Consider the following 55,298-nt stretch of genomic DNA (forward strand, 5'->3'; position numbering starts at 1 on the left):
GCACAGGCGCGGGCGTCAAGCCTCGCGCCCGACGCGGCGCGCTCGCAGGGCCCTGGTGTTCCAGTTGGCTCTTGCTGACCCGTTGACGAACCACCCCTGGTTGCCCGACCGGCTGTCGTGCTCACCAGAGCGACCCCGGGCAGCCGGTGGCGAGGCGGGGGGCCGGGTGTCTGGGACGCGCTGCCGGGTACTGAGCCGTTGGGGGAGTGGCGCATCGCGCACCAGAGCCGGGGGGACCCATGACAGCCACGAGCGAGAAGTCTCCGGACCTGACGAGACCCGCCTCGGAGAACTCAGGTTGGTACGTGTACGCGGTGTGCCGAGACCTCGACGCGAACGCTCTTGATGGATCCCTCGGGCTGGGTGGCATGCCCGTGGAGCTCGTGCATGACGATGAGCTCACCGCCGTGGTGAGCTCGGTTCCGCTGTTGGAGTACGGCCCGGAGGCGTTGCGGCACAACCTCGTCGACCCCGCGTGGCTGGACCGAGCGGTTCACGTCCACGACCAGGTCGTGAGCCTCGTGGCGGCCTTGGCGGCGACGGTGCCTGTACGTCTCGCGACCGTTTGCCCCGACGACGATGCCGTGCGCGCCCGACTGCGCGACTGGCGCATCCCACTGGTGTGCACGCTTGATCGGGTGGAGGGCTGCGCCGAATGGCGCGTGAAGGTCGTGTCCACGGGGAATGCTCGTGCGGACGAGACGGTGGCCAAGTCGATCCACAGCGCTCTCAGCGGCCTCGCTGTCTCCACGCGGGAGCTCGGGGTGGAAGATGCCCGGCTGAGCGGGCACTCGGGCGTGATCGAGCTCAACGCCGCCTACCTCGTGCCGTTTGACGTCGGCGAGGCGTTCGCGACGCGGATCGCTCAGCTGGCCGCGGACGGGCAGGACGTCGTCGTCGACGGTCGGGGGCCACGCCCGCCGTACGCGTTCGCAATGCTCGCGGAGCCCTGAACCGACGGGAGCGCAGACTTCGATGCGGCCCGGTCAATCACCGGAAGGCGCTGAGCCGGCCGATGATGTGCAGATGTTCGCCCGCCCCGCATGTCACGGGTGCCCCCTCATGGCGCACGGCGGCAGCGCTTGGCCCGACCGATTCCGGGCTCAGAATCCGTCCGCTGGCGGTTAGTCCGTCGGCATCCCCCGAGGTCCGGCTGGTCCCGCCACGTTTGGAGCGGGCGTGTGCTCGCAGCCGGGACGCTGCGAATCTCCCCACCCTTTCGGGTGAGGGAGCGGGGCGAAGATCTCACCCCCGCGGGCGGAATCGCCGTTCGGGAGTTTGCGACTTGCGGGGCACCGGGGACGTCTCCGGCATGACGTTAGACCGCTCGCCCGGTCGATATACAACGGAGGCGTGACATGACTGCCGGTATTCAGCATCACCCGGAGGCGGAGCCCCGACAGGCCGCGGAGCTCTCCGGGCTCATCCTTCTTCTGAGCCTGATGGCGGTGCTGACCGCTCTGGTGCTGGCATTTTCCTGACCCGTCGCGAGGAGTTCAAGGCGCGGCTGGTCGACCGAGCACGAAGCCGACCCCGGTTGTGGACGGCGATGGTGTCGCCGGCTGTGATGAAGGGCTGCTCGAAGAACTCCAGCGATTGCCAGGCCTGCTCATCGGCTGGATGAAGGTCTCGATTCCATCGTGCCCGCCGGACGCCGCCGTACGGGAGACTGTCGGTCTGATACACCGCGACGTCCGGGTCGAGACACTCGGCGAGGTCACCGAAGTCGGCCTTCCCTTCTGCTGCCGCCGCCGACGTAGCCCGTTCGGACCGATGGCCTGACGCACTCAGATCGGCAGATTGGTGCACGGCGGTTGAATGGGGACACGTCCAGCAAGGAGGCGCATGAACCTGCCCACCGATCGGCCAGTTCCGGACTTCAACGCCCTCGATGTCGAAGCCGTGCTCGCGAAGGATGATGTCCCTGGTTGTTCCGTGGCAGTCCTCGATGGTGGCGAGGTGGTGTTCGACCGCGGGTTCGGGATGAGCAGGGTCGACTCCGGTGACCCGCTCACTCCCGCGACGCGCATGCAGGCTTGTTCGATGAGCAAGCCGGTTTCGGTGCTGGCGGCCCTGCGGCTGGTCGAGCAGGGCCTGCTCGACCTGGACGCCGACGTCTCGCAGTACCTGACGCGATGGACCCTGCCCTCGAATGGCGACTGGCATCCTCGGATCACGCTCAGGCAGCTCGCCAGCCATACTGCCGGCCTGACGGTCCACGCAGGATTCCCTGGATACGTGCGGGGCGAAGTGGTGCCCACCCTGGGCGACGTGCTCTCCGGTACTCACCCCGCGAACGCACCGGGCGTCCGTGTCGACATGGTGCCGGGCGTCCAGTTCCGCTATTCAGGTGCCGGCACCACCCTCATCCAACTTCTGATGGAGGAGGTGACCGGCACGAGCCCAACTGAGCTCTTGGCACAGCTCGTCTTGGGGCCGCTCGACATGCGCGCGAGCACGTTCGTCCAGGAACTCGACGACGACGAGCGCGCTCACGGACACCTGGTCGGCGGAAGGCCGGTGCCGGGCGGCTGGCGAGTGCACCCGGAGCTTTGCGCGGCTGGCCTGTGGACGACGCCCGCCGACTATCTCCGCTTCCTGCGAGGGATCCAGCGCGCGTACGCCGGCGACCCCGATGCGCTCATCACCCAGTCGACGGCGCAGGAACTGCTCAAGCCACGCACGGCGCTGCCGTCGGGTCGCGACATGCTAGGGATGAGCCACGTCGGCCTGGGCTTCTTCGTCGCGGTCCGCGACGGCGTGCCGGCCTGGTTCGGCCACACCGGCTCCAATGTGGGCTTCGTCTGCGCCTCGATGGCAGATGTGTCGGGTGAGCGGGGAGCAGTGGTCATGCTCAACAGCGACAACGGGACACCGGCCGCGAAACTGCTGCTGCAATCCATCGCGAAGACCTACCGCTGGAGTGACGCCGACCTCGGTGTCGACGCGCCCCGCAACCGGGCGACCAGCATCGACGGCCACGCAGGCGTCTACCGCACCGACGACGGTCTCAGCCTTCATCTGGCAGAGGTCGATGGCGAGGTCGAGCTCATCATGTCCGACCAGCCCCCGATCCAGCTGCGCATCGATGACCCCACGACCTTGTCGACCGAAGCCGTCGACCTCCGGGTGCTGCTCGACGCGGACGGCTCGATCTCACTCGAGCAGGGTGGTCACCGCACCAGGATGCGACGCGCGACCTGATCGCTCGACGGTCGGCAGATCTCCTTGGGTCAGCCGACGGCGTTGGCGCGTCGGCAGCGGTGAACCGCATCGCAGCTCCTCAGAGACTTCCGGCAGGGTCGGGGTCTGGCCAGACTTCGATCCAGGTGACCGGCGGGGCGCTCTCTTCGCGGCTGCCCATGGGACAGGCTCCACCGGGGTCCGTGGCGCGGGCGATCCGCGGCCGCCGCGCAGCTTGCGGGTCAGGCGAGGCGCACAGCGCGGAGCGGCGACCGAGCGGCGATCACGGCGGAGACGACGGACACGGCGGCTATGGCGAGCAGAGCCGAGCGGTCATCCAAGGCGGTCAGCGCTATCCCGCCGAGCACGGCGCCGAGTGCGCCGGCTGAGCGGTTCACCGAGCGTCTTGTGGCGTTCGCTCGCCCGAGCAAGCTGTCGGGGGTGACCGTCTGCCAGTACCCCGTGTCGTTGGCGTTCTCGACGCCCATGGCAAGGCCCTGGAGCACCAACGCACCGCCGAGCAGCACCACCCCACCGGGAACGTCCGGCGCCACGGCGACCAGGATCCACCCGACCGGGTAGACCGACCGGGTCGCGACGATAGCGCGTCCGGTGCCGAGTCGGCGCCCGACGATCGGCGCGGTCGTCGCGCCGACGAGGCTGGCGATCCCACCTGTGGCGACCAGCAGTCCGAACACCAGCGCCGACAGGCCCATCCCGCGCAGCGCGACGACGCTCAGGGCGGTGAACCCTGCCGCATGGGCGACGAACCAGACGTGGGTCGAGACCGCCAGTGGAGCCAGCGTTGGGTGCCGGTAGGTCCACCGCACACCCTCCTGGATCTCTCGCCCCAGGTGCCGCTCGCCGGCGGCTCGGGTAGGCGAATCATCGACTCGGAGTCCAGCGTTGAGCACGGTATCCACGAGATAGCTGACCGCATCCACCGCAACCGCGACAGGCGCGCCGAGCAGTCCGACCAGCCCCCCACCGAGTGCCGGACCCAGCGTCTGCGCGGCAGCGTCGCTCTGGTCCAGCCGGGCGTTGGCCGGGACCAGCCGGTTGCGAGGCACCAAGCGCGGCAGCAGCGACTGCGTGGCGGCGAACGCGAACACCGAGCACCCGCCGAACGCCAACAGCAGTACGACCAGCGACCAGATCTCCAGCGCACCGAACGCCCACAGCACCGGCACCGCCGCCAGCGTCGCCGCTCGTCCCAAGCTGCTCCACACCAAAATGCGCCGCCGCCGCCATCGATCGGCGTAGACCCCTGCCACGAGTCCGAGCACGGCGTACGGGACGAACTGCGCAGCGTTCACGACCCCGACCGACAGTGACGATGCGTCCAGTTGCTGAATCACCAGCACGGGCATGGCCACCGTCGTCACCGCCGTGCCGAACGAGCTGATCGTCGCCGCCACCCAGTAGCGTCCGAACTGGGCGTCCACCACTACATCTCCTGACGGCGAGGATTGGCTGGCATTCCATCACAATCGGCGAAGACGGACGGGTCCTGGTTCACGGCGATTGCCCGACCATCGCCAGATGCGGGAAGTCCGTGCTGCCGCGCGCGTGGCGGTGTCTCAGCGATATCGGCGGTTCAGGACCGGCTCGACGAGGAGCACCGACGCCGCGGCCAAGATGGCGGTGATCGCTACGCCTGGCGCGGGGGTGTGCCGGACGGCGACCACGGTGGCGGCCAGGACCACGAATGGCCGCAGCAGTGTGAACGGTCCGAGGATCACCGCAGAGGCGAGGTACTTGAACTCCCACCGCAGGGCGCCGTAGACGCCCAAGCCAGCCAGGACGATGAGGGCGTAGGGCCCGACGATCGTCAAGAAGACCGCGCCAGCATCGCGGTAGGCCGTCACACGCTGTCCGCCGACGGTCAGATCGACGGCCATCGCGGTCACCGCCGGACTCGAGACGATGACGCCGAGCATGGCTCCTCGCCGCAGGCCGCGGCGGTCCTCGTGCCGGTGATCCACCAACCCGGTCCTGCCCAGGCCTGCGCGGAGGCCGCTGAAGGCAGCGTCGACGAGGCCCAACGCCACTAGGGCGACAATGACGACAACGCTCATCCCCGGACTCCCACGATCGGGCGCAGCACGTCCAGGGCCCTGGGATGCCACCGGGAGCCTTCTCTGACATCTACTACGTAACCCGGCGCACCTTGCTCGGCCGCCGCCACGAGAACGTCGGCAGAGTGTGCGCGCCTCGCGGACAGAACGCCGTCGTGGCGCGAGACCGGCTGACGCATCCGGGCCTGGTGGAAGACCCATGCTCCGAGGGTCGACCACACGCACGGCGCGATGTCCCAATGTGCGAAGGCTGCGACTCGCAGCTCTGCCTGGGCCTGGAAGAAGGCGACGAGCTGGTCTGCGGCGAGGTGGTGCAGCAGTCCGGTCGACAGCACGACCGTTCGCGGTCCGTCGCCGATCGCCAGGCCAGGTTCGAACGCGTTGCCGGTGACGAAGCGGACATCGAGATTTTCCACCCGTGCGAGCCGTGCTGCTTCGGCGCTCAGGACCGGGTTCATGTCGACACCGACGAGTTCAAGGTACGGCGGTAGCTCGCCGCTTGCGGCGATAGAACGCAGAACCTGTCCTAGTCCGCAACCGACATCGACGAGGCGGACCGGGGTGACCGTGCCGAGGCCGAGCTGCTGTAACAGGGCACCCACCATGGACGCGACCCGGCGTCCAAGCTGCAGTTCCTCGCCCAGTCGCGACAGCTCCCGATGCACCTTGAGCCCAAGCTCATCGACGGCGTCGGTCGCGAGCTCAGCGCCGGTGGTTGGCACCTGCCGGAGGATCTTTGCGGCGCGATGCTGGCCGCGCATCTCGAGGACGCTGACAGCCTCCGCCGACATCACCGGCATCCGACGTCCGCACTGATCGAAGGACCACAGCAGGTCGGTAATCTCAAGCTGGCCATCGCGCACGAGCGAAGTCAATCTCAGATGGCCGCCGGCGGCAGGAACCTCGCGCCTGGTGTCTCTGGGGTTGCTGGCGCGGTTTCGCAGATAGCAGGCGAGCGCGGTAACGGACGCCCAGCGGGATGGCACATCGAAGCGGTCAGCGGCCTTCGGTGCATACGACCTCGAAGATCACCAAGGTCGAATAATGCAATCGGACGGTCGGCGGCAGTTCGTTCAGCCGCAACTCGGCAGATCCGGGAACTGGGCACACCGAGGACGCGCCGGATCCACGGCATCGCGCGAATCGCGACACAGGTGCTGCCACGCGACCCGTGCATGCCCATCGGTGTGTCACCTGGATGCGACAGCGCGATCGGCATGCACGGTGGGCGGGTCAGCGGCCTGTGGTGAGTACGACGCGGAACCGGGCGTCGCCGGAGAGCATGCGCTGGTAGCCAGCGTTGATCTCGTCGAGCGAGTAGGTCTCGGTCATGGGACGCACGCCGGTGAGAGCCGCGAAGCGCATCGTGTCCTCCACGTCCTTGGCCGTGCCGGAGGGGTGACCGTGGAGCGTGCGGCTGGTCGGCAGGATCTGGAACGGCGTGACGGGGATCGGCTCGGGCGTCGCGCCGACGACGAGGAGCTCACCACCCGGTCGCAGGCCGTCGATGCTGGCGCCCATCGCCTCCGAGCTCATGGCGGTGGCCAGCACGACCTTCGCGCCACCCAACGACTGGAGCTGCTCGGCGACGTTCCCGGCGGTGGCGTCGATGTAGTGGTGGGCGCCGAGCTCGGTCGCGAGCGCGAGCTTGTCGGTGCCGCGGGCGATGGCGACCGTCTCGAAGCCCATCTTCGCGGCGAACTGGACCCCGAGGTGACCGAGTCCGCCGACGCCGAGGACAGCGACGAGGTCGCCGGCCCCAGCCGAGCTGCGCCGCAGGGAGTTGTAGGTCGCCACGCCGGCGCAGCCCATCGGGGCGGCATCGACGGCGCTCAGGCCGTCGGGGATCCGGGCAAGGGCGGAGGAGGGGACGATGGTGGTGTCGGCGTACCCGCCGGCGTATTGCCATCCCGGCACCTTCACCTCGGCGCAGTGGATGAAGTCGCCCTCGCGGCAGGCGTCGCATCGGCCGCAGTGGCCACCGAACCAACCCACCGCGACGCGGTCGCCCACACCCCAGCCGAGGACGTCCGGCCCCAGTGCCTCGATGTGTCCGGCGAACTCGTGCCCGAAGACGGCGGGCCACTCGACCGGGTAGCCGCCGTTGAGGAAGTAGTAGTCGGTGTGGCAGATGCTGACCGCCTCGACCGCGACTCGGACCTCGCCAGGACCGGGCTGGCGGAGGGGAGTGGTGATGACGGTGAAGTCGGCGCCGGCTTCGGCGACTCGGGCGATCCGGTTGGTTGTCATGGAAGTGGACATGTCGTCCAGCCTGGCTGTCCCGGCGCCGCGGACATGGCGCACGATCGGCCCTCTGGGTCCGGGGCATGAGCTGCCTAGGACTGGCAGACCCCGGCAGCCTGCGCCCTGGCCCGGCGCAGGCTTGGCATCATGGCTCCGTGACCCAGCGCAGTCCCCGCAACCTCGAGCTGGCCGACTTCCTGCGCCGTGCTCGCGGCAAGGTCGACGCGACCCGGACCGGCCTGCCCTACGACGGTCGGATCCGACGCGTACCGGGGCTGCGCCGCGAAGAGGTGGCGCTCCGGGCAGGGGTCTCCACCGACTACTACACGCGGCTGGAGCAGGGCCGGCGGATCACGCCTTCCGAGGGCGTGCTTGACGCTCTGGCCCGAGCGCTGGGTCTCGACCAGGCAGGGCGTGCCCACCTCCTTGATCTCGCCGGCAACGCCGCCTATGCGCCGGGGCGACGTACGCCGTCGGTGCCGCGCGTGCGGCCGGGCCTTCGCCAGCTGCTCGACAGCTTCGCGAGCAATCCGGCGTTCATCACCAACCGCCGCTCCGACATCCTGGCCAGCAACGCGTTGGCGCGGGCGCTGCTGGCGGACTTCGAGGCCATGCCTGCACGCGCGCGCAACTACACCCGGTGGATGTTCCTCGATGACGCCGCCCGGACGCTCTTCGTCGACTGGGACGAACAGGCGCGCGCAGCCGTGGAGGGCCTGCGGCTCGCCGTCGGGGCTGACCCCGGTGACCGCTCCGCACAAGAACTCGTCGCCGAGCTCTCGACTGCGAGCGAGCATTTCCGCACCTGGTGGGAAGAGCATGGGGTGTTCCTGCGGACATACGGAACCAAACGCCTTCAGCACCCCGTGGTCGGCGAGCTGGCGGTCCAGTACGAGAGCCTCACACTCCCGGGCGACAGCGACCAGATCCTCTTCGTCTACTCCACCGAACCTGCCAGCGCCTCCCGTCAAGCACTGGACCTTCTCGCCAGCTGGGCACTCACCCCCGCGTCATGACCGGGTCATGATGCTCGCGGTGGGTCCCGGCCCGCGTCTCCCGTCGCTGCCGGGACGGGGAGCCTGCATGACGTCGTGCGCGAGCAGCTACCCGACGTCGGCCCCGTTCGCGGCCTTCACCAGCAGCGCAAACAAGGTGCTGCGCTCCTGCTCGCTCAGTTGACCGATGGTCTCGGACAGGACCCCCTCGACGATGCCCGCGCCATCGGCGTAGGCCCGCTCACCGGCTGAGGTCAGCCGGTGGCGCACCCAGGCGTCGACGCGACCACGAGGTCATGCATGGACGTGACGCCCGCGAGGTCTCCCGCCTCCCGAGACGAGCACGCTCTGAACAATCGCGTCCAGATAGGCGAAGGACTCGTGGCGCTCAGCCATGCCCCCAAGGAACAAGGCGATGTCGTCCCACGACCTCACCGGGAAGACGTGGTTCCCACCCGGGTGTCCGCACAGCGCATCCTGACACCCGCTCGGCCTTCGCCCATAGCAACCGCTCCGAGGCAGATCCGGTCGCAGGAGAACGCGCGGCGAGTGAGTCTTCCGGGATGTCGTCGCTGGCGCAGATGCGGTGAGGTCGGGCCCATTGACGGTGTCTGCTTCCCGTGTGGGACGTGCCGGCGACTGTGGACCTAGCGCCGGCTCATTCCAGTGCGGCGACCTTCCGCCGCAGCACCGTCCGCTCGCGTTCGTTGGCGCACAGCCGGATCGCCAGCTCTAGCTCGGTGCGCGCCTCGTCGGCACGGCCGAGACGGCCGAGCAGCTCGCCACGGACGGTCGGCAAGAGGTGCGAGTGCGAAAGCCGCCCGGACACGACCAGGTCGTCGACGATCTGAAGAGCGGTCAGCGGACCGTGCGCCATCGCCACCGCGACCGCTCGGTTCAGTTCGACGACCGGCGAGGGAGCGATCCTGCCGACCGCCTCATAGAGCAGGACGATCCGCTCCCAATCGGTCTCGGCGACGGACGGCGCGGCGGCATGGCAGGCGGCGATCGCGGCCTGCAGCCCGTACGGGCCGAGGCCGCTACCTGCCGCGGCGGCGCGCTCCAGGGCTGCGGTGCCCCGGCCGATCGCCGACCGATCCCACAGCCGGCGGTCCTGCTCCTCCAGGAGCACCGGCTCGCCGTCTGGCCCGACGCGGGCCGGAAAGCGTGCCGACGTCAGCTCCATCAACGCCAACAACCCATGCGCCTCGGCCTCATCGGGCAACAGCCGGGCGAGCACCCGCGCAAGCCGCCGCGCCTCCTGGGCAAGGTCCGGCCGCAGAAGGTCATCGCCTCCGGTCGCCGTCGAGCCCTCGGTGAAGATGACGTACAGCACGCTCAGCACCCCGCCGAGCCGTTCACGGCGTTGCTCCGGCGGCGGAACCTCGAACGGTACGCCTGCGGCGGCGATGGTCTTCTTCGCGCGAGTGATCCGCGCTTGGATCGTCGGCACCGGTACGAGGAAGGCGCGCGCGATCTCGTCCGTGGTGAGGCCACCGACGACTCGTAGCGTCAGCCCGACGCGGGCTTCCGGCGACAGCACCGGGTGGCACGCCACGAACATCAGCGCCAGTACGTCGTCGTCGATCACATCCGGGTCGGCGAGCAGCTCCGCGCCGTCGGTTGTGTCCGCGCGGATCGCGAGGTCGGCGTATCTCTCCTCGAGTGTCGTACGCCGGCGGAAGGCGTCGATGGCCCGCCGCCGGGCCACGGTGAGCAGCCAGCCCGCCGGGTTGGCGGGCCGTCCGTCCCGTGGCCAGGCGACGAGTGCCTCGGCGAGCGCCTCCTGCGCGACGTCCTCGGCGAGCTCGAAGTCCCCGGTGTAGCGCGCCAGCGCGCCGACGATCCGTGCGGACTCGATCCGCCAGACCGCCTCGACCCAACGGTTCGCGGAGCCCTCCTCGATCAGAGCTGACCGGTCTTCTCGCGCCACTCGCGCTCCCGGCGGATCCACTCGTTGTCCTGCGGGAACTCGTCGATCGTCGACACCCGCCGGATCTCGGTCTTCATCCCCGGCATGCCGGGCAGGCGCTTGGCCCACTCGACGGCCTCCTCGACGGTCGGCACGTCGAGGATGTAGTAGCCACCGAAGAGCTCCTTGGTCTCGCCGTACGGGCCGTCGGTGACCACCGGCTGCTCGCTCGAGTAGTCCACGACCACGCTGAGCTCGGGGTCGAGGCCCTCCGCGGCCAGCAGTACGCCGGCCCGGATCAGCTCGTCGTTGATGCGGCCCATCCGCTCGAGCATCTCCTCGAACGGCACCTGCGCCATCGCCGCGTAAGCCTCGTCGGTCGCGCGCATGATCAGCATGTACTTCGCCATGGTTCATCTCCCTGTCTCGGGTCGCCTGCCGACCCTCTCATGTGAAGGTCGAACACGATGTCGTTGAATCGACACCTACCGCACGCGAGTTCAGCCGAGCAGCCAGGGTCGGGACGACGATGCCGGACGAGACGGAAGCCGCAGGCTCCGGCGTTCGATATGTGCTCCCAAACGGACTGACTTCCTTGATGCCGTCCGGCGTGTGGCCGGGCGATCTGACCGCGCACGCCCACTCCGGCCGAAGGAAGCAGGGAACCGACCCCTGGGCGAGGTCGACCACGCTCTTCTCGCTGATCCGCGAGAGCGCCTTGGAACCGGATGACTACCTCGACCGGTTCTTTGACACCGGCGGTGAGCGGGAGCAGGCCTCTGGCTGAAGGACGGTTGGACACGAAGACGATCCTGGTGTGAGCCGAAGTCCACTCGCAGCCCGCGACATGTCGGCGTTGCGCGGGGCCGGTGGTGCCCGGGGCGGTTCCGACCCACAGTCATCAGTAGTCCATCGCCATCACCTGCCGGACCTCGGTGAGTGTCTTGTCGGCCACCGCCTCTGCCTTGGCGTTGCCGGCGCGGAGGATCTGCAGCAACTGGGCGCGGTCCTGAGCGATGAGCTGACGTCGATCGCGGTGGACACGTAGGCCCTCGTTGATGGTGTCGATCACCAGGGTCTTCAGTGCACTGCCGCCTCCGTCACCCAGTTCCTCTGCGAGGCTCTCGGGGGATCGCCCGGTGAAGCCGGATGCGATGGTGAGCAGGTTCGCCACCTCGGGTCGACGCTCGGGCTCGTAGGTGATCTCGTGCTCGGAGTCCGTCCGCGCCTTTCGGACCAAGGCCGCAGTCTCGTCCTCGGTGGCGGCCAGCCGGATCACGTTGCCACGGCTCTTGGACATCTTGAGTCCGTCCACGCCGAGAATCAGTTGCTGGTCGTTGATCAGGGCCGTCGGTTCAGGAAAGACTTCCGCACCGGCTCCGTAGCGTGAGTTGAAGCGTCTGGCCACGACCCGGGTCTGTTCGACGTGGGGCAACTGATCCTTGCCGACCGGAACGATGTCGGCCTTGCAGAACAGGATGTCGGCGGCTTGGTGAACCGGGTAGGTCAACAAGAGCCCTGACAACGGTCGTCGACTGGCCGCAAGCTCGTCCTTGACGGTCGGGTTTCGCTGGAGCTCGGCCTGGGTGACCAGGCTGAGGAAGGGCAAGATCAGCTGGTTCAGCTGAGGTACTGCGGAGTGGGCGAAGACGGTGGAGCGCTCGGGGTCAATGCCTGCCGCGAGGTAGTCGGTGAGCAGCGAGAGAGTGTTGTCCTTGATCTGGCCGACCGAAGCGCGGTCCGTGATGACCTGGTAGTCGGCGATCAGGACGAACGCCTCTACGCCGCGGTCTTGCAGCGCGACGCGGCTGCGCAGACTGCTCAGATAGTGACCGATGTGAAGGTCCCCTGTCGGCCGGTCGCCGGTGAGCATCCGGTGACGGCCCGGCACTTGGGCGATGGATGCCGCCATCTCGCGGCTGCGGCCGGTCGCGGCGTCGACGGTCGTCGTCGTCATGCTTGCTCCTGGGGTTGAGCCCTCAGGCGACCACAAGGTCCGTCCGTAACGGACTCGAGCCGCCCGAAGGCGGCTCGATGGGTCGTAATGATCGGCGGCCGCCTATTCGGTCAGCCACCACCACTGCGCGTTGCGCGTCATCACGCCATGAAGTCTAGGGCACCGATGCCTGCAACGCCGTTCAATCCACTGGCCGGCACGGAACCCGCAGCGGGAGTGGGTCGCGGCAGATCCGCGCATTCTCGCCGCCACCGGGACTAGCCTCCGACCATGAACTCAGCGCGCTCGCCGCGTTACCGCTTGCTCACGGGTCCGGACGATGCGGTCTTCTGCGGACGCGTCAGCGACGCGCTCGACATGGGCTATGAGTTGCATGGAGGGCCGGCGGCGACGTTCGACGGAGCATCCGTCATCGTGGCGCAAGCGCTTGTGTGGACCCGTGACGCGCCCACACCCCTTCAAGAGCCCTGACGGATGGGGGCCGGTCCGTTCGCAAATCGAACCGGCCGGGCTGCTCCCGCGTTCGGCGGCGACCCCTGTGGTCAGGGCTGGCGGCGGCTGGCTAGGTGCCCGTGGCCGGCGGCCTTGACGACCGAGGTGATCGTCGCTCGCGTGGACGGGGTCGTTGCGGTGATCCGAGCGGCGCGTGCGTCATTCCGCGCGTCGAAAACCTTTGGTGGTAGCTCCTGTTGCGCGGCCTGACCGATTCCAGAGCACGCTCCGGCGGGCCGGAGACGTCAGGATGTCCTGCGGGAAGACCGGCCCGCTCAGATTGCCGCGCGAGTGAGCCCGAGGCGGACTGCGAAGAATGTGAGCAGACCCGCGGTGCTCCGACAAGGTCGCCGGGAATCTCGTCGAACTAGCGGGACTCATGCCCGGGGAGTGACCCCGCCCGGCGGCGAGTGGGAGAGCCGGGCGTGGTCAGGATGACGGCTGCTGGATGGCCAGGTCGAGTTGGTACTCGTGCGTGGTGCGAGTGGGCTCGTCGCCCGGCACCACGAACTCGGTGAACCCGACGATGGTCCCGCTGGAGCGCTCGATCACGGCGACGGTGTGCGGACACTCCCTCGAGCCTTGACCACCTTCGCGATCGCCCGGACCGTGTCCTCGTCCCAGGGCGCGGGTGTGCAGCAGGGTTCGCTCGTTGGCCTGTCGGCGCTCGGTGTCATACGTGTCGAGCAGGCCCTCCGGAGCGCCCCCGGCGACGGCCAAGCCCAGCTTCCACGCCAGGTTGGCGGCATCGAGCACGCCGGCGTTGATCGCGACGCCGGTGGCCGGGAACTGGTGCACCGCGTCGCCCGCCAGCAACATCCGGCCGTTGTCAGGCGATCTTCGACACGATCTCGACGAGGTTCCCATCTGGGTCACGCAACAGCGCATTCCGGTTGTTGTTGCCGCTGTCGTGGGGCGGCCGGACGGTCGGCGCACCAGCAGACGTCAAGAGCGCGAAGGCGTTGTCGACGTCGTCGGTCCAAACGACCAGCGCCATGGCAGGGCTGCCAGGGGTTGCATCGACGCCATGAGCCTTTCGAGCAGCTTCCACCGTGCCGAGCCCGAGGGAGAACCCATTCAGAGTGAGTTCGACGTGCTCTGGAGCTCCCTCCTTGGGCGTGCGAAAGGTCTCCTCGAAGCCGAGCAGGTCCCGATAGAAAACGAGTCCGGCTTCGATGTTGGCCGTGTACAGGTTGACGAATGCTGTGGCGAACATGCCCCGCAAACTAGCGTGATGCTGGCCGCATCGCCCGCCTTGTTTGACTCAGCGGGACCCGCGACCACGAGCCCTAGGATCCAGCGCCGCGGTCTCTGAATGAGATGCGGCTGCGGCAGTGGCCCGCTTTTCGCCTGACGGGACCACAGTCCTCCAAACTGCCCAGCCGGCCGCGAACGTGTCCTGCGCGCCAAGAGTCCGCGGCAGCACTGCCCGCTCAAAGGCAGTAGTCGCCTGTGTGGCGAACTGATCCGTCGCTCTCCCGGCGGCCTCTTGCCGGATGCGTGTCGACGTCGCGCAGGGACGGCCCACTGACAAGGGTCTGACCTGGTTCACATGGTTCGGCAGGGCACCGGTCTTACAGACCGGTGGTCGCGGGTTCGAGTTCCTCTGCGCCCACCGCGTTCAAGCTCAGCCCTCGCCGCCGGCGCGGAGCGCGCCGAAGAGCGAACGGATGTCGTCGGCGACGACCAGGGGCCGTTCGAGTGCCGCGAAGTGGCCGCCCCTGTCGTGCTCGCGCCATTGGACGATCCGCGGGAACCGTCGCTCGGCCCAGCGACGCGAGGTGCGGGGCACCTCGTGCGGGAAGATGGAGGCCGCGACGGGGACGTCGACGAGGTCGGGGACCTCGTCGTTGAAGATCCGGTGGATCTCCTCGAAGCTCTCCCAGTAGAGGCGCAGCGAGGACGCGCCCGTGGCGGTCATCCAGTAGATCATCAGGTCGTCGAGGATGCGGTCGCGGTCGATGACGTCGTAAAGGTCGCCGTCGTGGTCGGCCCAGGCCCAGAACTTCTCGAGGATCCACGCACACAGCGCAACGGGGGAGTCGACCAGTCCGTAACCGGCGGTCTGCGGTCGGGTGGAGTGCATCGCCGAGTACGCCGAGCCGGTGGCGTTGGCCGTGGCCAGATCGCGCAGCGCTGCCTCTTCCGCGTCGGTGAGGTCGTCGAAGGTCGCTCGGTCGGGAGCGGCGAGCGGCGGGATGAGGCACAGACCGATCAGCCGCTCCGGGAACAGCTGGCCCAGCACCGCGCTGACGCTCGTGCCCCAGTCGCTGCCCGCAGCTCCGAAGCGGGCATAGCCGTGCGCCGCCATGAGGTCCGCCCAGGCTCGGGCGATCCGCTCCACGCCCCAGCCGGGCGTGGGCGGCTGGCTGCTGAAGCCGTAGCCCGGCAACGAGGGGATGACCACGTGGAAGGCGTCCTCGGGCCGGCCGCTCGCCGGGTTGGCGAGCTCGTCGGCCACTCGCAGGTACTCGACGAAGGACCCGGGCCAGCCGTGGGTGAGGACCACGGGGGTGGCTTCTGGATGCGGTGAGCGCACGTGCACGCAGTGGATGTCCAGACCGTCGATGCGGACGAGGCAGTGCCGGTAGAAGTTCAGCAGCCTCTCGCGCTCGCGCCAGTCGTAGTCGGTGGCCCAGTAGTCGCACAGCGCTCGCGTGGTGGCCAGCGGTGTGCCCTGGCTCCCGTCGCCGACCGTCTCCGCCGTGGGCCAGCGGGCCCGCGTCAGTCGCGAGCGGAGGTCCTCGAGGACCTCGTCGTCAACGTGGATCGCGAACTCGCGGACGGTCAGGTCGGCGTCATCCCGATGGGCCACGTTGATCAGGTTGCCCGACCCTGGATCGCTGCCTCAAGGAGATAACCCCGGGTCAGATGCTGCGTGCCACGTCCCTCCTGTCGGTGCTGCTCTGCGCACTCGGACCGATGCGGACTACCAGCTCGGCGGCAACCGGAGCGTGCCGCCGTACGTCGGCATCGTGGTGCGCGACCGGCAGGCACCGCCGACCGGCGACCGTTACGACGTCTGCTACGTCAACGGGTTCCAGACACAGGCATCCGAGAAGCGGATCTGGCGGCATCACTCGCGGCTGGTGCTGAAGCGCCACGGCCGGCCCGTGGCCGACCAGACCTGGGGTGAGCTGCTGCTCGACCTCGGCACGGCTGACAAACGGCGCCGGCTCGCCAGCATCGTCGGTCGCTGGACGAGGGACTGCGCCCTTCACGGCTTCGAGGCGGTGGAGTACGACAACCTCGACACGTTCACCGGCAGCAGCGGACTCGTCAAACGGCCGATGCGATCGCCTGTGCCCGCCCGTGACGGTTGGGGGAGGAGACGGCGATCCGAGCGGCCCTCTGCGTTCGCTGAGCACGCACGAGTCGCGGCATGAGCGGTCGTTACTGCGGCGTCGCGGCGACTGCCAGACGCCGCCTCGATCACGCGTACTCGTCGGGCGTCCAGATCCTCTTGCATTCGCCGGTGCCCTGGGGTGAGGGTGGGTCTCGCCGGGTTCATGGATCCGGCGGCCATCCTGCGCTCCTCGCCCAGCCGGCTCTCGGCGCCGGGCGGCGCGGTGAAGCCGTCGGCGGGAAGGAGTCCGATGGGCGAGTTCACCGTCACACGCACTCTGTTGGCTCCCCGCGAGGCTGTCTGGGAGGTCCTCACTGAGCCGAACCACTTCGAAGGCTGGTTGCCTGCTGAGCCTGGGACGGCCGTGCTGGACGTGCGGGCCGGCGGGTCCTGGCAGGCGACCGTCCGGTCTCCCGACGGGGGACAGATCGCACTCACGGGCCGCTACGACGAGGTGTCCGCGCCGGGACGGCTGGTGATGACCGTCCCCGGCGATGTGGTCACGGCGATCACCTTGGCGGCCGCCGCCGACGACACGACGCTGATCACGTACGGCTTCGACGTCGAAGAGTCCATGCATGCCGCAGTCGAAGAGAGCGTCGATGGTGTCCTCGGCCGGATCTCAACCGTCCTGACTGGGATCGCGTAGGAGGACGAATCCTTCGTGCCTCGGAGTCCTGCTTGCTAGGTGAGGCTGCGGATGATGGCGACCAGGGCGACGGCGATCAGGACGCACGCAAGTTCGTGCAGTCCCCACCAACGCAGGACCATCGCCAGCGCCACGGCGGCGAGAAGGGCGGCGTCGACGTCCGATCCGGCGGCACCCACGAGGGCGGCTACGACGAGCGAGGCGAGCAGTCCCTGGCCCATGGCGTCGATGGTCGCGGCGGTCCGCTCGCTCATCCTCTCGGGTCCGAGGAGAAGCGGGCCGAGGGCCTTGAGCGTGAAGTTCATCAGGGCCAGCAGCGCGATACCGATCGTCAGCGGGGTCATGAGGATTTCAGGTACGTGCGTATCCCGGGCAGGCATCCGGCCAGGAGAGCGGCACCGACGGGTACCACCCACAGCAGCAACAGGGTCAGCACCCCGCTGGCCACGACGACGGTCCGGAGTTCCGGTCGTCGCCGGACAATGTCGAGGACCAGGACAGCGAAGAAGGCGGGGAACACGACGTCGAGGCCGAGGCTGCTCGAGAGTGCGGTGTCTGGTGCGGCGTACGCGCCGATGGCGGTGCCCACGATCCAGCTCGGCCACTGGACCACCGTCGCCGGGATCAGTACCGAGCGCTGCACGCGTCCCTGATCGTCCTGAGCGGCGGCCCACGAGCCGTCGACCACGAGTTGTGCTTCCAGCGCCCGGCGGACTCGACCGCCGCGCAGGGCGGGGGCGCAGGCAGTGGCCATCGGGAGGAAGCGCAGATTCATCAAGGTCGCCGTGCCGAGCCCCGCTGCGACGCCACCAGAGCCCGTCAATGCGGTGACGAAGGCGAACTGGGCCGAACCGGAGAAGGTGACGGCGGACATGATGACCGCGGCCAGTGGTGGGAGGCCGCCCGCCACGGCGAGGGCGCCGAACGTGACTGCCAGCGCGAAGGCGGCGGCGGCCAGACCAGCCCCCACTGCCAGCCCGCGGCGGGTATCCCGAGTGAGTACCATCCACATGTTCTAACACGGACTAGACCATGTGGATAGGGTGGTGGCGTGGTGGAGCAGCGATACCAATGGCAGTTCGTCGGCGGCCACCTCGTCCTGGACCTCGTGAACACGCGCTCGTGGCGCTTCGATCCTGACCGCGACGTCGAGCGTGTCCCGGACCCTGACCGACTCGACTCGTGGCGTGCTGCCGCCGCCGCGCACCACGCCGTCGACCTGCCGGGGCTGGCCTCACCCAGTGAGTACCGACAGATCCTCGACGTCCGTGACACGGTGACCCGGTGGCTCGACGCGCAGAGCAGCGGGGCAGCCGATGAGCGGGACGCCGAGAGGCTGCGGAGACTCTGGCTCGAGTCGGCGGCGCGGATGCGGTTGTCGGATCGTCTTCCCCTCTCCTGGTACGCACCAGCACCGTCAGTGACAGCGCTGGTCGACGTACTGGCGATGCAGGCCGTTGAGCTGCTCAGCACGGAATCCGACCGGATTCGACGGTGCGGGCTGGAGGAGTGTGGGTGGTACTTCCTCGACGCGACGCGCAACCACAGCCGCCGTTGGTGCACTCCTGATGAATGCGGAAACCTGCACCGGGTCCGCGCTTACGCGGCGCGCAAGCGCAGTGCCGGGCGGTCTCCCTCGACCGGGTGACCGCGACGCCATCCACGTGTCGCAAGCTGGCTCGCCGTCGAGTTCGGCGCCCCTCCTGCCCCGAGGGCGCGACGGCCGACCGGGGGTTGGCGGGACCAGTCCGCCCGACACGCGGCTGATAGACCCATCGACTCAGGTCGAGCGCGTCGCGGCAGATGAGTGCGGTCGATGGCGCCTTGTCGGTACCCAGCCGTAGGGTCCCTCACATGGCGTCCGCTGACGAGATCGCCGCCTGGGACGCGGAAGCTTCGTCCTTCGACCAGGCGGCTGACCACGGGCTCAACGACGTTGCCGTGCGTGAAGCGTGGCGTCGTCTTCTGCTGGGTGTTCTGCCGGACCCGCCAGCCCGCGTCGCCGACCTTGGTTGCGGTACCGGGACGCTCTCGGTCCTTCTCGCAGAGGCGGGCTACGTAGTCGATGGACTCGACTTCTCCCCGCGCATGATCGAACTCGCTCGTATCAAGGCAGACGGTCGAGACGCCGTGCGCTTCGTGCAGGCCGACGCCTTCGCACCGCCCCTGCCGGACGTGGCCTTCGATGTGGTCCTCTGCCGCCATGTCCTGTGGGCGATGCCCGACCCCGCTGTCGCGCTCGCGCGTTGGCTGCGCCTGCTCACCCCGACCGGACGACTCGTCTTGATCGAAGGTCGTTGGTTCAACGGCGCCGGGCTTGCCGCTGAAGAGACAGTTCGACTGGTCGAGCAGACCGGACGGCCAGCGACATTGACTCGCCTACCCGACCCGGCTTACTGGGGACGCGACATCACCGATGACCGTTACCTCGTGGTCAGTGCCTCCACCTCCTTCGATGGGCCGTGAGCCGTCCCGACCAGCGGTGGCATGGCGCGCTACCGCCTTTGCCTGCTGCCTCAGGGGCAGAACGGCGCAGTACCGCAGCTGGCGATTGGGCCGCTGCCACCGCAGTAGTCAGGCGTCGGGAAGCTGTTCGTGGACCCGTTTGTGAGCGCTCTGGTAGACGATCTGGCTGCGGAAGCTGACGACCTCCTTGCGTCGGCTGAGTCGGTCGACGAGGAAGGCGTGTAGGTGGTCCAGGTCCTGGACGGCGACGTGGACCAGGAAGTCCTCGTCACCGGCGACGACGTAGACGGCGATGACCTCGGGGAGCTTGATCAGTGCTGTCTTGAAGGAGTCGATGACGTCGCGGCTCAGCGGGCGGATCTGGGTCGAGATGAATGCCTCGGTCTCCCGGTTGAGGGCGGCCGGGTCGATCTCCGCGTGGTAGCCGCGAATGACGCCCCGGGCGCGGAGCAGACGGACTCGTTCGAGGCACGTCGAGGGCGCGATGCCGAGGTGGCGAGCCAGCTCCCGGTTGGTCTGCCGGGCATCACGCTGGAGTTCCTGCACAATCGCCGAATCAAGTTCGTCCACGACGGCCACGCTACCGCGTTCGCCGAATAGGGTTCGGAGCAACCCCGACAGCACCGTGCATGCGCCTATCGTTCTGCATAGAGAGCGAGCATATGCTCGTTCAGTAGCCCGAAAGATGGTGCATGAACAAGATCGTGGTCGTCCTGCGTGACGATCTTCCGCCCGCACACGCCGCCAACGCCGCTGTGGTCCTCGGACTGGCACTCGGTGGCCGGTTGACCGATTCGGTCGCTGCTGCCAGCCCAGACGCCTCCGGCGCCCTGCACGCGGGCCTGAACCCGATTCCGGTGCCGACCTTGGTCGCCTCCGCCGAGCAGCTCCGGGACCTCCACCACGAGGCGAGCGCCGTCGAAGACGCGGTCGTGGTCGGCTTCAACGAGGTCGCCCGGCGCTCCCGGACCTACCCGGACTACGTCGACGCGCTCGCAACCACCGAACCGGCGGACATCGACTATGTCGGCGTGATCGTGGTCGGCCCGCGCAGCACGGTCACCAAGCTGACCAAGCGCCTCGCACTTCTCTCTTGAGCAGCAGCCGCGTCAACGTCATGAGGTCGTAGCGTCCGCCGACCGCTCATCGGGGCGGTCCGAAGCGAGCTCGACCCCGGCACCAGGTACTGAGCAGTCCGAGCTCGAGGACAGCCTCAGAGCAGCGCTTACAACGCCAAGATCAGGCAGCGCCAGGACCGCCGTACGACCCGAGCAGGATGCCTCCCGCCCGGTGCCGACACTTGTTTCGGGTCGACCGGGAACGAACCTGTCACGCGGGGAGGTCACTCTCGCGGGGCCCGCGGGCTGCTCGACGCTTGGCGAGCTCCCAGGGCAGCGTGAAGACCGCTGCCCACAGTGCCATGAGGAACGACATCGCGCCGAACACGTACCAGGGCCATGGTCCGAGAAGGTCGAGCGGCGTGGCTGCGTCGGGTGTGCGCGCGAGGTACCCGTAGTTGGCGCCGGTGATGGTGTTGAAGGTCTGGGCCACGCCAGCCCACACGAGCACCGCTGCGACTGTTATCCAGTACAGCCGCCACGTCGGCCGCTTGCCCAGGCCCCAGACGAGATAGACCGCCGCCCAGACGACGAAGATGTGACGGAGCCAGAATCCCCACCATTGCGTGGTCGGGAACGGCGCGGTGAGCGCTGGGGTGATGACGGCCATCAGGGTGAGGGTGAGCCCGATGTAGTAGGTGAACGCGGACGTCCTCGATCCGCGGGTCCACAGCGCGAAGACGGCGGCGTAGTCGGCCAGGTCGGAGAGCTGCAGCGGCACGGAGTTCCGTATGGTGCGGGCTCCTGGCGTGAGCCAGTAGATCTGCATCCCCAGGATGACGACCAGGCACACCGTCGCGAACCCGCGGCGGGCCAGGAGCTCGCGTGGAGTGCCTCGGTGGCTGCGGCCCCACCAGATGAACACCACGACGCCCACGGCTGTGACCAGCATCAGCACGTAGTGCTGACCAGACCACGCGTGGAATCGGTCCTCGTCCATGAGGGGGGTCACCTGTTCAGGATGCCGCAGACGGGCCAGTACGCCTCAGTGGACGTCGTTGAGATCGTCGACGACCGCGAACAGGTCGCCGCGGTTGTACAGGTCGACGGCGACGTAGTTGGGAAGCATGTGGCGTGTCTGCCGGCATCTCGCGACACGCGTGCCGAGGACGGGGCGGGCATTGACGCGGGCAGCGTTGGTGACCTCCTTCGCCTGGTCGGTCACCCAGTGGTTGACCAGGAGAAGAGGCGCCTCGGCCGCTCCCCGGTTGCGCCCGCAGGTGTCGCTGCGCGTGATGAGTGCTGCGGGGCTCGTGAAGTAGTACGGCGTGTCCTGGACCCAGTCGAAGCCTCGGAGCAGCCACGGGTAGGTGTCTCCGCCGCCGTGGTTCTCCATCAGTACGACGAGGCGCTTGCCCGAGTCGATCATCTCGCCGAGCGTGGGCCACTTCCCTCCGGCGGTCGGTGCGTAGACGTCGGGGAGGAGGCCGGCCTGTTCGACGAGGGCTGCCGTGTCGGCTGGGCTCACTTCGTCCTGCACGAAGAGGGTGACCACTTCTCGCGGGTGAGCGACGAGCCAGGACCGGAGCGTGTCCAGGCTCTCCCGCCAGGGCGTGGAGCCGAGCTCGCACATGTCGTGGCACAGGTAGGCGGACCTCTGGCCGCGTGGCGCCAGCCCGATCGCCTTCTCCAGGCGCAGGGCGCTGTTCACTGCGGCCTCACCGAATTCGGCCGTCGCGTTGGCGATCGCGTCGCTGCGAGCCGCCCCGGCGGTGCTGATGTAGCCCGCCCGGTTCGTACGGCGCCCGTACCAGCTGTCGATGAGGAGCACCCGGATGCCTGCGTCCAGCTGGTCGAGGATGCCGTGGGGCTGCTCGGCATAGAACCAGCCAGGCTCGTCGGCGGCGGACATCGAATTGTGGGTCGCAGGGAACGCCACGTCGTTGTAGCGGCGGTCGCAGAGTTCTGGATGACCGTTGCAGCCTTCCCTTGCCGCGGCGCTACGAGCGGCGGTGAGGGTGTGATCGCCCGGCCAGGCGCCGGCGACGACGCCGATCAGGACGGTCGCCACCGCGGCAAGAACCCATCCCCGTGCCGGCGGTGTGCGCGTCAAGGTGACGACGAGAAGGACCAGGCCGGTCACGAGCAGGACCGCGCCGGCAACCCACAACAGAGCGGTGGCAACTCGCACCGGGTCGATGAGAAGGGCGAGTCCGAGCGCTGCGAGCAGGCTCGCGCCGAGCAGCGTGCGGGAACGCCGGGTCGATGCACCGGAGGTCAGTGCGATCACGGCACCTACCCCGGCGGTCCCCGCCGTCGCGATCCAGAACGGCGTCGCGAGCTCGTCCCATGCGGCCAGGCGGACTGCGCCTTCGAGCGTGTCGGGGTCGCTTCGGCGCAGTACGACCTCGGCGACGAGCAGAAGCACCGCGAGCGTGCCACCGGCGCCGAGCAACCCCTGCCCGACAGTGACTGCTGCCAGCCGCAGGCGGCGCTCACCACCGGCCAGGGCGCCTGCGGCCCCGAGGACGAGCAGGCCGGCGAGCGGCGCCAGCCAGGACAGGAGGCGAACCAGGTGGATGGGCCTCAGCAGGTCTGCGCTGTGCTCTCCCGCGCCGAGGTCGGAGAGACGGACGTCGAGGTCGGCGGGCAATGCGACGGCAAGCTGCGGCGCGAGCGCTGTCAGCGCAGCAACGAGGACGGCACCCACATCGGCCAGGTGGAGGACTGTCGGGTCGTGTTCGCCGAGCACGATGGCCTTGTACAGCGGGGCGAGGCTCCGCCGTACGAGGGGGCCCAGAGCCCGGCTCGACACCACTCCCGCCGCGGTGGTCTCGATCAGCGGGCGGTACGCACCCAGGTCCGGCTGCTCCTCGAGAAGCCGTTCGGTCAGCAGGCTCCCGAGTGCGCGCGCGACATCCGGGTCGGTCCGGACCGTGTCCGCATGAGCAGCGAAGCGGTCGGCGTCCAGCACCTCATGGTTCACCACGCCAGCCACCGCCCCAACGAGCAGCAGCACGGTCCCTACGCACAGCGCGGCAGTCCGCACGAGCCGGAGCACCAGCCCAGCGTGGCGTCCCCCGCGTTTGCTGTGCAACCGTGCTGGCACACCGCCAGAGGGAGGTCTGGGGTCTTCGCCACCGGACGCAGCCCGGAGACCGACGCCACCGACGCTCAGTCGTCCGCCCTGGTCGACGCTCGGATGAGTCGTGTGCGGCCAGTGGTCGACGACGAGCACCGGGCGGTACTGCCCCGCGGACCCCGTCGTCGGGACCGCTGACATCGGCTGGCGAGCCCGGCTGGCTGCGCCTAGGCTCAGTCACGTACTCCCCACCGGCCAGGAGGCACCCGGATGGTCACCGCACTCATCCTGATCGCGACGATCGTCATCCTGCTGGTCCTTCTGTTCGGGTTCAGGAGATCCATCCTCCACCGCCAGCGACACGACCGATGAGGACGATCGATCACCCACGACGTGAGGCGACATCCACGGCGGTTGGGTAGGCGAAGCGTCTCGGGGTCGTTCCGGGCTGACCTGGCGGCCGGCACGCGGGGTGCACGCCGGAATCGACGGTGGCGGCCCTGCGCGTTGCGGCCCTAGATTGGCTTCATCCCCCTGCGCCGCGCGTCTCGGCGGCCGTGTGATGTGGTCGCCGAACGGAGGTCGCAGAGCCCATGAGCGCGACGGAGATCGAGGTAACCCCGGCCCCGCCCGGCACGATGACCTTGCCCACCCTGACCGGCATGGTGGTCGGCAGCATGGTGGGGGCGGGTGTGTTCTCCCTTCCCGCGAGGTTCGGTGTCGCGACCGGCGTCCTCGGCTCGCTCATCGCGTGGGCGGTGGCCGGTGCCGGCATGTTGATGCTGGCGTTCGTCTTCCAGAACCTGGCGGTCCGCAAGCCCGAGCTCGACTCGGGTGTCTTCATCTACGCGAAGGCCGGCTTCGGCGACTATGCCGGCTTCAACTCCGCGATCGGCTTCTGGGCCAGCGCGGTGGCAGGCAACACCTTCTACTGGGTCTTCATCAGCGCCACGTTGGGCAACTTCTTCGACGCCTTCGGCGACGGTGACACGGTGCTGGCGGTCGGCCTGTCGTCGATTGCGATCTGGCTGTTCCACTACCTGATCGCGCGCGGTGTCAGGGACGCGGCTGTGATCAACCGGATCGTGACGATCCTCAAGATCATCCCGATCCTGGTGTTCATCGTCGTGCTGCTGTTCTCCTTCGACGCCGGCGTCTTCTCCGACAACTGGACCGCGACCGGGTACGGCGAACTCGGCAACCTCAACGAGCAGGTCCGCAACACCATGCTGATCACGACGTTCGTGTTCATCGGCATCGAAGGGGCCAGCGTCTACTCCCGCTACGCGAAACGCCGCGAGGACGTCGGCCGGGCTACCGTGCTCGGCTTCCTGAGCGTGCTGTGCATCTTCGCGCTGGTCACCCTCTCCAGCTACTCGGTGATGCCCCAACCCGACCTCGCCGACGCCCGGCAGCCCTCGATGATCCCGGTCTTCCAGTACGTGGTCGGAGACTGGGGCAAGTGGTTCATCAGCGCCGGCGTCATCATCTCGGTCCTCGGCGCCTATCTGGCGTGGACCCTGATGGCGGCCGAGGTCATGTTCATCCCGGCCCGCAACGAGGACTTCCCCCGGTTCCTCGGGCAGGAGAACGACCATGGCACCCCGATCACCGCCCTGGTGGTGACGTCCCTGGCGATCCAGGGTCTGCTGGCCCTCACCTTGGCCGTCGACGACGCGCTCAACTTCATGCTCGACCTGTCCACCAGCCTGGCGCTGCTGCCCTACCTGCTGGCGGCCGCGTACGCCCTCAAGCTGGGGCTGACCGGTGAGTCCTACGAGCTGGTCGACCGGCGCGTCAGAACGAGAGAGACCATCTTCGCGGGTGCGGCGACCGCTTACACCGCGTTCCTGTTCGACGCTGCCGGGCTGAAGTTCGTCCTCCTCTCCACCGTCATCCTCGCCCCCGCGATCTTGCTCTACGTCAAGGCGCGTAGCGAACGCGGACGCCGCCTGTTCACCCCGACCGAGATCGGCGTCGCCGTGCTGATCGTGGCTGGCGGCGTCGTGGGCGCCGTCGGGCTGTGGACGGGTCGTATCACCATCTGAGTCGGCCACGTGCGGTTCCTTCATCCACCCACCTGCGTGAGGAAGGCAAGAAGTCATGACGTCCAACACGGCAGCACCCGTTTCCTCGACGTACGGCGTCCATTCGGAGGTCGGGAAGTTGCGCAAGGTCCTCGTCTGCGCGCCCGGCCTGGCTCACCGGCGGCTCACGCCGAGCAACAGCGACGATCTGCTGTTCGACGACGTGCTGTGGGTGGAGAACGCCCAGCGCGACCACGCCGACTTCGTCAACAGGATGGTCCAACGCGGTATCGAGGTGGTCGAGCTGCACGCGCTGCTCGCCCAGACCCTCGACGTGCCCGGCGCCCGCGACTGGCTGCTCGAGCGCAAGATCGAGCCGAACCACGTCGGCATCGGACTGGTCGACGCGACGCGTACCTTCCTCGAGACCCTGAGCAGCAAGCAGCTCGCCGAGCTCCTGATCGGCGGCATGGCCACCGACGATCTGCCCGATGACTACCGCTCCGGCTACCTGGCCCTCGCCCGTGAGTCGACCGGTGTCCGTGAGTACCTCATGCCCCCGCTGCCCAACACGCTCTACACCCGAGACACCACGTGCTGGCTCTACGGCGGTCTCACCATGAACCCGCTCTACTGGCCGGCGCGCAAGGACGAGACGCTGATCTACAAGGCGATCTACAGCTTCCACCCCGACTACGTCGGCTCGAAGGTGTGGTGGGGCGACCCGGAGCAGGACTCCGGCCTGGCCACCTTCGAGGGCGGCGACATCATGCCGGTCGGGAACGGCGTCGTGCTCATGGGCATGAGCGAGCGCACCTCGCGCCAGGCGATCACGCAGGTCGCCGCCGCGCTGTTCCAGCAGGGTGCCGCAGAGAAGGTCGTCGTCGCGGGCATGCCGAAACTGAGGGCCGCCATGCACCTCGACACCGTGATGACGTTCGTCGACCGCGACCTGGCGACGATCTACCCCACCATCGTCGACCAGATCCACCCCTTCACGCTCGTCCCCAGCGACCAGGCGCCAGGTGTCGAAGTGATCGACCACGAGGGCACCAGGTTCGTCGACGTGGTCGCGACGTCGCTCGGCCTCACCGAGCTACGCACCATCGCGACCGGCGGTGACGTGTACCAGTCCGAGCGCCAGCAGTGGGACAGCGGAAACAACGCGGTCGCGCTCGAGCCGGGTGTCGTCGTCACCTACGACCGCAACACCCTCACCAACACGCTGCTGCGCAAGGCCGGCATCGAGGTCGTGACCATCGTGGGCGCCGAGCTCGGCCGTGGCCGCGGCGGCGGGCACTGCATGACCTGCCCGATCATCCGCGACCCCGTCGAGTTCTGACCCACCTCGACGCCCTCCGGGCGCACGGCGCGGCCTTGTGCTGCCCGAGAACCCGGGAGCACCGTGGCCCCATGAGTACGTCGCTGAAGGACGGTGAACCCACAGGCGAGCTCGACCGCGGGTTCTTCGGGCAGCCACGTCCACTCGCGAACCTCTTCGGCGTCGAGATGTGGGAACGCTTCAGCTTCTACGGGATGCAGGGCATCCTGCTGATCTACCTGTACTACTCGGCCGCCGATGGCGGTCTGGGCATCAGCAAGTCGACCGCCAGCGGGATCGTCGGCGCGTACGGCGGCGCGGTCTACCTGGCGACCATCCTGGGTGCCTGGCTCGCCGATAGGGTCCTCGGTCGGGAACGCACACTCTTCTACGCCGCGAGCATCGTCATGCTCGGCCACATCTCCCTGGCCGTGCTCCCTGACCGGGCCGGCGTCGCCGTCGGGCTGCCGCTGATCGCGCTCGGCAGCGGCGGCGTGAAAGCGAACGCGACGTCGATGGTCGGATCCCTGTACGCACCTGAGGACGAGCGCCGCGACGCTGGGTTCTCGCTGTTCTACATGGGAATCAACATCGGGGCGTTCATCGGGCCGCTGCTCACCGGGTGGTTCCAGGAGAACAAGGGTTTCCACTGGGGGTTCGGTCTCGCCGCGGTCGGGATGTTCTTCGGACTGGTGCAGTACACGGTCGGTCGGCGCCGGCTCCCCGAAGAGACGCGCGTCGTCGCCAATCCGCTCGAGCCTTCCGAACGACTCAGGTACGCCCTAGGACTCGTGGCGTTCGCAGTCGTCGTGGCCGCACTCTTCGCGGTGGGCTGGATGGACGCCGGCAACCTGTCCGACTGGGTCATCTGGATCACCGTGGCAGCCTCCATCGGCTACTTCGCGCTCCTGCTCACCAGCAGCCACCTGTCCGACGTCCAGCGGAGCAGAGTGTGGGCTTTTGTCCCGCTGTTCGTCGTCAACGCGGTCTTCTGGTCGCTCTACCAACAGCAGTTCACCGTCGTCACGCAGTACTCCGACGAACGGGTCGACCGGACGTTCGGAGGCTGGACGATGCCGGTCTCCTGGGTTCAGTCGATCAATCCGGTCTTCATCATCGTGCTCGCGCCGGTCTTCGCCGCCGTCTGGCAGCGGCTCGGTCCTCGGCAGCCTTCGACTCCCGTCAAGTTCGGCGTCGGCACCATCCTCATGGGCATCGCCTTCCTGCTGTTCCTGCCGCTTCCGACCGGTGAGAACACCGTCTCCGTGGTCGCGCTCGCCGGCGTGCTCCTCGTCTTCACCCTCGCCGAGCTCTTCATCTCACCGCCGGGGCTCTCCGTCACCACGAAGCTCGCACCGGCGCTCTACAACACGCAGATGGTCGCGCTGTACTTCCTCTCCATCGCGCTCGGCACTGCGATGTCCGGCCGACTCGCGGCCTACTACGACCCGAACGACGAGACCGGTTACTTCCTGATCATTGGCCTGGTCGCGATCGTCGTCGGCGCAGCGCTGCTGCTCGCGGTCCGCCCGGTCCGGAAGCTGATGGCAGGCGTCCACTGACCTATGAGCGCCGTCGCGCCTCCATGCTGACTGTCAGTTGCAGGACCGCATGTTGGAGGTAGGACTGGCAGAACAATCGCCGAAGCCCGGCCTCCGGGACGGGGAGTGGCGCACGCACGCCGACGACCCGTGCCCGGTCGACACCGAGCGCCTCGTCGACTGAGCAGGGGAGGGGCGAGGCCGGCTCGGAGGGAGGCGGCACCGACCGACCTCGTCATCCCAGTCCGGTGCGGAAGCCGTCGCGCCAGGTCGCGTAACGCGGAGTCCAGTCGAGCTCGCGCTTGGCCTTGGCGTTCGAGGAGCCGCGCACGGTCGTCATCAGGGCCAGACCGAACTGGCCGATCATCGGCCTTGCCATCCAGCCGGGCAGCCGCATCGGCCGCTTCCCGCCGAGCTGCTCGGCCAAGTAGGGCAGCCACTCGGAAACCGGGGCCGGTTCGTCGTCGACGATGTTGTAGATGCCAGGTGCGCCACGCTCGACAGCCGCGGCGGTGGCCACCGCCGCGTCGTCGATGTGGATCCAGGACCACACGCCGGTGCCCCCGCCGACGACCGGGATCTTCCCCTTCCTGACCAGCTCGGCCATCTCGCCCGTGCGGGAGATCGCGTTGCCCGGGCCGTACAGGTTCCCGTAGCGCAGGATGATCCCGTCGATCCCTTCAGCGGCGGTGACGGCCGCCTCGACGTGACGGATGGCGCGCAGCGTCTCGCGAGCCTCCTTGCCGGGCTCCTCGACGAGCGGGTCGACCTCCGTCTTGACCGGGCCGCCGGTGCGCTGGTTGGTCCAGTGCCCGCCATAGCTCTGCGCGACGAAGCGACGTACGCCGACCTCAGCCGCGGCCGCCAGCAGGTGGTCGGTGGCCTCGGTGCGGAGACGGTTCGTCATCGCGAAGTCCTCGTCCCACCGCTTCATGTTCCCCGACATCGCGCCGAGGGCGGTGAGCTCGTGGACGACCACCTCAGGCTGGGCCGAGACCACAGCCTCCCGGACGCTGTCGGGGTCGAGCGGGTCCATCACGATGCCGGTGGCGTCCTGTGCGTCCACCTTGGCCGCGCCGGCCTTGCTTCGGCTTGACCCGAACACGTCGTGTCCGGCGTCCTGCAGCAAGGGGACGAGGCGGCTTCCGAGCGCTCCGGTCGCGCCGGCGATGAAGATCCTCATGGTCGTCGTTCTCCTTCCGTTTTGCCCCCTCCGACGAGAGACGCGGGATGCGTGTGACAACCAGACGTGATGAGATCGGGCCGTGATTGATCTGGCGGCGGCTCACGACGAGCTCCGACCGCTGATGTTCTCGATCGCCTACCGCATGCTGGGCAGCGTCACCGAGGCCGAGGACGTCGTCCAGGAGGCGTTTCTCCGCCTGCACCGCGCCAGCCGAGAACAGGCCCTCGTCGACAACCTCGAGGCCTACGCGACGACGGTCACCACCCGGCTCGCCATCGACACCCTGCGCTCGGCGCGGGTGAGACGCGAGCAGTACGTCGGCCCGTGGCTGCCCGAGCCGATCCTGACCGACGCCGGCGACACCGACCCTGTCCACCGGCTGGAGCTGGACGAGACCGTCTCGACGGCGTTCCTGGTGCTCCTCGAGGCGCTGACGCCGATCGAGCGGGCGGTGTTCGTGCTGCGCGAGGCGCTGGACTACGACTACGGCGAGATCGCGGTGGTCGTCGACAAGAGCGAGGCGAACTGCCGCCAGATCCTCGCCCGTGCCCGGCGGCGGATCCAGGACGGCACTCCCAGGTTCGAGGTCTCGCGCGAGCACAGAGACCGGCTCGCCGGACGGTTCCTCGAGGCGGTCGGCGCCGGCGACCTGGCCGGGTTGGAGCGCCTTCTCGCCGATGACGTCGTCTTCGTCGGCGACGGCGGCGGCCGAGCGCCGGCCATCCAGAAGCCGATGGTGGGCGCCCTGGCGGTCGCCCGGTTCCTCGTCGGCCTCGTGCGCCGCGGCGAGGCCCTCGGCGTACGCCTCGACCTCGTGGAGGCCAACGGGCAGCCGGCGCTCCGCACGCTCACCGCCGACGGGGCCCTGCTCGGCATTCTCACCATCGATGTCGAGGACGATCGGATCGTGCGGCTCCACAACGTCATCAACCCGGACAAGCTGAGCCACCTCGGGGTCGTCGGCGACCTGACCGCCCTGCTCGCCGGCGGCAAGATGTGACGACTCCAGAGGTCGGGTCGACACGGCACGGACGGGGCCGGCGGACCGACGGCCGGTCGCGGACCAGGGGAGCGCGATCGCCGTCAGCGCTCCGGGGCGCGCATGTCAGTGGGTCGGCCCGGGCGGAGCCAGGCGAGTTCCGGAAGGTCGGCTCGGGCGCGCATCTGCGGCTCGTGGAAGTGTGACCATCCTTCGTAGTGCACGGGGACGGCGACGCGCGGGTCGGTGAGGTGGATCAGCTGACGTGCGTCGGTGCTGTTCATGGAGTAGCGCAGCGGCCCGGTGATCGGGAACTGCACGCTGCCGAGGTGCACGAGCATGACGTCGACGTCGAGTCGTCGGGCGAGGCGCCGCAGTGGCCTGTGCAGGACCGTGTCGCCGGTCATCCAGACCGCGACCTGCTCGGCTCCGTCAAGACTGAGCGCGAACCCGATGACCTGCCCGGTGAGAGGCCGACTGAGCGGCGGCCCGTGCCGGCACGGCGTCGCGCGGACGGTCAGGGGCGGCCGACCTGGGCGGTCGAGCGCGAGCAGCCCGCCGGCGCGGAGCCCGGAGACGTTGGATGCGGCGAGCCGCCGGGCGCCGGCCGTGGTCGTGATGACCGTGTCCGCGGCCGGGAGCAGCTCCCGGCCGCGGTCGTCGAGGTTGTCGGCGTGGTGGTCGTGGCTGAGGAGGATCACGTCGATCGGCCCGAGGTCCTCCGCAGCTGCGGCGGGCGCGGCCGTCTTGGTCGAGGACGTGCCGAGCCCGAACGCGTACCGCCGACCGGGCTGGTCGAACGTCGGATCGGTCAGGATCCGCCAGCCGTCGAGCTCGATGAGGACCGTAGGTCCCCCGAGGTGGGTCAGGCGACAGCCCACGGCCGGTCCGTGCGTGCGTGCTCGACCGCCCAGGACACGGCGAGGTCGGCGACGGCCTCCCAGCCTGGGGCGGCGCAGGTCCAGTGGTCACGTCCTTCCAGCTCGCGGTACTCGGTGACGGCCGGCGAGTGCTGGTAGTGCTTGGCGTTCGACTTGTTCACCGACGGCGGCATGATGTGGTCCTTCTCGCCGGCGATGAACAGGAGCGGGGCCCGGTCGGCCTGGTAATCGACCCAGGTGTCCTGGTGGCCGGGCTTGAAGTTGGCGAACAGGCCGTACTCCCACACCCAGTAGCCCGGTGCGGCGATCGCGTACCGTTCCCAGACCCGTCGTGACTCCTCCTCGGTGAGGGTGTTGGTGAAGGCGTAGTGGAACTCCTCCGGCGTGAAGCCGACGGCCTTGTGCCGGTTGGCCGGGTTCTTCAGCGCGGGGAAAAGCGACTTGGCCTGTGAGATCGGGTTGACGCGTACTCCTTCGGTCGGGGCGGAGTCGACGACGACGCCGGCCGACCCCAGCCCGCGCGCGAGGAGGAGCTGCACGAGCGTGCCGCCGAAGGAGTGGCCGATGATGATCGGCGGGGTCGCGACGGACTCGATCACCGAGGCGAGGTGGTCGACGGTCTCGGCCACGGTGAGCTTCGCGATCACGTCGGGGTTCTCACGTAGCGCCTCGACCTCGATCTCGAAGCCGGGGTAGGCAGGTGCCAGCACGGTGTAGCCCTGCGATTCGTAGTGCGCCACCCAGCCCTCCCAGCTGCGTGGTGTCATCCAGAGTCCGTGGACGAGCACGATGGTGTCGGGTCGGCCGGTCGATGGGTCGGTCATGGTGCCTCACTCCGTTTGTTGGGTGGCTTGTTCGGTGGCTTGTTCGGTGGTCGTGGTGCTGGGGGTCAGGCGTCGATGAAGGCGAGCAGGTCGGCGTGAAGCCGGTCGCGGTCGGTGTCGGGCAGTGCGTGCCCGCTGCCTTCGTAGACCGTGAGGACGGCACCGCGCACGAGCTCCGCGGACCGCTTCCCGCCGACCTCGAAGGGCACGATCTGGTCGTCGTCGCCGTGGACCACCAGGGTGGGTACGTCGACCTTCTCGAGGTCGGGCCGGAAGTCGGTGGCGGAGAATGCCGCGATGCACTCGTAGGCGGCCCGGTGGCCGCACGCCATGCTCTGGAGCCAGAACGCGTCCCGGAAACCCTGCGCGACGTCGCCGCGGCGGTTGTGGCCGAAGAACGGCCCATCCGCGAGGTCGCGGTAGAGCTGTGAGCGGTTGGCCGTCTCGCCGGCCCGGATGGCGTCGAAGACGTCGACGGGCAGTCCGTCGGGGTTGTCGTCGGTCTGGAGCATCAGAGGCGGGACGGCACTGACGAGGACCAGCTTGGCGACCCTCGCGGTGCCGTATCGGCCGACGTAGTGGACGATCTCGCCGCCACCGGTCGAGTGGCCGATGAGGGTCAGGTCGTTGAGGTCGAGCCTCTCGATGAGACAGGCCAGATCGTCGGCGTAGGTGTCCATCTCGTTGCCGTGCCAGGTCTGGGTGGAGCGTCCGTGACCCCGGCGGTCGTGGGCGATGACACGGTGGCCGCGTTCGGCCAGGAAGAGGGCGGTCGCCTCCCAGGCGTCGGCGTTGAGTGGCCAACCGTGACTCAAGATGACGGGCGTGCCCTCGGTCCCGAACTCCTTGTAGAAGATCTGTGCGCCGTCGTCGGCGGTGACGTGTGGCATGTCAGGCTCCCTTGGTCATTGAGGGGCAGTTGTTGCCTCGAAGCCTGAGATGGCCGGTGCTGGGTGCGGACCACGTGGATCTCGTAGTCGCTCACGTCTCCAGAAAGTCGAGGTGCTCGCTGAGCTGACGACGTGAGGAGATGGCGAGCTTCTGGAACACCTTGCGCAGGTGGTAGTCGACGGTGTTGGGACTGATGAAGAGCTGTGCGCCGATCTCGGCGTTCGTGTGACCGTCGCTTGCCAGATGGGCGATGGTGAGCTCCTGCGGGGTCAGGTCGTGCCGCGGTGGGCGCTCGCCCGCGTCGCTGGTCATCCCGGTGGCGGTGAGCTCTGCGCGGACCCGGGGAAGGAACATGCTGGCGCCGGCCTGGTCGAGGGTCTCGGCCGCCAGGATGAGCTGCCGGCCGGCGTCGGCGCGTCGGCGCGTCCGTCGCAGCCACTCGCCGTAGACCAGGTGAGTCCGCCCGAGCTCGACTCGTGCCTCGGTCCCGTTCAGCAGCTCGATCGCTGACCGGAAGCACTCGGCGGCTTCGGGACCGGTGGAGGCGATTCCACGGGCCCGGGCGGCGACGCCTGCACACCAGTCGGACCCGTTGAGCCGGGCGCGGTCCTCGAGGTCGGCCAGGACGGGAAGCGCTGCTGCCGGGCGGTCACTGCGCACCGCAGCCTCGACGAAGTCGGGGAAGTAGGAGGGTCCGGTCTGCAGAAACGGGTCGAGCACCAGCGGGCGAAGCTTCTCGTAGGCGTCGTCGTAGCGGCCCTCGGCCAGGTCGCGTGTCGCCAGCGCCGCGACAGCGGCGCTCCACACGCCGCCGAAGCCGACGGCGGCGGCGCCCTCACCGATCGCGTGGACGACCTCACGCGGATAGTCGCTCCACGCCATGACGGAGGCGTTGATGACGTTCTCCGCGTCATACCCCATGGTGCGGCGGACCTCCCGCACGTTCTCCACGGCTTCAACGGACCGGCGCACGCTGCCACCCCACAGCTCGGCGATCGACTCGACCCACAGCAACGTGTCGAGGTCCTGCAGAGCACCGCCGGCTCGAGCCGCGTCTGTTGCCCGGGTCAACAGGTCACGTCTCCCAGCGCCGTCCCACAGGTACATGCCGAGCGCGCCGATCGCAGCACCCATGCCGACGAGATCGCGATCGGGCAGCTTGGCGAGCTCGTCGTAGGCCATGCGGACCAGCGGCACGCCCTGGGAGTACGGCAGCTGCACAAGAGCACCCATGCCTCGGAGGATGGTCGCGTACGGGCCGCTCCTCGCTTCCGCGCCTGCGGTCAGGTGCGCACCGAGCTCGGCGGTGGTGATGCCCTCGGCTCGGGTCTCAGCGGTCATGAAGAGCTGGAAGGCACGCAGCAGCGCGTCCTGCTCACGGGCGGGCTCCCGGCCGCGGAACTGTTCAGCCGCCTGGACGAGGTCAGCGGTGCAGCGGGCCAGACGGCTCGCGTCGACAGTGAACAGCGCGATCGAAGTCTCCACGACCGCCACCCGTCCCCGGACGACCGGGTCAGTGATCGCGCGGTCGACGGCAGCCAGGTGGGACTGGGCGCTGTGGATGGCGCCCACGGCCAACGCCGCCTCGGCGGCTCCTACCAGGCGGCCGGCGCGTTGACGGCCGGGCAGGCTCAGCTCAGCAGCCCGGGCCAGGAGGCTCGAGCGCGAGGCCAAGCCACCGCGTGCGGCAGAGAGGTCGGCAGCCGCTTCGAGCCGGTCCGCGACTCCCGGGTCGGGGCCCACGGTCGCGCGGGACGCGTGCCACGCCTCGAGCTGGACCAGACCGAGCAGCTCGGCCGCTCGAGCGAGCGCTCCGTGCACGCGGCGGCGTTGCGCCCCGGTGGCAGCGTTGTAGACCGCGGAGCGCGCCAGGGGATGATGGAACTGGACGGAGTCGATGAGATCGACGAGGCCGGCCAGCTCGGCCCGATCGGCGGTGTCGTCGCTGAGGTCGAGGAGGCGTGCGGCAGACCTGACCAGTCCGATGTTCCCGGTCGAGTCGGCGGCAGCCAGCAGCAGCCAGTTCTGGACGGGGTCGTCGGCGGCTCGAACCTTGTGCAGGTAGTGCGCCTCCAGACGCGGCCCCACGGGGAGGGGGTCGTCGGCCAGCGCGAGGTCTTCCAGCTGTCGCGTGGAGACCTCCTGAGCCAGGTCAATGAGTGCCAGCGGGTTGCCGTTCATGGCGTGGGCGACCTGGACGGCTGCGACGGGGTCGATCGGCTCGGACATCGACCGGGTCAGCAGCTTGACGGCGGCGTCCATCCGCAGGCCCGCGAGACGGAGCTCTCGGACGCCGTTGAGCCGGCTGCTGACGTCACTGCTGTCCCGCGCGGCGAACAGCATGGCGACGGGCTCGACCTCGATCCTTCGCGCGACGAACGCGAGCGCGTCCAGGCTTTCCTGGTCCAGCAGGTGTGCGTCGTCGACGACGCACAGGACGGCTTCGGTCGTTGCTGCGGTCGTGAGCAGGCCGAGAATGCCCAACCCGACCAGGAATCGGTCCGGTGGGGGACCGTCGGCCACGCCTGCCGCGACCAGCAGCGCGTCCTGCTGCCGCCCGGGAAGTGCGGCCAGGTGGTCGCGCAACGGGATGCACAGCCGTTGCAGCGCGGCGTACGGCATCGTCGACTCCGACTCGAAGCCCGCCACGCGCAGCACCTGCATCGCTTCCGCGTTGCCGCTCGTCGCCTCCAACAGCGCCGTCTTGCCGATTCCGGGCTCACCCACCACGAGCACGGACCCGCCCTGGCCGTTGCGGGCGTGTCCCAGCAACAGACCGAGCTGCTGCTGCTCGCGCTCCCGGCCCACGAGCCCGGCTTCAGCGTCCGGTTCCTCGACTACGTGGATCACGTGGTCCATGCGAGCTCCTCATCCGCACAGCATCGGGGACGTCCCGTCCCACCCAGGAGGAATCCATGAAGAAGTTCCGACTCAACCGGGTCGCCGCGGCTCTCACCCTCACGGCCGCCGCCTCGTTCGCCGCTGTCCCAGCCCCGGCCCCAGCATCGGGCGGACACAACGCCCATCAGCCGGCCAAGCCGACCATCGTCCTCGTGCATGGCGCCTTCGCCGACTCCAGCGGTTGGTCCGCGGTCGCCCGGCGCCTCACGGAGGCCGGCTACCCGGTCCTCGCGTTCTCGAACCCGTTGCGCGGGCCGACCGCCGACGGCGAGTACCTGCGCCAGTTCCTGTCCACCATCGGTGGTGACGTCGTCCTCGTCGGCCACTCCTATGGCGGCGCCGTCATCACCAATGCCGCCACCGGCAACCCGCACGTCAAGAGCCTGGTCTACGTCGCGGCCTACGCACCGGCGGCCGGAGAGAGCGTCGAGGCGGCCAACGACCTGGGCGGCGGACACACCGACGTCACCGACCACTTGATCGTTCGGCCCTACCCAGGTGCGCCGGCCGGAGACGCCGACGCGTCCATCGACCCGGCGTGGTTCCACCAGCTGTTCGCCCAGGACCTGCCGGAGAAGACCGCCACCTTCATGGCCACCTCCCAGCGCCCCGGAGCGCTCTCGGCCCTGGTCACCCCGTCCGGCGAACCTGCGTGGAAGAGGATTCCCAGCTGGTACCTCGTCGCCAAGCAGGATCGGATCATCCCACCCGAGGCGGAGCGTGCGATGGCGGAGCGTGCGGGGTCGACGACCGTGGTCATCGACAGCTCCCACGTCGCGATGATGAGCCACCCAGGCGTGGTGACCGACCTCATCCGGAAGGCCGCCGGCTGACCGTCCCACCGGGATTGACCAGACTCCAGGTGGTCCGTCTCCATCGGGAGCGCCTCCATGCCGGAGGCGCGGGTGAAGGACTGGCATGGCTCTCCTCCTGCGGCATCGCGGCTTCGGGCGGTCCGAGAACGGCCAGGATCGCGAGCCAGGAGGAAGGGCAGTTGTCCCTGCGTGCACGAGCGCTGACCTGACCGTGCCGGGGACGGGCGCACGGTGGCGGCTTCAAGCCTGGGTGCGCTGCCACTCGCGGGGAGTCAGGCCGTACTTCGTGCGGAAGCGCCGGCTGAAGTGGGAGGGCGTCGCGAAGGCCCACTGGTGGGCGATGGCTGCGATGCTCTTGTGGCGCCCGACGGCGGATGCCAGGTCGCTGCGCGCCCCTTCGAGGCGCTGGTCGATGACCCACTGCTCCAGCTGCAGGCCCGCCTCGGCCATGACGCGGTAGAGCAGCCGGACCGAGATGTGGTGAGCGGACGCGATCGTCTCGGGAGTCAGGTCGGGGTCACGCAAGTGCTCGCGGACGAACACCTGGATCCGTGGCACCAGCGACTCATGGAGCGCCTCCCGTGCATGAACGCCGTCGCCTGCAGCTGAGCTGATCAGGGCGCGGGACAGCGCGATGGTCGCCGCGCCGAGATCCGGCGCCGCGGGGTCCTCGGCCAGGGTGGCGGCCGACGTCGTCAGCCGTTTCAGATGGCTGGCGTAGACCGCTTGCAGGGGGCTGCTGAGCAACGCCGCCCGTGCTCGGCGGATGAGCACAGGCGGCAGCGCCAGGGCGTCTGCCGGGGCCTTCAGGCACCACCCGTTCCTGCTGCTGTGGTTCCACGTCTTGTGCGGCTGGTTGAGCTCGACCATGTCGACGACGCCTGCCCGTTGCTCGATCGTGTGACCGAACTGCTCCCGGGTCGCCTGCGCCCGCGAGCCCAGCATCATCGCAATCGTCGGTGCTGTGTCGTCCCGCTCCCGAGTGACCTCGATGAACAGGCCCGAGCGCCGAAGGTGCACCAGCTGCACGTCGCCCAACTGGTAGACCCTCGTCGACATGAACGCCCGATCCGGATCCTGGAGCACGACCTTCGAGGCAAGCGCGATCTCGCGCAGGTGCGTGACGATGGCATCGGCCCGCTCCCGTCGCGGAAGTGCGCTGGTGTCGAGCGCCTGCATCAGATCTCCTCCCCGTGCCCCGAGACCGTGCCGACTCAAATGTGGAGCACATCGCCACGGCCGGCAAGGGCACCTCGCAGCCCTACGCTCTGCGACGTCCGAATTGCGCCAGACTCCCCGCCGGCGCGCACGCAGGCTGGACCCATGCATCTCGACGTCCCGCTCAAGGTCCACTACTACGGCACACCCGTCGTCCTCGTCACGACGACGAACCCGGACGGCACCACGAACGTCGCCCCGATGTCGTCCGCCTGGTGGCTCGGCGACTGCGCGATGCTCGGCCTCGCCGGCTCGTCCCGGACGACGAAGAACATCCTCCGGACCGGAGCGTGCGTCCTGAACCTGGCACCCGCCGACCTGGTCGGCCAGGTCGACCGGCTGGCACTGCTGACGGGAGAACCGGTCCTCAGCGCGCACAAGCAGGAGACCGGCTACCGCTACGAGCCGCGGAAGTTCGAAGCCGCCGGCCTCACCCGGCAGGCCTCCGACCTCGTCGCCCCCGAGCGGGTCGCGGAGTGCCCGATCCAGCTGGAGTGCGAGCTCGTGACCTCGCACGACTTCGGGACGGCCCAGGCGCTGCAGGTGCGCGTCCTGCGCTCTCACGTCGACGAGTCGATCCTGGTCCCGGGCACCGCGTACGTCGACCCGCACAAGTGGGACCCGCTCATCATGAAGTTCTGCGACTTCTTCGGTGACGCCCGCCCCCTCTCGGCGTCCCGGCTCGCCGAAGGGTGGGCGATGCCCGGGCGCGCGCCAGCGTGATCGGGCTGCCGCCTTCGCCGCCGGCGGCTCGGAGTTTCCTGCCTCGTGCGTCGGTACGGAGTCGCACCGATCCAGCGAGTCGTTCGGCGAGCAGACGCCGATGGGTCGCGCCGGCCAGCCTGCCGAGGCGGCGACCGCCTTCGTCGACCTCGCCTCTCGCGAGGCCCGCTCCGTCACCGGCGAGGTGCTGGCGGTCACGGGCGGGCAGCCGGTCACCGTCTGAGCGCGTCACCGTCCAGACGACCGTACGGGCGGCTCCCGGCTGCAGGGGATGGCCCGGTCGGGGTACCGGACCGGGCGGTCCCGACGTGGAGGGGGGCGAACGTGCTGCCGCTGATCGCCCAACCGGCCGGTCTGCTGCCGGCCAGGGAGCAGATGGCCGTCTCGCTCGGCTGGCACATCGTCCTGGCCGCGTTCGGAGCCGCCTTTCCCGCGATGATCTTCGTGATGCACCTGCGCGGGCTGCGAGGGAACGAGACGTGTCTGCGCCTGGCACAGCGCTGGTCGAAGGTGGCCGCGGTGCTCTTCGCGATCGGTGCGGTCTCGGGCACCGTGCTCAGCTTCGAGATGGGCCTGCTGTGGCCGGGGCTGATGGGCCGCTTCGGCGACGTGCTCGGCCTGCCGTTCGCGTTCGAGGGACTGTCGTTCTTCACCGAGGCGATCTTCCTCGGCATCTACCTCTACGGCTGGGACCGACTGCCTCGCTGGCTGCACCTCTGGGCGCTGGTGCCGATGATGGCCGCCGGGGTGTTCGGCACCTACTGCGTGGTGTCCGCCAACGCGTGGATGAACATGCCGAGCGGGTTCACGCTGACCGCCTCCGGCGAGGTGGTCGACGTGCACCCGTGGCGGGCCATGTTCAACGGTCGCGCCTTCCTGCAGTTCGCGCACATGTGGCTGGCGGCGTACATGCTCGTCGGCTTCGTCGTCGCGGCGGTCTACGCCACCGGCATGCTGCGGGGCCGCCTCGACGAGCATCATCGCCAGGGCCTGACGGTGCCCCTGGTGTTCGCGTCGGTGGCGGCCATCCTCCAGCCGGTCGTCGGACACGTCCTGGGTATGGCGCTCGGCGACATCCAACCCACCAAGCTGGCGGCCTTCGAGCTCGCCACCACCACGGAGCAGCCGGCGCCACTGCGCATCGGCGGCCTGCTCATCGACGGCCAGGCTCGCGGCTATCTCGAGATTCCCCGATGGGGCTCGTTCATCGCCCGCGGCTCGTTCAACAAGCCGGTCCAGGGGTTGGACGCCTTTCCCGCCCAGGACCTCCCGCCGGTCAACGTCACGCACATCGCGTTCCAGTCCATGGTCGGTATCGGGACGCTGCTGGCCCTCGCTGTGACCGTCTACTGGGTGCTCCGCTGGCGCGGTCACGACCTGATCCGCCGCCGCTGGGCTCTGCGGTGCCTCGTGGTCGCCGGACCGCTGGCCGTGCTGGCGCTCGAGTCGGGTTGGGTCGCGACGGAGGTGGGCCGGCAGCCGTGGACGGTCTTCGGGGTCCTGCGGACGGTCCAGGCGGCGGGCGACAACCCCGGTCTGTGGTGGATGTTCTCCGGTGTGCTCGTCGTCTACCTCGGGATGACCGTGGGCGCCCTGGTCGTGCTCCGCTCGATGGCACGCCGTTGGCGGGCCGGCGAGGAGGAGCTGCCGAGTCCCTACGGCCCCGCTCCGGAGAAGGCAGCGACCCGATGACGCTCGAGATCGCGGTCGCCGCCGCCCTCTTCGTCGGCGTGCTCGCCTACGCGCTCTTCGCCGGCGCCGACTTCGGCTCCGGCTTCTTCGACCTCACCGCCGGAGGGCCCTCGCGCGGGGCGGAGATGCGCAGCCTCGTCGACCACAGCATCGGGCCGGTGTGGGAGGCCAACCACGTGTGGTTGATCTTCTGCCTGGTGACCTGGTGGACCGGCTTCCCGCGGTCCTTCGCCGCGATGACGACGACCCTGTTCATTCCGCTGGCGCTTGCGCTGGCCGGGATCGTGCTGCGGGGCGCGGCCTTCGCCTTCCGCAAGTACGCGCCCTCTCTGGGTCAGGCGCGGCTCTACGGCGCCGTCTTCGCCGGGTCGTCCCTCGTGACGCCGTTCTTCCTCGGCACCGTCGCCGGCGCGATCGCTTCCGGGCGGGTGCCTGCCGAGGGTTACGGCGACCGCTGGTCGTCCTGGCTCAACCCGGTGTCGCTCTTCGGTGGTGTCATCGCCGTCGGAACGTGTGCCTTCCTCGCTGGGACGTTCCTCTGTGCTGACGCCGAACGCACCGGCCACGGGGGGCTCATCGACACGCTGCGCCGGAGGACTCTCGGTGTCGGCGTCATCACCGGCCTCGTCGTCTTCGCCGCGCTCATCCCGATCCGGCAGGACGCGCCGACTCTCGCGCGAGGGCTGGAGCGTCAGGCGGCGCCGCTGATCGTGATCTCGGCCATCGCCGGTGTGACGACGTTGGGACTGCTCTGGCGACGGCGGTTCTCACCGGCGCGGATCACCGCCGTCGCCGCGGTCGCGACGGTGATCTCCGGGTGGGGCGTGGGCCAGTACCCGTGGCTGCTGGTCGATCAGGTACGTATCAACGACGCGGGCGGCGCCCGCTCCACGCTCATCGGACTGATCATCGCCGTCGGTTGCGCGACCGTCGTGGTGCTGCCGCCGCTGGCCGGGCTGTACTGGTTCACCCAGTCCGAGCACCTCGACGAAGCCGATGCCCACTGACCTCGTCGGCTAGCGGCCGAGCTGTCGCTCGAGAGCCGCGACCCGGTCCTCGAGCACCAGCACGCGGGCGATGCCGGCCAGGTTGAGCCCGTCGGCGAGCAGCTCGCGGATCCGGCGGAGCCGGTCGATGTCGTCCTGGCTGTAGAGGCGACTGCCCCCGGGCGTGCGATCGGGCTGCAGGAGCCCCCGGCGCTCGTAGACGCGCAGGTTCTGGATCTCCATGGAGACCATCTCGGCAGCGACCGAGATGGCGAACACGCCGCGGCTCGTACTGGTCACGCCGCTCCCTTCGCTGGTCCGACCGCCTGCCGGTCTTGATCTTTCCTCATACTCTGACTATAAGAAACCTATAACACCCAATACAGGGGCTGGCGTCCCCGCGAGAACCAGGAGGACAAGTGATGCTGCTGCGAAACACCGACCCGTTCCGTGACTTCGACCGCCTCACCCAGCAGTTGCTCGGCACCACCAACCGTCCCGCGGTGATGCCGATGGACGCCTGGCGCGAAGGGGACCGGTTCGTCATCGAGTTCGACCTCCCCGGTGTGGCGAAGGAGAGCATCGACCTCGACGTCGAGCGCAACGTGCTGACCGTTCGCGCCGAACGCGTCGCCCGCAACGGCGACTGGGAGACGCTCGCCTCCGAGCGGCCGAAGGGCGCCTTCAGCCGCCAGCTCGTCCTCGGCGACAACCTCGATTTCGACCGCATCGAGGCGGGGTACGCCGACGGTGTGCTGCGGTTGGTCGTCCCGGTCGCGGAGCGGGCCAAGCCGCGGAAGATCCAGATCAGCAGCGACTCGGAGTCGGAGTCCGGCTCGCCGGCGCAGATCACGGCCTGACCCGCGGGCACCGGCAGTCCAGCCGGACCGACAAGCACGGGAGCCGCGCCCTCACGCAGCGAGCTCGGCTCCCGTGCCGTCGGGGACGCAAGCGTCAAGCTTCCAGGCGCCGGGCACCGAGGTCCGCGCGGCGGAAGACGGCGAGCGGCTTGAGGATGCACTCCGCGACGTCCTCGTCCGCCACCCACGACCAGCCCGACGACCGCATGACCGTCACGGCCGCGTCCAGGTCCTGCGACGCGTGCATCACTTCGCAGGCGTCGCAGAGGGTCCAGAACGTCGGGAGTGTGTATCCGTCGCCGTACACGCGGTAGGTGAGCAGGTCGCGCGCGAGCGGATGCACCCACGTGACGTCCTTGCTTCCGCAGAAGGCGCACGACTGACCGCGACGGCTCGTGGGTGCGCCGTCGACCCAGTCGGGCGGGTCGGCGTCAGGCGAGCTCACGGGGCCGATGCTCGCACGTCGCCGCATCACCGCCCAGGGGCGTCGCTGACGTCGAGCTCGCGGGTCCGGCTGCCGAGGTCGCCGTTCACGAGGCCCTCGAGTCCGTCCGCAGCGTGCTGCTCGGCGCGGGCGGCCGCAGCCGGCCGGCGTGAGAGTGCCGCGGGGTCGTGGCGCAGCGCCGCTGCCTGCGCGGCCACCCAGTCACGCAGCTCCTGCGCGGCTTCCTTGCTGAGGTGGGAGTGGCGGGGCGTGACGACGACGAGCTGGTAGGCGATGGCCGCGGTGTTGCAGCCCGCGCACGCGGCGTTCACCGCGAAGGCACGGTTGTCGGCCCTGACCTGGTGCCCACCGGCCAGCACGACGACCTGGACGGACAGCGCCGTGCCCCCGCAGTCGGCGCACTGGCTCCAGGCGACGGCGGCGTTGTCGACCGAGACGTCGCGGCCGTGGTTGACATAGAGCACCTGCAGGGTCGTCGCGTCGCCGTTGCAGCCGTCGCAGTTCGTCGATGCCAGGGCGGTGGTGTCCGCGCGCACGGTGCGCGCCCACGTCGATGAGATGTCGGTCGCCTGGTCGGAGTGGTTCGGCCGGGCCTCGCTCGGGTGTGCCGACGAGGTGAGGTCCAGGTTGCGCGCCGGGGCGTCCCGGTGGGAGTACGACGCGCCGGCCGGTGCGAACAGCAGGACGAGTGCGCCGGCGGCGAGCGCCGCGGCCTTGAGGGTGCTTGTCATCGACGTAGCTCCTGTTCTCTGAAGATGTCGGCGACGGCCGCCGCCACCTGGACGAGGTCGTCGCGCGTCTGGCGGCGCAGGCTCGTCACGCGCGTCTGGGCGCCGGTCGCCAGCTCGGGGTCCCACGGGACCGTGAGCACCTGCTGGCATCGCCGCTCGAAGTGACGTCGCATCCGGTCGTGGGTCCGGTCGTTGCGGTCGCGTACGCCGTTGATGACGACGACGGCGCGCACGACCAGCCGCTCGAAGCCGTGCTCGTCGAGCCAGTCGAGGGTCAGCGCTGCCGCGCGCCCGCCGTCGAGGCCGGGACCGAGGACCAGCACCAGCTGGTCCGCCTCCTCGAGCAACCCCTGGTTCGCGCTGTCGAGGATGCCGGTCCCGGTGTCCAGGAGGATGAGGTTGTAGAAGCGGTCGAGCAACGTGATCAGCGCGTGGTACTCCTCCCGACCGAGGGCCTGCCCGATCCGCGGGTCGTCGTCCGACGCGAGCACCTCCAGCCGCGACTCGACCGCCTGCGAGGTGAACTCACGGAGCACCGAATAGCTGCTGATCCGGTCGACCTCCCGCAGTAGGTCGGTGATCCTGCGCGAGTGTGGCGGCGCCACGCGGTGGGCGAGGTTGCCGGCGTCGGGGTTGGCGTCGACGGCGACGACCCGGTCGCCGCGGAGCATGGCGAAGATGCTGCCGAGCGCGAGCGTCATGGTGGTCTTGCCGACGCCTCCCTTGCGGCTCATCACGACGACGCGGCGGGAGCCGGCGATCGGCGTCCGCATCCGGTTCTCGAGCTCGGCCCGTCGGCGGTCGCCTGAGCTGAGGCCGGGGTTCAGGGCGTGTCCGCTGGCCTGGTAGACGGCGCGGCGCCAACCGGTTGGCGGCGCCGGGCGGCGGGCGTCGAGCATGTTCGCGTCGGTGAAGTCGGCGGCAGAGGGCGCCCGGTGGGAGGGCACCGCGGCGACCGCCGCCGCGACGTCCGGGCTGATCGCGTCCTGCTCGTCGGACTCCCACTCGTCGTCGAGCTCGGCCGCCGTCCGCCTGCGGGCTCCGGCCCGGCGTAGGCCGGCGTGCGCCATCGGGCCGAGCGAGGCGACCGCGCGCCACAGCACGATCCCCACGCCGACCAGCGGGAGGAGGATCAGGAAGACCGAGAACACCGACAGCGCCATCATCGCCACGTCATGGCCCGGCCACGCCTGCGCGAACGCGTCCTGCTGCGCCGAGATGCCGATGCGGGCCGAGTCGACCAGGTCGGGGATGGTCCAGATCAGCCAGGCGGCGACGCCGAGGAGCAGCGGGACCACCACCACGACCCAGCCGGTGACGAGCCGGCGGGCGGCCGGCTTGAGCTCCGTCACGCGGGGGTCGGCCGGTTCGCCGGGCCGCAGGCTCCTGATCACCGGACCGACGCGAGCGAAGAGGTCCGGTACGCCGGCGAGGTCGGCGAGCACGTAGTAGCCGTCGAACCGGACGACCGGGATGAGCTGCTGCAGCATCTGGATCTGCATGACCAGGCCGGTGAGCAGGAGCACGCCCGCGCCGGTCTGCAGGTAGGCGAGCGCCAGCGCGACAACGCACCAGGTGTGGAAGTAGAGGCCGCCCAGGTCGGTGCGCACGCGCCCGGCGCGGCCGAGCCGGTAGGAGTCGGTCACGTCGGTGTAGAACGCAGGGAAGACGATGTAGAGGCCGATGCCGATCGCGCCGGGACGCGCGCCGCCGTACCGGCAGGCGGTGGCGTGCCCGAGCTCGTGGACCAGCCCGGCCACGGTCAGGATCCCGTACATCACCAGGGCCAGGGTCGGGTGGAGGAAGAGCTCGAGCAGGGCGCCGGTGAAGTCGGCCTGCCGGGCGACGACCACGTTGAGCGTCACCAGGGCGGCCAGGGCGACGACCACCACGACCGGCCAGAACAACGGTCGCAACCACGTCGCGATCCGTTGGGTCCAGGCGGCGGGCACCAGGGTGCCCTTGACGCTCAGCGCCAGCAGCGGGTTGGACCGCGGGACCCGCAGCGTCTCGTCCGAGCCGCCGGCCGGCTCCACGAGCCCGAGTGGCTGCAGCCGGGTCTCGACGAGGTAGTCCAGGCCGGCGGCGGTCAGCACGCGGCCGTCGGCGGCGCTGACGAGCTCGGCGACCTCGGCCGAGGAGCGGAACGGTTCCACGTAGATGAGTGCGAGGTAGAGAAGCTCGCTGAGCTGCACCATCTGGTCGTCCCACCGGCGGACCAGGTAGGACGGGTTGCGCAGTCCCGAGTCCTGCAGGGGGCCGAGCACCTCGGTACGTGGGGTGCGGCGCCACCGCGGTTCCTCCGGCAGCTGCCGGTTCATCTCCTGGACGGCCTGGTTCATCGTCGGCCTCGCTCTGGTTGCTCTGGTTGCTCTGGTTGCTCTGGTTGCTCTGGTGCCCGGAGGGAAGCTCCGAGTGACGGCGGACGCGCCAGAGCCGCACGCCCGCCGTCACGCTGGGACCTGTCAGTGCAGGTATGTCGCGAGGTACTGCATCGCCACCGCGTTGGCCTGGGAGTTGATGGTCGCGGCGTTGATCGAGATCGCGAGGTTGACCCCCACGACGTTGGTGACGTTGACGCACCCGACGTAGCAGAGGGTGTCGCGGTCGGGGAGCAGGTCGCCGTGCTGCGCGTCGAGCTCGTCGAGCCCGATGACCGGGCGTGCTGGCATGTGGGTTCACCCCCTCTCCTGGGGACCTGTGCGGATCGGCGTGGCCGCCTCCGGGCGAACGGAGCCGCCAGGCGGCCACGCCTACGAGGATCAGCTCTGGTTGACCGTGACGGCCTGCAGCGCGTTGCTGGACGCTGACGAGTAGATCGATGCGGCGTTGAAGGCGAGCGACGAGTTCGACGCGTAGACCGATGCCCAGTTGTTCTTCCCGAAGAAGAGCAGGGTGTCGCGTGCCGGAAGCAGCTCGACCCGCTCGCTGTCGAGCTCGGTGAAGGTCAGTTCCTTGCGCATGTTGTCACCTCCTCTCGCTGCGCCGATGGATGTGTGATCTGGGGACACATGGAAGTCGGCGCAGCGTGACCGTTCCGTGACCGTCGCGCCAGCGTGCGCGGTAGCGTTCTGCGAAAGACCTCTCGGGCAGGGGCGTCTGTGCTAGACATCGTTCGCCCGGCCCGACCGGCGGACGGGCCGACTCGAAGGAAGAGACAGGCGTGGATCCGAGCCTCGACGAGAAAGCGCAGCTGCCCGACGGCGTACTCGTCATCCGCGCCGTTCGCGGTGTCGCGGGCGGCCGGCAGGTGTTCCGGGTGACCACCGGGACCGGCGAGGGCGAGCAGCCCGCCACCGCCGTGGTCGCCGACGTGCAGGCGCTGCACGACGCGGTCGACGCCTGGGTGGCAGGCCTCCGCTCCGTCTGAGCCGAGGCCGGCGTACGCGCCGACGACGCGGCCCGCAGGAGTGGAGCGGGTGCCTGGAGTCACCTATGTGGGTGATGTCGCTGCCGGTTCCTTGACACCGGGTTTCCGGCGGCGGTTCGCTGGATCGATCGGGGAGCACGTCGCGACAAGGTCGGCTACAACGGACCGCACTCCCAGGAGTGCCCAGAGCGGACGTGGGAAATGCGACCGCATACAGACGGAACAGATACTCAGCGCCTCCAGCTCCTGGGTTGGTGGCAGTTGAGTCGAGGGCAGCGGACGATCGAGCTCGGCGGCCGCGAGCAGCGCCTCACTGCCCTGCTGGCGCTGCGGGGGCGACGCCCGCGCGTCCTCATCGCGGCCACGCTGTGGCCCGACACCATGGAGGACCGGGCGCGCGCGAGCCTGCGCACCGCGATCAAGCGGACCCAGCACGAGGCTCCGGGCATCCTGGTCGCCGATCGCTCCACCGTCGGCCTGAGCAGCGACGTCCACGTCGACGTCGCTGAGCTCGTCGATGCCATCCAGGCGCCGCCGGCGCGGCAGCGCACCGCTGCGGTGCTGCCGCAGCTCCTCGACAGCGAGGACCTGCTCCCGGGCTGGTACGACGACTGGGTGCTCTACGAGCGGGAGCGGCTCGCCCAGAAGCGGCTGCGCGCCCTGGAGACCCTGGCGGGCGCGTGCTACCAGGTCGGTGACCTCGACACCGCGCTGCGCGCCGCTCAGGAGGCCGTCCGGATCGAGCCGCTGCTCGACGCCATGCGGTCGATCGTCATCAAGGCCCGGCTGGGGCTGGGCGACGTGGCCGGGGCGATCCACGAGTTCCAGCTCTACCGCCGCTTCCTCCACGACGAGCTCGGCATCGAGCCGACGGCCGAGCTGTTCGCGCTCTTCAACGGCACTCGCATCGACCGCTGGGCGCGCGACGGCGCCTTCCGGCCGCGCCCGCGGCAGGGCGGGGCGGCGATCGCCGACGTCGCCGGGGGAATCCGGTCGGTCCGGCCGTCGGCGCTCCTGTGAACGTTCCACGTCGGGCGGGCCGCGCGGGGCAGGTCAAATGCTCCGGTTCCCGCTAGCCGGATCGAGACCGCGCGCCGCATGATGGCTGCGTGGGACATCTCGTGCCCGTGACCGTTCCGCCGTTCCGCTCCGGAGGCGAGTTCACCCTGGGTGCGGAGGACGAGCTCCTCCTCACCAGGGCCGACGGCGCGCCGAGCGGAGTCGGCGCCGAGTCCACCATCGCGAAGCTGCGGCAGCGACCCGGCCTGCAGTGCTCGGTGTCACCGGAGGAGTACGCCGACGAGATCGAGTTCGGTACGCCGATCTGCGACGACGCCGCATCGATGATCGACGCGCTCGCGGGAGCTCGCGCCGCGCTGCAGGAGGTTCGCCAGGGCGCGATGGCGGTCGGCGTGCACCCCGCGGCGGGCCTGGGCGACTTCACCGTGTCGGCCGGGGCACGGTACGACGCGATCAGCTCTTCGCTGGCGGGCTTCCTGAGGACCCCCACCGCTGCCTTCCAGGTCCACGTCGGCATGCCCGACGCCGCCTCCCTCGTCTCGGCGTTCCGCGACCTGCGCAACCGGCTGGCCCTCCTGCGCGGCCTCGCCGCGGGGTCGCCGTTCTGGCACGGCCGAGACTCGGGGCTCGCCTCGGCGCGGGCGGTCATCCACCGGTCCTACCCGAGGACGGGCGTGCCGCCGGCGTTCCGGAGCTACGACGAGTACCAGGCGATCGCGAGCGAGCAGATCGCGGCCGCCGAGGCGCCTGACCACACGTACTTGTGGTGGGACCTGCGCCCGCACCCACGCTTCGGCACGCTCGAGGTGAGGGTCATGGACGCGCAGTGCTCGCTGGAGAGGGCCGCCGGGCTGGCCGCGCTGATCCAAGGGCTGGCCCGTCATGCGGTCGAGAACCCGCCGGTGGAGGACATTCCTGACGCCGTGCTCGACGAGAACGACTTCCGTGCCGTCAGGTATGGCCTCGACGCCCGGATCGTCGACGTGGACGGCCGGATGCGTCCGCTGCGCTCGATCGCCATGGAGGCGATCGAGACGGCGTGGCACGCCCTCGGTCGGGGAGCGCTCGGCGCGCCGCTGGAGGACCTTGCCGGACGCCTCTTCGAGGAGTCCGAGTGCGCCCGCCTGCGCCGGGTGCACGCCAGTGGAGGGATGCCCGCCCTCCTGAACGACCTGCGCCGCCGGACGCTCGTGCGGGGCAGCGAGGGCGAGGCGCCGAGCCCCGAGGAGGCCGGCTGACGGCTTCGCGGTGCGGCTCAGGTAGCGCGTCGGACGGGCCGGTCGTCGTCCACAGGCATGGCCCGTTCACCGCTGTGCACAGGGGTTCGTGGTCCGCGGCTGGGTGTCTGTGTCGCTGCTTAGCGTGGGGTCATGGTTGCTGCTGGGTCTGCTGGTCATCCCGTGTTGGGGGTGATCGCTGGTGTGCGGGATCGGCTCAAGGGCGTGGCGGATGTGAACCCGACGTTCATGGACCTCGACGCCCGGCGGATGGCGCTGTTGGGGATCGCGGCGGCGCGGGCGCAGCTGGACGAGCTGGAGCTGCGGGTCGTGTCAGCCGCGGCCGGGGCGGCCGATCGGGGTGCGGCGCGGGACGTGGCGGGCTGGCTGGTGGTGCATGGCCATCGGGACTCCCGGACCGCGCGTGCCGACGCCCGGCTGGCGCACGCCTTGGACCGGCGCCATGAGGTGCTGCGGCGGGGCATGGCCGAGGGCAGGGTGCATCTGGACCAGGCGCACGTGATCGCGCGGGCGTTGGACGACCTGCCGACCGACCTGGCGCCGGAGACGCTGGCCGCGGCGGAGGCCGCGTTGGTGGAGCTGGCGAATCGGCACACGCCGAAGGAGCTGCGCCGGTTGGGGCGGCGGGTGTGGACACGGTCGCCCCCGACATCGCCGAGGCCGTCCTGGCGCGTCGGTTGGCGGCGGAGGAGGCCTCGGCGCGGCGCAAGACGCGGCTGAGTTTCAGGACGAACGGGGACGGCGCCACCCGGATCAGTGCGGTGGTGCCGGACGCGGCGGCGGTGCGGTTGAAGACCTACCTGGACGCCTTCACCAGTCCTCGGCACGGGGAGAAGCGCGGGGCGGGCCCGTATCCGCGGGTCCTGGGGCAGGCGTTCTGTGCCCTCCTGGAGCGGATGGATCCGGCGACGCTGCCGCAGCACGGGGGTCGGGCGACCACCGTGGTGGTCACCATCGACCTGGACTCCCTACGCAGCGACCTCGGCGCGGGCGAGGTGGTCGGTGGGGAGGTGGCGGGCGGCGAGGCGCTCTCGGTCGGCGAGGTCCGGCGGCTGGCGTGCACGGCCGGGATCGTGCCGGCGGTGCTGGGTGGGAAGGGTGAGCTACTCGACCTGGGTCGGGGGCAGCGGTTGTTCAGCAAGGCCCAGCACACCGCGTTGGTGCTGCGGGACGGGACCTGTCGAGCCGACGGCTGCGACATGCCCGGCACCTGGTGCGAAGCCCACCACCGGATCCCGTGGACCCGCGGGGGCCGGACGGACCTGGCGAACGCGGTCCTGCTCTGCAGCCATCACCACCACCGGGTCCACGACCCCACCTGCTCCACCGACCGACTCCCGAACGGACGGGTCAGCTTCACCAGACGGACGTGAGCCGACCGGACCGCATCCCGTGCGGTTGACTCGTCCGGTCCAGTGTCAGAGGAAGGAGCGAAGACGGATGCCGGCCCAGCAGACGCTGCTCGCCTTGATGGTCGTGTGCGCCGGGACCATGCTCGTCCCCGGCGCGTCGAACCTGTTCCTGCTGGCGCACGGGATCGGCGACGGCCGACGCTGCGCACGGGCGGCGTCCGCGCGGCGTGATCACCGTGGCAGTGTGTCGGCATGGCCGAGTCCGCAGCTGACTTCTATGCCCGCGTCGTCGCCCAGGTGGGGGAGGGCCGGCTGCCGGCGCCGCCAGTGACCGAGTGGCCGACGTTCCCCTGGGAGGTCGAGGACGGCGCGATCGTCGCCAAGCGACTCGCTCCGCCGGGTCCGGAGGAGAGCCGGAGGGGCACCGGTGGCGTCGACTGTGGCCTCTGCGACGAGAGGGGCGCCGTCGGCACGATCTGGCGCGACGACGTCTGGCGCGTCAAACCGCTGCCCACCCGGCACGGGTTGCCCCTCACCCTGATGCTCGAGACCCACGAGCACCTCGACTTCACCGATCTCGACGAGCACCAGGCCGCTCAGGTCGGCGTGCTGACGGTGCGACTGGCCCGCATCGTCGAGTCGCTGCCCAACATCGCCCGTTGCCATGTCGGCCGCTGGGGCGAGGGGACGGAGCACTGCCATGTGTGGTTCTTCGGACGTACCGAGGGACTGCTGCAGACGCGAGGCTCGTTCGCGATCGAGTGGGACGAGATCCTCCCGCCCGGCCCCGAGGACCTGTGGCGGGCCGACCTCGCCGAGGTCGCCCGCAAGCTCGTCACGCACGGCGGCGAGGTGCTCGTCTGACGCGGGGTCAGAGCCCGTGCGATCGCTGCCAGTCGGCGAACGCCTCCGCCGAGGTGCGTGACGGCGTGTAGCCGAACACCTCCTTGAGGCGCCGGTTGTCGAGCACGGGGCGGTACTGCAGGAACCGCGTCTGCTCCGGCCCGTAGGCCGTCAGGCCGAGCCGCTTGCCGACCGCGAGTGCGGTCCGCAGGACCGGCTCGGGGATCGTCAGCACCGACTTGCCGAGACGTCCGGCGATCTCGTCGATCGTGACCGCGCCGTCGCCGGCCACGTTGTAGATCCCGGTCGCCGCCCCTGTCACGGCGCGCTCCATGATCGTGACGACGTCGGTGTCCCAGATGAACACGAACGGGCTCTCGGCGCCGCGGATCTTCAGCAGCCGCGGTCGCTGGAAGAGCGCCGTGATCTGGTTGTCGACCGTCTCGCCGAGGATCGTGCCGATCCGCAGCACCACCTGCTCGAGCTCGGGGTGCGAGGAGCGCAGCTCGGCGAGCATGCCCTCGACCAGCGCCTTGTGGTGGCTGTAGGCGAACTCCTCGTTGCCGCGGACCGGCTGGTCCTCGGTGATCCACGCCGGGTTGTCGGCGTGGTAGCCGTAGGACGCTCCGGAGGACGACACGACGATCCGCCGCACGCCGTGCGCGAGGCAGGCGTCGAGCACGTGCCGGGTGCCGTCCACGTCGACGGCGTACTCGAGCTCGCGGTTCGACTTCTTGCCCGGCGTCACGATCGCCGCGAGGTGTACGACGACCTCCGGCTGGGCCGCGCCCACGGCCGCCGAGACGGCGGGTGCGGAGGTGACGTCGACGACGACGTGCGAGACGCCGTCGACGGGCGTGCCCGGGACCGCCAGGTCGGCGCTCGTGACGTCGTGGCCGGCGCCGGCCAGGCCGCGGACGACGGACGAGCCGAGGAAGCCGTTGCCGCCGGTGACCAGCACCCTCATGCGGCCACCGCCTCGGCCGACGCCGCCGACGACGCGGTGCGGCGCCGCCACCACTGTGCCACGCAGAGACCCGCGACGATGTCCCAGATGCCCCACCAGGCGGCGACCAGCGCCATGCCGCCGAGCCCGTCGAAGAACGTGAAGACGAGGAGCAGTCCCAGACCGGCGTTGCGGATGCCGACCTCGAACGTCATCGCCTTCGTGCTGGGGACCGGCAAGCGGGTCGCCCGGGCGATGCCGAAGCCGAGCAGGAGCGCCAGCGCGTCGTGCAGGAGGACGGCGAGGAGAACCACGCCGATGTGGTGCACGAAGATGTCCCAGTTGTTGGCGACGCCGATGACGATGACGGCGCCGAGCGCGAGGAACGACACCGGGCCGATGATCCGGTGCCCGACCCGGGCGACCCGCGGCCACAGCCGGGCGATCGTGATCCCGACGGCGAACGGCACCAGGATGACGAACGCGATCTCGCCCAGCATGGAGCCGACGGACAGGTCGATGTCGTGGAGCAGGTCGCCGCCCGATGGGTGCAGGCCGCCCCAGAACGCGAAGTTGATCGGCATCAGCACGATCGCGAGCACGTTGCTGACCGCGGTCATCGACACCGAGAGCGCCACGTCGCCGCCGGAGCGGTGCGTGAGGATGTTGGAGACGTTGCCCGGCGGGCAGCAGGCGACCAGGATCATGCCGAGCGCGACCGAGCCGCGTACGTCGAGCAGGAGCGTGAGGAGGAAGGTCAGGGCCGGCAGGAGCAGGAACTGCGCGACGACGCCGATGCCGATCACGGCCGGCCGCCGCAGCGCCGCCGCGAACGACGACAGCGGCGTGTCGAGGGCGATGCCGAAGAGGATCGCCCCGACCACGATCTTGAGCGTCGTCAGCGAGCTCTCGTCGAACGCGATGCGGAGGTCGTCCACATCGCTGGCGAGCACCATCATCGGGCCACCCCCAGCGCCTCGATCTCGCGCCGGACGGCGGAGCGGTAGGCGTCCTTGTTGACGTAGTAGGCCATTCGCTCGAGGCCGAGGTAGTGGTACCCGCCGCTCAGGTCCGGCCGCGGACCGCGGGCGCGGCCCTCGAAGGCGGCGGCCGCGTGCGGGCGCTCGGTCCTGGCGCGGAGGTAGGACGCGACCAGCTCGGCCTGCTCGTAGCGGCCCTGCCAGCCGATCCCGGACGCCTCGATCATGCCGAGCACGAAGAGGTCCGGCTGGTCGGGGTTCACGACGTTGAGGTAGAGGTCGGGGGCCGCCGGCGGCACCCAGCGGAGGAGCCCGGGATCGAGGAACGGGTAGTGCAGGCGGTAGCCGGTCGCGAGCACCACGACGTCGTAGTCGTCGCTCGTGCCGTCGCGGAAGACCACCCGCGAGCCGTCGAACCGCTCGATGTCGGCCCGCACCGACAGGTCGCCGTGCCCGAGGTGGTGGAGGATCAGCGAGTTCACGATCGGGTGCGACTCGTAGAGCTTGTGGTCGGGCTTCGGGAAGCCGAACTTCGTCGGGTCGCCGGTGAACATCCGCAGCACGCGGCTGTCGACCGCCTGCTTGATCTTCGCGGGCAGCGGACGGCCCTGGTTGAGGGAGTCGGACGGCTTGCCGAAGACGTACTTCGGCACGAAGTGGTAGCCCCGCCGCACCGAGATGTCGACCGCCGCCGCGTGGTGCACGGCGTCGACAGCGATGTCGCAGCCCGAGTTGCCGGCGCCCACGATGAGGACCCGCTTGCCGGCGAACACGGTGGCCGACTTGTAGCCGCTCGTGTGCAGGATCTCACCCGAGAAGGTGCCTTCGAACGTCGGCACGTGCGGCTCGGAGAGCGTCCCGTTCGCGACGAGTACGCCGTCGTGGTGCTCGGTCCGCTCGCCGTCGGGCCCGACCGACGTCACGTCGTACCCACCGCCCGCGGCCGGGACGACGCGGGTGACCTCGGTGCCGAACCGGAAGCCGTCGGTGAGCCCGAAGTGCTTCGCGAAGTCGCGGAAGTAGGCGATCAGCTCGCGGTGCGAGGGGTAGTCGGCGACCGAGTCGGCCATGGGGAACTCGGCGAACTGGGTGGTTCCCTTCGACGAGATCAGGTGGGCCGACTCGTAGACGGTGCTGCGCGGCGCGTCGATGTCCCAGAGGCCGCCGACCCCGTCGGACATCTCGTAGCCGGTCCACTCGATACCGAAGCGCTGCAGGTTGCGGGCGGCGGCGAGCCCCGAGGGGCCGGCGCCGATGACGGCGTAGCTCATGATGGGCGGCATCCTGCCTCATCACCGCCGTGACCTGTGACACAGGGAGCGTCGGGCGGGACCTCCGTCCCGGTGCGACAGGATGGGGGGCATGCGTCCGATGCTCGCGTCGCCCGGCGACCATGTTCCGGTCGGTGGAGCGTGGACGCACGAGGTGAAGTGGGACGGCGTACGGATCCTCGCCGACGTCACGACGGCCTCGACGGGCGGTCACCGGGTCGTGCTGACCACTCGCAACGAGAACGTCGCCACGACCGGGTGGCCGGACGTCACCGCCGTCGGCCCCGACCGCGACCTCCTCGTCGACGGCGAGATCATCGGGCTCAACGCCGAGGGCCTGCCCGACTTCCGTGTCCTGGGCGAGCGGATCCACGTCCGCGGAGCGGCCGCCGCGCGGCTCGCGACGCGGGTGCCGGCGACCTACATGGTCTTCGACCTGCTCCGCCTGGACGGCCGGATGCTCCTCGACCGGCCGCTCGAGGAGCGCCGGGCCCTGATGGAGACGGTGTCGGCCGCGGGCGACCTCGGCGGCTGGCAGCTCCCGGCGTCGTACGACGACGGGCGGATGCTCTTCGAGGCGACCCGGCAGCAGGGACTCGAGGGCGTCGTCAGCAAGCGGCTCGACTCGATCTACCGCCCGGGCGAGCGGACCAACGCGTGGCGCAAGTTCGCGCACCGCTTCCGCGGGTCCTACGTGGTCGGCGGGTGGCGGCCGCAGACGGGCACGACCGACCGGCTGGCCTCGGTGCTCGTCGGTGAGGTCACCGCGGGCGGCCTGCTGTTCCGGGGCAAGGT

Annotated in this window: 59 protein-coding genes (1 of these 59 only partly in view); 28 read left to right on the plus strand and 31 right to left on the minus strand. The window is 69.7% G+C overall.

Features of this window, described 5'->3' with window-relative positions:
- The first annotated feature begins 239 nt into the window (after positions 1-239).
- The 3 genes from QDS12_RS06895 (at position 240) to QDS12_RS06905 (ending at position 3,204) form a co-directional block, all read left to right on the plus strand.
- Positions 240-953 carry a GvpL/GvpF family gas vesicle protein gene (locus QDS12_RS06895; protein WP_279877971.1) on the plus strand — a complete coding sequence of 238 codons (714 nt, stop codon included), beginning with the start codon at positions 240-242 and terminating at the stop codon, positions 951-953.
- 405 nt (positions 954-1,358) lie between these two features.
- Complete coding sequence (locus QDS12_RS06900; RefSeq protein ID WP_279877972.1) at positions 1,359-1,481, plus strand: hypothetical protein; 123 nt, start codon at positions 1,359-1,361, stop codon at positions 1,479-1,481.
- Between the two features lie 364 nt (positions 1,482-1,845).
- Entirely contained in the window at positions 1,846-3,204 is a 1,359-nt protein-coding gene (locus QDS12_RS06905; RefSeq protein WP_279877974.1) for a serine hydrolase, read from the plus strand.
- 221 nt (positions 3,205-3,425) lie between these two features.
- Here the strand turns inward: QDS12_RS06905 and QDS12_RS06910 are convergent, their stop codons facing one another.
- From QDS12_RS06910 to QDS12_RS06925, 4 genes are all read right to left on the minus strand, one after another.
- Complete coding sequence (locus QDS12_RS06910) at positions 3,426-4,628, minus strand: MFS transporter (RefSeq protein ID WP_279877975.1); 1,203 nt, start codon at positions 4,626-4,628, stop codon at positions 3,426-3,428.
- Positions 4,629-4,763: 135 nt separating this feature from the next.
- Positions 4,764-5,168, minus strand: coding sequence for a hypothetical protein (locus QDS12_RS06915; protein WP_279877976.1), 405 nt, complete (start codon positions 5,166-5,168; stop codon positions 4,764-4,766).
- 89 nt (positions 5,169-5,257) lie between these two features.
- Positions 5,258-6,124, minus strand: a complete 867-nt coding sequence (locus QDS12_RS06920; RefSeq protein WP_279877977.1) for a methyltransferase domain-containing protein — start codon at positions 6,122-6,124, stop codon at positions 5,258-5,260.
- A gap of 370 nt (positions 6,125-6,494) precedes the next feature.
- The gene (locus QDS12_RS06925; protein ID WP_279877979.1) at positions 6,495-7,523 is read right to left on the minus strand and encodes an alcohol dehydrogenase catalytic domain-containing protein; all 1,029 of its coding nucleotides are present in this window, start codon (positions 7,521-7,523) and stop codon (positions 6,495-6,497) included.
- 137 nt (positions 7,524-7,660) lie between these two features.
- Here QDS12_RS06925 and QDS12_RS06930 point away from each other — a divergent pair, with 137 nt between their 5' ends.
- Positions 7,661-8,521, plus strand: coding sequence for a helix-turn-helix transcriptional regulator (locus tag QDS12_RS06930; protein ID WP_279877980.1), 861 nt, complete (start codon positions 7,661-7,663; stop codon positions 8,519-8,521).
- Positions 8,522-8,608: 87 nt separating this feature from the next.
- Here the strand turns inward: QDS12_RS06930 and QDS12_RS06935 are convergent, their stop codons facing one another.
- The 3 genes from QDS12_RS06935 to QDS12_RS06945 all read right to left on the minus strand — a co-directional run bounded on the left by QDS12_RS06935 (position 8,609) and on the right by QDS12_RS06945 (position 10,822).
- On the minus strand, positions 8,609-8,770 hold the full coding sequence (locus tag QDS12_RS06935; RefSeq protein ID WP_279877981.1) for a hypothetical protein: 162 nt from the start codon (positions 8,768-8,770) through the stop codon (positions 8,609-8,611).
- A gap of 388 nt (positions 8,771-9,158) precedes the next feature.
- Positions 9,159-10,433, minus strand: a complete 1,275-nt coding sequence (locus QDS12_RS06940) for an RNA polymerase sigma factor (protein WP_279877982.1) — start codon at positions 10,431-10,433, stop codon at positions 9,159-9,161.
- The gene (locus tag QDS12_RS06945) at positions 10,406-10,822 is read right to left on the minus strand and encodes a YciI family protein (RefSeq protein ID WP_279877983.1); all 417 of its coding nucleotides are present in this window, start codon (positions 10,820-10,822) and stop codon (positions 10,406-10,408) included. The genes QDS12_RS06940 and QDS12_RS06945 overlap by 28 nt, the downstream gene beginning before the upstream one ends.
- Positions 10,823-10,941: 119 nt before the next feature.
- Between QDS12_RS06945 and QDS12_RS06950 the strand changes: the two genes are divergently transcribed.
- Complete coding sequence (locus QDS12_RS06950) at positions 10,942-11,199, plus strand: hypothetical protein (protein ID WP_279877985.1); 258 nt, start codon at positions 10,942-10,944, stop codon at positions 11,197-11,199.
- A gap of 114 nt (positions 11,200-11,313) precedes the next feature.
- Here QDS12_RS06950 and trpS read toward each other — a convergent pair whose 3' ends face one another.
- Positions 11,314-12,369, minus strand: coding sequence for a tryptophan--tRNA ligase (gene trpS / locus QDS12_RS06955; RefSeq protein ID WP_279877986.1), 1,056 nt, complete (start codon positions 12,367-12,369; stop codon positions 11,314-11,316).
- A gap of 270 nt (positions 12,370-12,639) precedes the next feature.
- Between trpS and QDS12_RS06960 the strand changes: the two genes are divergently transcribed.
- A complete protein-coding gene (locus QDS12_RS06960) occupies positions 12,640-12,840 on the plus strand; it encodes a DUF1737 domain-containing protein (protein ID WP_279877987.1) in 201 nt (66 codons plus the stop codon).
- Between the two features lie 450 nt (positions 12,841-13,290).
- Here QDS12_RS06960 and QDS12_RS06965 read toward each other — a convergent pair whose 3' ends face one another.
- The 3 genes from QDS12_RS06965 to QDS12_RS06975 all read right to left on the minus strand — a co-directional run bounded on the left by QDS12_RS06965 (position 13,291) and on the right by QDS12_RS06975 (position 15,676).
- The gene (locus tag QDS12_RS06965) at positions 13,291-13,680 is read right to left on the minus strand and encodes an FAD-dependent monooxygenase (RefSeq protein ID WP_279877988.1); all 390 of its coding nucleotides are present in this window, start codon (positions 13,678-13,680) and stop codon (positions 13,291-13,293) included.
- Positions 13,681-13,690: 10 nt separating this feature from the next.
- On the minus strand, positions 13,691-14,077 hold the full coding sequence (locus QDS12_RS06970) for a VOC family protein (RefSeq protein WP_279877990.1): 387 nt from the start codon (positions 14,075-14,077) through the stop codon (positions 13,691-13,693).
- Between the two features lie 411 nt (positions 14,078-14,488).
- A complete protein-coding gene (locus QDS12_RS06975) occupies positions 14,489-15,676 on the minus strand; it encodes an epoxide hydrolase (protein WP_279877992.1) in 1,188 nt (395 codons plus the stop codon).
- On the opposite strand from QDS12_RS06975, the gene QDS12_RS06980 reads away from it, so the two are divergent.
- Entirely contained in the window at positions 15,567-16,247 is a 681-nt protein-coding gene (locus tag QDS12_RS06980; RefSeq protein WP_279877994.1) for an endo alpha-1,4 polygalactosaminidase, read from the plus strand. The two genes, QDS12_RS06975 and QDS12_RS06980, sit on opposite strands and share 110 nt — an antisense overlap.
- 210 nt (positions 16,248-16,457) lie before the next feature.
- The gene (locus QDS12_RS06985) at positions 16,458-16,856 is read left to right on the plus strand and encodes an SRPBCC domain-containing protein (RefSeq protein WP_279877996.1); all 399 of its coding nucleotides are present in this window, start codon (positions 16,458-16,460) and stop codon (positions 16,854-16,856) included.
- A gap of 35 nt (positions 16,857-16,891) precedes the next feature.
- On the opposite strand, the gene QDS12_RS06990 is transcribed toward QDS12_RS06985, so the two are convergent.
- Entirely contained in the window at positions 16,892-17,200 is a 309-nt protein-coding gene (locus QDS12_RS06990) for an AzlD domain-containing protein (protein ID WP_279877997.1), read from the minus strand.
- Positions 17,197-17,868: an AzlC family ABC transporter permease gene (locus QDS12_RS06995; protein WP_279877998.1), complete on the minus strand. Its 672-nt coding sequence runs from the start codon at positions 17,866-17,868 to the stop codon at positions 17,197-17,199. Before QDS12_RS06995 ends, QDS12_RS06990 begins: the two co-directional genes overlap by 4 nt.
- A 39-nt stretch (positions 17,869-17,907) precedes the next feature.
- On the opposite strand from QDS12_RS06995, the gene QDS12_RS07000 reads away from it, so the two are divergent.
- Both QDS12_RS07000 and QDS12_RS07005 read left to right on the plus strand, forming a co-directional pair.
- A complete protein-coding gene (locus QDS12_RS07000; protein ID WP_279877999.1) occupies positions 17,908-18,504 on the plus strand; it encodes a CGNR zinc finger domain-containing protein in 597 nt (198 codons plus the stop codon).
- A 206-nt stretch (positions 18,505-18,710) separates the two neighbouring features.
- Positions 18,711-19,322 (plus strand): methyltransferase domain-containing protein, encoded by a 612-nt coding sequence (locus tag QDS12_RS07005; protein WP_279878000.1) that lies wholly within the window; start codon positions 18,711-18,713, stop codon positions 19,320-19,322.
- 108 nt (positions 19,323-19,430) lie between these two features.
- Here the strand turns inward: QDS12_RS07005 and QDS12_RS07010 are convergent, their stop codons facing one another.
- Positions 19,431-19,892, minus strand: coding sequence for an Lrp/AsnC family transcriptional regulator (locus QDS12_RS07010; protein ID WP_279878002.1), 462 nt, complete (start codon positions 19,890-19,892; stop codon positions 19,431-19,433).
- Positions 19,893-20,014: 122 nt separating this feature from the next.
- Here QDS12_RS07010 and QDS12_RS07015 point away from each other — a divergent pair, with 122 nt between their 5' ends.
- Positions 20,015-20,419 (plus strand): DUF2000 domain-containing protein, encoded by a 405-nt coding sequence (locus QDS12_RS07015; protein WP_279878004.1) that lies wholly within the window; start codon positions 20,015-20,017, stop codon positions 20,417-20,419.
- A 232-nt stretch (positions 20,420-20,651) separates the two neighbouring features.
- On the opposite strand, the gene QDS12_RS07020 is transcribed toward QDS12_RS07015, so the two are convergent.
- Positions 20,652-21,392 (minus strand): TIGR02206 family membrane protein, encoded by a 741-nt coding sequence (locus tag QDS12_RS07020; RefSeq protein WP_279878006.1) that lies wholly within the window; start codon positions 21,390-21,392, stop codon positions 20,652-20,654.
- Between the two features lie 33 nt (positions 21,393-21,425).
- Positions 21,426-23,618, minus strand: coding sequence for a hypothetical protein (locus tag QDS12_RS07025; protein ID WP_279878008.1), 2,193 nt, complete (start codon positions 23,616-23,618; stop codon positions 21,426-21,428).
- 437 nt (positions 23,619-24,055) lie between these two features.
- Here QDS12_RS07025 and QDS12_RS07030 point away from each other — a divergent pair, with 437 nt between their 5' ends.
- From QDS12_RS07030 to QDS12_RS07040, 3 genes are all read left to right on the plus strand, one after another.
- Positions 24,056-25,510, plus strand: coding sequence for a basic amino acid/polyamine antiporter (locus tag QDS12_RS07030; protein ID WP_279878011.1), 1,455 nt, complete (start codon positions 24,056-24,058; stop codon positions 25,508-25,510).
- Between the two features lie 55 nt (positions 25,511-25,565).
- The gene (locus QDS12_RS07035) at positions 25,566-26,831 is read left to right on the plus strand and encodes an arginine deiminase (protein ID WP_279878013.1); all 1,266 of its coding nucleotides are present in this window, start codon (positions 25,566-25,568) and stop codon (positions 26,829-26,831) included.
- Between the two features lie 71 nt (positions 26,832-26,902).
- Positions 26,903-28,372, plus strand: a complete 1,470-nt coding sequence (locus QDS12_RS07040) for a peptide MFS transporter (RefSeq protein ID WP_279878015.1) — start codon at positions 26,903-26,905, stop codon at positions 28,370-28,372.
- Between the two features lie 214 nt (positions 28,373-28,586).
- On the opposite strand, the gene QDS12_RS07045 is transcribed toward QDS12_RS07040, so the two are convergent.
- The gene (locus tag QDS12_RS07045; protein ID WP_279878018.1) at positions 28,587-29,534 is read right to left on the minus strand and encodes an NAD(P)-dependent oxidoreductase; all 948 of its coding nucleotides are present in this window, start codon (positions 29,532-29,534) and stop codon (positions 28,587-28,589) included.
- Positions 29,535-29,616: 82 nt separating this feature from the next.
- Here QDS12_RS07045 and QDS12_RS07050 point away from each other — a divergent pair, with 82 nt between their 5' ends.
- Positions 29,617-30,537: an RNA polymerase sigma-70 factor gene (locus QDS12_RS07050; RefSeq protein ID WP_279878020.1), complete on the plus strand. Its 921-nt coding sequence runs from the start codon at positions 29,617-29,619 to the stop codon at positions 30,535-30,537.
- A gap of 83 nt (positions 30,538-30,620) precedes the next feature.
- Here QDS12_RS07050 and QDS12_RS07055 read toward each other — a convergent pair whose 3' ends face one another.
- The 4 genes from QDS12_RS07055 to QDS12_RS07070 form a co-directional block, all read right to left on the minus strand.
- Positions 30,621-31,397 (minus strand): MBL fold metallo-hydrolase, encoded by a 777-nt coding sequence (locus QDS12_RS07055; RefSeq protein ID WP_279878022.1) that lies wholly within the window; start codon positions 31,395-31,397, stop codon positions 30,621-30,623.
- Positions 31,382-32,221 (minus strand): alpha/beta hydrolase, encoded by an 840-nt coding sequence (locus tag QDS12_RS07060; RefSeq protein WP_279878024.1) that lies wholly within the window; start codon positions 32,219-32,221, stop codon positions 31,382-31,384. Before QDS12_RS07060 ends, QDS12_RS07055 begins: the two co-directional genes overlap by 16 nt.
- Before the next feature lie 65 nt (positions 32,222-32,286).
- Positions 32,287-33,111: an alpha/beta hydrolase gene (locus tag QDS12_RS07065; RefSeq protein ID WP_279878025.1), complete on the minus strand. Its 825-nt coding sequence runs from the start codon at positions 33,109-33,111 to the stop codon at positions 32,287-32,289.
- Between the two features lie 91 nt (positions 33,112-33,202).
- A complete protein-coding gene (locus tag QDS12_RS07070) occupies positions 33,203-35,971 on the minus strand; it encodes an AAA family ATPase (protein ID WP_279878027.1) in 2,769 nt (922 codons plus the stop codon).
- Positions 35,972-36,027: 56 nt separating this feature from the next.
- Between QDS12_RS07070 and QDS12_RS07075 the strand changes: the two genes are divergently transcribed.
- A complete protein-coding gene (locus QDS12_RS07075) occupies positions 36,028-36,846 on the plus strand; it encodes an alpha/beta hydrolase (RefSeq protein ID WP_279878029.1) in 819 nt (272 codons plus the stop codon).
- A 222-nt stretch (positions 36,847-37,068) separates the two neighbouring features.
- On the opposite strand, the gene QDS12_RS07080 is transcribed toward QDS12_RS07075, so the two are convergent.
- A complete protein-coding gene (locus QDS12_RS07080; RefSeq protein ID WP_279878031.1) occupies positions 37,069-38,007 on the minus strand; it encodes a helix-turn-helix domain-containing protein in 939 nt (312 codons plus the stop codon).
- Between the two features lie 144 nt (positions 38,008-38,151).
- Between QDS12_RS07080 and QDS12_RS07085 the strand changes: the two genes are divergently transcribed.
- The 4 genes from QDS12_RS07085 to QDS12_RS07100 all read left to right on the plus strand — a co-directional run bounded on the left by QDS12_RS07085 (position 38,152) and on the right by QDS12_RS07100 (position 41,468).
- A complete protein-coding gene (locus QDS12_RS07085; RefSeq protein ID WP_279878033.1) occupies positions 38,152-38,769 on the plus strand; it encodes a flavin reductase family protein in 618 nt (205 codons plus the stop codon).
- Positions 38,699-38,992, plus strand: a complete 294-nt coding sequence (locus tag QDS12_RS07090; protein WP_279878034.1) for an SDR family oxidoreductase — start codon at positions 38,699-38,701, stop codon at positions 38,990-38,992. The genes QDS12_RS07085 and QDS12_RS07090 overlap by 71 nt, the downstream gene beginning before the upstream one ends.
- Before the next feature lie 101 nt (positions 38,993-39,093).
- Positions 39,094-40,461 (plus strand): cytochrome ubiquinol oxidase subunit I, encoded by a 1,368-nt coding sequence (locus tag QDS12_RS07095; protein ID WP_279878035.1) that lies wholly within the window; start codon positions 39,094-39,096, stop codon positions 40,459-40,461.
- On the plus strand, positions 40,458-41,468 hold the full coding sequence (locus QDS12_RS07100; protein ID WP_279878037.1) for a cytochrome d ubiquinol oxidase subunit II: 1,011 nt from the start codon (positions 40,458-40,460) through the stop codon (positions 41,466-41,468). Before QDS12_RS07095 ends, QDS12_RS07100 begins: the two co-directional genes overlap by 4 nt.
- A 9-nt stretch (positions 41,469-41,477) precedes the next feature.
- On the opposite strand, the gene QDS12_RS07105 is transcribed toward QDS12_RS07100, so the two are convergent.
- Positions 41,478-41,747, minus strand: coding sequence for a MerR family transcriptional regulator (locus QDS12_RS07105; protein ID WP_279878038.1), 270 nt, complete (start codon positions 41,745-41,747; stop codon positions 41,478-41,480).
- A gap of 122 nt (positions 41,748-41,869) precedes the next feature.
- Between QDS12_RS07105 and QDS12_RS07110 the strand changes: the two genes are divergently transcribed.
- The gene (locus tag QDS12_RS07110; protein ID WP_279878476.1) at positions 41,870-42,307 is read left to right on the plus strand and encodes an Hsp20 family protein; all 438 of its coding nucleotides are present in this window, start codon (positions 41,870-41,872) and stop codon (positions 42,305-42,307) included.
- 94 nt (positions 42,308-42,401) lie between these two features.
- On the opposite strand, the gene QDS12_RS07115 is transcribed toward QDS12_RS07110, so the two are convergent.
- The 5 genes from QDS12_RS07115 to QDS12_RS07135 form a co-directional block, all read right to left on the minus strand.
- Positions 42,402-42,752 carry a hypothetical protein gene (locus QDS12_RS07115; protein WP_279878040.1) on the minus strand — a complete coding sequence of 117 codons (351 nt, stop codon included), beginning with the start codon at positions 42,750-42,752 and terminating at the stop codon, positions 42,402-42,404.
- Positions 42,753-42,778: 26 nt separating this feature from the next.
- Entirely contained in the window at positions 42,779-43,483 is a 705-nt protein-coding gene (locus QDS12_RS07120) for a hypothetical protein (RefSeq protein WP_279878041.1), read from the minus strand.
- Complete coding sequence (locus tag QDS12_RS07125; protein ID WP_279878043.1) at positions 43,480-45,825, minus strand: MinD/ParA family protein; 2,346 nt, start codon at positions 45,823-45,825, stop codon at positions 43,480-43,482. The genes QDS12_RS07120 and QDS12_RS07125 overlap by 4 nt, the downstream gene beginning before the upstream one ends.
- 123 nt (positions 45,826-45,948) lie before the next feature.
- Positions 45,949-46,155, minus strand: coding sequence for a hypothetical protein (locus QDS12_RS07130; RefSeq protein WP_279878044.1), 207 nt, complete (start codon positions 46,153-46,155; stop codon positions 45,949-45,951).
- A gap of 90 nt (positions 46,156-46,245) precedes the next feature.
- Complete coding sequence (locus QDS12_RS07135; protein ID WP_279878046.1) at positions 46,246-46,446, minus strand: hypothetical protein; 201 nt, start codon at positions 46,444-46,446, stop codon at positions 46,246-46,248.
- 200 nt (positions 46,447-46,646) lie between these two features.
- Between QDS12_RS07135 and QDS12_RS07140 the strand changes: the two genes are divergently transcribed.
- From QDS12_RS07140 to QDS12_RS07165, 6 genes are all read left to right on the plus strand, one after another.
- On the plus strand, positions 46,647-46,853 hold the full coding sequence (locus tag QDS12_RS07140; RefSeq protein WP_279878048.1) for a hypothetical protein: 207 nt from the start codon (positions 46,647-46,649) through the stop codon (positions 46,851-46,853).
- Between the two features lie 261 nt (positions 46,854-47,114).
- Complete coding sequence (locus tag QDS12_RS07145; RefSeq protein WP_279878051.1) at positions 47,115-47,873, plus strand: BTAD domain-containing putative transcriptional regulator; 759 nt, start codon at positions 47,115-47,117, stop codon at positions 47,871-47,873.
- Positions 47,874-47,962: 89 nt separating this feature from the next.
- A complete protein-coding gene (locus QDS12_RS07150; RefSeq protein ID WP_279878053.1) occupies positions 47,963-49,111 on the plus strand; it encodes a glutamate-cysteine ligase family protein in 1,149 nt (382 codons plus the stop codon).
- Positions 49,112-49,243: 132 nt separating this feature from the next.
- A complete protein-coding gene (locus QDS12_RS07155; RefSeq protein WP_279878055.1) occupies positions 49,244-49,831 on the plus strand; it encodes a DUF222 domain-containing protein in 588 nt (195 codons plus the stop codon).
- On the plus strand, positions 49,741-50,484 hold the full coding sequence (locus tag QDS12_RS07160) for an HNH endonuclease signature motif containing protein (protein ID WP_279878056.1): 744 nt from the start codon (positions 49,741-49,743) through the stop codon (positions 50,482-50,484). Before QDS12_RS07155 ends, QDS12_RS07160 begins: the two co-directional genes overlap by 91 nt.
- A 231-nt stretch (positions 50,485-50,715) precedes the next feature.
- On the plus strand, positions 50,716-51,327 hold the full coding sequence (locus tag QDS12_RS07165; RefSeq protein ID WP_279878058.1) for a hypothetical protein: 612 nt from the start codon (positions 50,716-50,718) through the stop codon (positions 51,325-51,327).
- 7 nt (positions 51,328-51,334) lie between these two features.
- Here the strand turns inward: QDS12_RS07165 and QDS12_RS07170 are convergent, their stop codons facing one another.
- The 3 genes from QDS12_RS07170 to QDS12_RS07180 are packed head-to-tail and all read right to left on the minus strand — an operon-like array spanning position 51,335 to position 54,503.
- The gene (locus QDS12_RS07170) at positions 51,335-52,273 is read right to left on the minus strand and encodes an SDR family oxidoreductase (protein ID WP_279878060.1); all 939 of its coding nucleotides are present in this window, start codon (positions 52,271-52,273) and stop codon (positions 51,335-51,337) included.
- Positions 52,270-53,211: a bile acid:sodium symporter gene (locus QDS12_RS07175; RefSeq protein WP_279878061.1), complete on the minus strand. Its 942-nt coding sequence runs from the start codon at positions 53,209-53,211 to the stop codon at positions 52,270-52,272. Before QDS12_RS07175 ends, QDS12_RS07170 begins: the two co-directional genes overlap by 4 nt.
- Positions 53,208-54,503: an NAD(P)-binding domain-containing protein gene (locus QDS12_RS07180; protein WP_279878062.1), complete on the minus strand. Its 1,296-nt coding sequence runs from the start codon at positions 54,501-54,503 to the stop codon at positions 53,208-53,210. The genes QDS12_RS07175 and QDS12_RS07180 overlap by 4 nt, the downstream gene beginning before the upstream one ends.
- A gap of 91 nt (positions 54,504-54,594) precedes the next feature.
- Here QDS12_RS07180 and QDS12_RS07185 point away from each other — a divergent pair, with 91 nt between their 5' ends.
- Positions 54,595-55,298, plus strand: the 5' portion of a protein-coding gene (locus QDS12_RS07185; RefSeq protein ID WP_279878063.1) for a DNA ligase. 259 nt of this gene lie beyond the right edge of the window; only the first 704 of its 963 coding nucleotides appear in the window; the start codon lies at positions 54,595-54,597; the stop codon falls past the right edge of the window.

Origin of the sequence: Nocardioides sp. CER19, assembly GCF_029846275.1 — a bacterium.
Classification (GTDB): Bacteria; Actinomycetota; Actinomycetes; order Propionibacteriales; family Nocardioidaceae; genus Nocardioides.

Coding starts and splice junctions, on each gene's coding strand:
- QDS12_RS07155 (WP_279878055.1), top strand. CDS start 49,244: ATGGTTGCTGCTGGGTCTGCTGGTCATCCCGTGTTGGGGGTGATCGCT.
- QDS12_RS07120 (WP_279878041.1), bottom strand. CDS start 43,483: ATGACAAGCACCCTCAAGGCCGCGGCGCTCGCCGCCGGCGCACTCGTC.
- QDS12_RS07085 (WP_279878033.1), top strand. CDS start 38,152: ATGCATCTCGACGTCCCGCTCAAGGTCCACTACTACGGCACACCCGTC.
- QDS12_RS07100 (WP_279878037.1), top strand. CDS start 40,458: ATGACGCTCGAGATCGCGGTCGCCGCCGCCCTCTTCGTCGGCGTGCTC.
- QDS12_RS07165 (WP_279878058.1), top strand. CDS start 50,716: ATGGCCGAGTCCGCAGCTGACTTCTATGCCCGCGTCGTCGCCCAGGTG.
- QDS12_RS07060 (WP_279878024.1), bottom strand. CDS start 32,221: ATGACCGACCCATCGACCGGCCGACCCGACACCATCGTGCTCGTCCAC.
- QDS12_RS06945 (WP_279877983.1), bottom strand. CDS start 10,822: ATGGCGAAGTACATGCTGATCATGCGCGCGACCGACGAGGCTTACGCG.
- QDS12_RS07045 (WP_279878018.1), bottom strand. CDS start 29,534: ATGAGGATCTTCATCGCCGGCGCGACCGGAGCGCTCGGAAGCCGCCTC.
- QDS12_RS07030 (WP_279878011.1), top strand. CDS start 24,056: ATGAGCGCGACGGAGATCGAGGTAACCCCGGCCCCGCCCGGCACGATG.
- QDS12_RS07110 (WP_279878476.1), top strand. CDS start 41,870: ATGCTGCTGCGAAACACCGACCCGTTCCGTGACTTCGACCGCCTCACC.
- QDS12_RS07180 (WP_279878062.1), bottom strand. CDS start 54,503: ATGAGCTACGCCGTCATCGGCGCCGGCCCCTCGGGGCTCGCCGCCGCC.
- QDS12_RS07130 (WP_279878044.1), bottom strand. CDS start 46,155: ATGCCAGCACGCCCGGTCATCGGGCTCGACGAGCTCGACGCGCAGCAC.
- QDS12_RS06960 (WP_279877987.1), top strand. CDS start 12,640: ATGAACTCAGCGCGCTCGCCGCGTTACCGCTTGCTCACGGGTCCGGAC.
- QDS12_RS06900 (WP_279877972.1), top strand. CDS start 1,359: ATGACTGCCGGTATTCAGCATCACCCGGAGGCGGAGCCCCGACAGGCC.
- QDS12_RS07170 (WP_279878060.1), bottom strand. CDS start 52,273: ATGAGGGTGCTGGTCACCGGCGGCAACGGCTTCCTCGGCTCGTCCGTC.
- QDS12_RS07035 (WP_279878013.1), top strand. CDS start 25,566: ATGACGTCCAACACGGCAGCACCCGTTTCCTCGACGTACGGCGTCCAT.
- QDS12_RS07065 (WP_279878025.1), bottom strand. CDS start 33,111: ATGCCACACGTCACCGCCGACGACGGCGCACAGATCTTCTACAAGGAG.
- QDS12_RS06990 (WP_279877997.1), bottom strand. CDS start 17,200: ATGACCCCGCTGACGATCGGTATCGCGCTGCTGGCCCTGATGAACTTC.
- trpS (WP_279877986.1), bottom strand. CDS start 12,369: ATGACGACGACGACCGTCGACGCCGCGACCGGCCGCAGCCGCGAGATG.
- QDS12_RS06970 (WP_279877990.1), bottom strand. CDS start 14,077: ATGTTCGCCACAGCATTCGTCAACCTGTACACGGCCAACATCGAAGCC.
- QDS12_RS06925 (WP_279877979.1), bottom strand. CDS start 7,523: ATGTCCACTTCCATGACAACCAACCGGATCGCCCGAGTCGCCGAAGCC.
- QDS12_RS07040 (WP_279878015.1), top strand. CDS start 26,903: ATGAGTACGTCGCTGAAGGACGGTGAACCCACAGGCGAGCTCGACCGC.
- QDS12_RS07125 (WP_279878043.1), bottom strand. CDS start 45,825: ATGAACCAGGCCGTCCAGGAGATGAACCGGCAGCTGCCGGAGGAACCG.
- QDS12_RS07015 (WP_279878004.1), top strand. CDS start 20,015: ATGAACAAGATCGTGGTCGTCCTGCGTGACGATCTTCCGCCCGCACAC.
- QDS12_RS07075 (WP_279878029.1), top strand. CDS start 36,028: ATGAAGAAGTTCCGACTCAACCGGGTCGCCGCGGCTCTCACCCTCACG.
- QDS12_RS07135 (WP_279878046.1), bottom strand. CDS start 46,446: ATGCGCAAGGAACTGACCTTCACCGAGCTCGACAGCGAGCGGGTCGAG.
- QDS12_RS06995 (WP_279877998.1), bottom strand. CDS start 17,868: ATGTGGATGGTACTCACTCGGGATACCCGCCGCGGGCTGGCAGTGGGG.
- QDS12_RS06895 (WP_279877971.1), top strand. CDS start 240: ATGACAGCCACGAGCGAGAAGTCTCCGGACCTGACGAGACCCGCCTCG.
- QDS12_RS07080 (WP_279878031.1), bottom strand. CDS start 38,007: ATGCAGGCGCTCGACACCAGCGCACTTCCGCGACGGGAGCGGGCCGAT.
- QDS12_RS06950 (WP_279877985.1), top strand. CDS start 10,942: ATGCCGGACGAGACGGAAGCCGCAGGCTCCGGCGTTCGATATGTGCTC.
- QDS12_RS07175 (WP_279878061.1), bottom strand. CDS start 53,211: ATGATGGTGCTCGCCAGCGATGTGGACGACCTCCGCATCGCGTTCGAC.
- QDS12_RS07070 (WP_279878027.1), bottom strand. CDS start 35,971: ATGGACCACGTGATCCACGTAGTCGAGGAACCGGACGCTGAAGCCGGG.
- QDS12_RS06905 (WP_279877974.1), top strand. CDS start 1,846: ATGAACCTGCCCACCGATCGGCCAGTTCCGGACTTCAACGCCCTCGAT.
- QDS12_RS06965 (WP_279877988.1), bottom strand. CDS start 13,680: ATGTTGCTGGCGGGCGACGCGGTGCACCAGTTCCCGGCCACCGGCGTC.
- QDS12_RS07005 (WP_279878000.1), top strand. CDS start 18,711: ATGGCGTCCGCTGACGAGATCGCCGCCTGGGACGCGGAAGCTTCGTCC.
- QDS12_RS06985 (WP_279877996.1), top strand. CDS start 16,458: ATGGGCGAGTTCACCGTCACACGCACTCTGTTGGCTCCCCGCGAGGCT.